The sequence below is a fragment of the Streptomyces sp. NPDC041200 genome (assembly GCF_055591805.1).
The window spans coordinates 516,076-570,590 of record NZ_JBVIZF010000001.1; the positions used below are offsets into that span (position 1 = coordinate 516,076).

The following is a 54,515-nucleotide window of genomic DNA, read 5'->3' on the forward strand; positions in this document are numbered from 1 at the left end:
TGCGGGCGGCTCCTCGCGTCGGTTGGCGTCGTGGCAGTGTGGCACCTATGTGCGGTCGATACGCAGCGAGTCGGAGACCCGAGGATCTCGTCGGGACCTTCGGGGTGGAGAAGTGGGAGCCGGAGGAGACGCTGGCGCCCGACTGGAACGTCGCGCCCACCAAGGACGTGTACGCGGTGCTCGAACGCCCGCTCAAGGGCCCCGAGGCCGAGGCCGCCGGGCCGGGGCCGGTCCGCCAGCTGCGGACGCTGAAGTGGGGCCTCGTGCCGTCCTGGTCGAAGTCACCCGAGGGCGGGGCGAAGATGATCAACGCCCGGGCCGAGACCGTGCACGAGAAGCCCTCGTACCGGCGCCCCTTCGCCTCGCGCCGCTGCATCCTGCCCGCCGACGGCTACTACGAGTGGGTCACCGGGTCGGGGGAGCGGCAGCTGGAGGAGAAGGGGAAGCGCAAACGGCCGCGCAAGCAGCCGTACTTCGTGACCCCGGTGGACGGTTCGGTCATGGCGATGGCCGGGCTGTACGAGTTCTGGCGGGACCGCACGCTGCCGGACGAGCATCCGCGCGCCTGGTGGGTGACCTGCACGGTGATCACCACCGAGGCGGAGCGGGAGCCGTTCGCGGGCGGCGCCGGGGGCGAGGGCCCCGGCTCGCTGGCCGATATCCATCCGCGGATGCCGCTCGTCCTCCCCGAGGACCGCTGGGACTCCTGGCTGGATCCGGCCCGTACCGACCCCGACGAGCTGCGCCCGCTGCTGGCGCCGCCGCCCGCGGGACTGCTGCGCGCGTACCCGGTGGCGACCGGGGTGAGTGACGTCCGTAACAACGGACCGGAGCTGCTGACGGAGCTGGAGGGCCCGGAAGAGGGCACGCTGTTCTGATGACGCGCACTTCTGGGACGACGGGGACGACCCCCACCGCCGAGACCGTGCCGACCCCGGTCGGCGACGCCCGTATCACCTGGCACCACGCCTCCGGCGCGCACACCGTGCTGGCCGTCTCGCACGGCGCGGGCGGTGGCATCGAGGCGCGCGACCTGCGGGCGCTGGCCGCCGCGCTGCCGCCGCGCGGGGTGAGCGTCGCGCTGGTCGAGCAGCCGTGGCGGGTGGCGGGCAAGAAGGTCGCGCCCGCGCCCAAGACCCTCGACACCGGCTGGCGCGCGCTGTGGCCCGCGCTGGAGCGGCCCGGCCTGCCGGTCGTCGCGGGCGGCCGCAGCGCGGGGGCGCGGGTGGCCTGCCGTACGGCGGCCGAGCTGGGCGCCCGCGCCGTGCTGGCGCTGTCCTTCCCGCTGCACCCGCCGGGCAAGCCCGAGAAGTCCCGCGCCGAGGAGCTGCTGTCCAGCGGCCTGCCGACGCTGGTCCTGCAGGGCGGCCGGGACGCCTTCGGGCGCCCCGGGGAGTTCCCGGAGCTGCCGGAGTCCACGGAACTGGTCGAGGTGCCGTACGGCGATCACGGCTTCGCCGTGCCGAAGTCCGCGGACCTCACGGAGCCGGAGGCCATGGCCGTGATCACCGACGCCGTCGGGGAGTGGCTGACGCGCCTCGCCCCCTGAGGGGGTGTGGGTGAGGTCACGGGAATGCGACCCGGGGGCTTGGTGTTATACGCGTCGTAGGTATCGACCGCGTAAGAGGCACCAGCACGAGGAGAGGGAGTTCCCCGCATGGGTTCGCTTGCTTGCCCGGCCCGCCCGCACGCCGCTGACCTGGACTGGCGTCAGCTGGAGGCGGAGCAGACCGCGAAGATCGAGGCGGCGGGCGGACCGGATCGTCGTCTATTCTCCGATTCGAGCGGGTCCGCATCGGGTACCGCCGCGAAAACGGAGGAGGTGGGTCAGGTCACTGGGACCGACGCAGAGACCGACGGCGTCATCGAGGGAGCACGGGACGAGCAGCGGCAGGAGACGTCCGCTGAGCGCAACGCGCGCTTCGAGCGGGACGCCCTGACGTTCCTCGACCAGATGTACTCCGCTGCGCTGCGCATGACCCGTAATCCGGCCGACGCAGAGGACCTCGTGCAGGAGATGTACGCGAAGGCGTACGGGTCCTTCCACCAATTCCGCGAGGGCACCAACCTCAAGGCGTGGCTGTACCGCATCCTGACCAATACGTTCATCAACTCGTACCGCAAGAAGCAGCGCGAACCCCAGCGCAGCGCGGCCGAGGAGATCGAGGACTGGCAGCTCGCGCGCGCCGAGTCGCACATGTCGACCGGTCTGCGCTCCGCCGAGTCCCAGGCCCTGGATCACCTGCCGGATTCGGACGTCAAGGAGGCCCTTCAGGCCATTCCCGAGGAGTTCCGGATCGCGGTCTACCTCGCGGATGTCGAGGGGTTTGCGTACAAGGAGATCGCCGACATCATGGGGACACCCATCGGTACGGTGATGTCCCGTCTGCACCGTGGGCGCCGCCAGCTGCGCGGTCTGCTGGAGGACTACGCCCGTGGGCGCGGGCTCGTCCCGGCGGGCGCGTCCGGTGCCGCGGCGGACGAGTCGCACGATCGGAAAGGCGCGGACTCATGAGCTGCGGAGAGCCGCACGAGACGGATTGCTCCGAGGTCCTCGACCATCTCTACGAGTTCCTCGATCGCGAGATGCCTGACGGGGACTGCGCCAAGTTCGAGGTGCACTTCGACGAGTGCTCCCCCTGCCTGGAGAAGTACGGCCTGGAGCAGGCCGTGAAGAAGCTGGTCAAGCGGTGCTGCGGGCATGACGACGTGCCCACCGACCTCCGTTCGAAGGTCATGGGCCGCATCGAGCTGATCCGCTCCGGGCACGCGGTGCCCGAGCGTGAGCTGACCGCCGAGGCGGCGGACACCGGCGAGGCGTCCGCCCAGCCCACCCAGGAGTGAGCCGACCCGCGGCCGTCGGCCGCGGGCGGCGTGGCCTCAGCGGTCCGATCATCACCCGAAGGGGTGCAATCGGGCGGACCATCCGGTCCCGCCCGCCGTATGCGGCCCTATTCTCCCCAATCTGACCCGCCCCTGACGGGGGCGGCGATCCGGATGCGGATGGGGAGGAGGGCGGTCGTTGCGGTCACTTCCTCTCGTCGCGCGCGCCTATGTGGTGAGCGCCGTGCTCGCCGGGGCGCTGTGTGCCGCCCCGGTTCTGCGGCCCCAGGCGGCCGTCCCGTGGGCCACGGTGGTCCTGCTCGCCGCGGTGTACGCGGTGGGGTCGCGCACGGTGCGGGCCCCGTCTCCCGAATGGTGCAGCCCCGTCCTTCTGGCCGGGGCTTTTCTGCTGCCGCCCGCCGCCGCGGCGCTCGTCGCGGTGCCCGGGGCGCTGCTGGGCCGGGTCGAGCGGGACCCCGCGCCGGTCCGGCGCGCCTGGCGTGCCGCGCAGCTCTCACTGGCCGTCTGGGCCGCCGCGTACGCCTTCCGGGCCCTCGGTGGCCCGCCCGCCCTGTGCGCCGCTGAGAACCCCGGTGTGCCCGGTTTTCCACGGGCCCTGGCCGCCGCACCGGCCGCCGGGCTCGTGCTGGGGCTGGTCACCGCCGCCCTGGAGGGCGCGGTGCTGGTCCTCGCCGAGCGCCGTTCGGCCCGGGCCGCCTGGCGCGGACGGCCCTTGAGCGCCCTGGCGCCCCAGCTGGTCCACGGGCCCGCCGGGCTCGCCATGGCGGTGCTGTGGACCAGCCCGTACGGCCCGGCGGCGGCCCTGCTGGTGCTGCTGCCGATGTACGTCTGCGCCTGCGTCTTCGCGCTCTGTCACCGCGAGCGCGCCGCCCACCAGGCCACCATCCGCGCCCTCGTCCAGGCGGTCGACATCAAGGACCGCTACACCCGGGGCCACAGCGAGCGGGTCGGCCGCGCCTCCGTGATGATCGCCCGCGAGCTGGGCATGAGCGGCGACCGGCTGGAGGCCCTGCGCATCGCGGGCATCCTGCACGACGTGGGCAAGCTCGGCGTCCCCACCCGGCTGCTGCGCAAGAACGGCCCGCTGACCCCCGAGGAGCGCCGCGTCATCGAGCTGCACCCGGAATACGGCCACGAGATGGTGCGCGGCATCCGCTTCCTGGGCGAGGCGCGGACGGCCATCCTGCACCACCACGAGCGGCTGGACGGCAGCGGCTATCCGTACGGGCTGGCCGGTGCGCAGATCCCGGAGTTCGCGCGGGTGGTGGCGGTCGCGGACGCCTTCGACGCGATGACCTCGACGCGTACGTACAGCCGGGCCCGGCCGGTGGAGACGGCGGTCAAGGAGCTGAAGCGGTGCGCGGGCAGCCAGTTCGACGCCCGGATGGTGCGGGCCCTGGCCCGCGCCCTGGACCGCCACGGCTGGCACGCGGCGGTCACCGCGGACGCCCGCGCGGACGCCGCCGACGAGCGCGGAAACGTCCCGCCGCCCCCGCTCGTACGCGCCGCGGCGGCCGACGGCCCCGCGCCCCCGCCACCGCACCCCACCGACCCCGGCGGCACCTCATGACCCCGGCCAGGCGCCCCGGCCCGGACGGCGCGTGGTCCGGCGGACTCGGTGGTGCCTCGTGACCCCCGCCCGGCGCGGCGGTGCGCCAGGCCCCCGCGGCGTGGGCCCGCGCCTGCCGTCCGCCCGGAGGCGTAGCGGGGACGAGAACCCGGCGACGGATCGGGGCCCGGATCGGGTGCCGGGGCTGGGCCGGGATCGGAACGCGGCGGCGTGGGCGGCGAAAAGGCCGGGCGGGGGCGTGGGCCGCCCTGCCCCGGGTGTGCCTAGCCGCGCCGATGGGGTGTTCGGCGGCCTCGGGCGGCTCGCGGAGGCGCACGCGCGCGCGGTCCGGCGGGCGCGGGGGGCCCGGGACGGGGGCGCGGTGCGGGGGCCGGTGTCGCGGCGGGGCCGCAGAGCCATCCTCGGGGCGGTGTACGGGGCCGCCGGGGTGCTCGCCGTGGTGGCGCTCGCCTGGACGGAGTGGCACGGCATACGCGAGCCGGGGGCGGCGCTCGCCTTCGGGCTGCTCATCGCCCTCGGGGAAGCCATCCGGTGTTGCGACGCCCCGGCCGCGCTCCCGCGCGCGAGCGGGTCGCACGAGCAGCGCGGCGAGCCGGCGCCGCTCGCCGCCGCGAGTGCCCTCGGGTACGCCCTGCTGGGGCGTCTGGGCGGGGAGCCCACCAGCCATGGGGTGCTCCAGGTCGTCACCGTCGTCGTGGCGGCCTCTCTGACGGGCCTGGTGCCGCGCATGGCGCTCGGGCGCCCGGCCGACCCGGGCCACACCGCCCGGCGTGTGCTGACCGTGGGGTTCGCGGCCACCTGCTTCCAACCGTTGCACCACACCGGCCGGTTGGGCTCCTGGCTGGGGCACGGCCCCGCCCTCGTCGGCTACTTGCTGGGCGTACTGGCCCTGACCGCGCTGTGCGACGCGGTGCTCGCGGCCGCCCTGGCCCGTGCCCGCACCGGGTGGCCGTACGGGCCGCTGCTCCGCGACGAGCTGCGGGCGCTCGGCGGCATAGGGTCGGCGATCTGCGCGACCGGGGTGGTGATGGCGCTCACGGTGGCGGTCGCCGGGCTGTGGGCGCTGCCGGTGCTGGCGCTGCCGCCACTGCTGATCCAGTACTCGTTCCGCCGCTACGCCGCGATCCGGGCCACCTGCCGCCAGACCATCGCTTCCCTGGCCCGGTCGACCGAGATCGCCGGGTATACCCCGGTGGGCCACGCCCGCAAGGTGGCCGGGCTCAGCCGGGCGGTCGGCCGGGAGCTGGGGCTTTCCGAGCCCGCCCTGACTGTGCTGGAATACGCGGCGCTGATGCACGACATCGGGCAGCTGTCCCTGGTGGACCCGGTCCCGGCCGGGGCGACCGAGCCGCTGCCCCGCGCCGAGCAGCGCCGCATCGCGTTGCTGGGGGGTGCCGTGGTACGGCAGACGGGGGTGCCCTCGGAGGTCGCGCTGATCGTCGAACGGCAGGCGGACCCGTACCGCGAACAGCCGCTGTCCGCGCGTATCGTGCGCGCGGTGAACGCGTACACCGAGGCGGCGGGCGGCCCGGCGGCCGCGGGGCAAGGGGGAGCGGCCCCGCTGCGCGCCCTGGAGCGGCTGCGGCTCGCCACCGCGCGGGATTTCGATCCGGCGGTGGTCGAAGCGCTGGCGACGGTGCTGTCCCGCCCGGCGTACGACCGCCCCCGGTGAGGAACCCGGTGCGGGCACCCGGTGCGGAACCGGGTGAGGAATCCGGTCAGGAAACCGGTGAGGAATCGGTGAGTAACTAGGAACTCGCGGGTAATGAGCGGGTCTCCCAAGAGGCATGGTTGGATGCGAGAGAGGGGTGTCGGGCCGATGGCCGGTGGCAAGGAGGTGTGGTGGGCATCGTCTCCCGGCCGAAGGGTGAGGGGCTGGGCTGAGATGTCCGCGGATGTGTGGCAGGTTGTCTTCCAGGGAGGGCGACGCCGTCCGCGTAAGGCTCTGGTACGGGACTACTTCGATACCGGCAGGCGGGAATCGTGAAGATCTTCGGCAAGGTACGGCACCGGCCGTCCGCCTCATGGCGGCAGGCCACGGACCGTGCGTTCACGCTCATCGGCGACGGCCGGTACGAGGACGCGGGCGCGCTGCTGACCCGCGCAGCCGACCTGGAGCCGTGGCTGTCGGAGTCCTGGTTCAACCTCGCGCTGCTGCACAAGTTCCGGCACGACTGGGAGCAGGCCCGGGCCGCCGGGCTGCGCGCGGTCGCGCTGCTGGACCGCGAGGCGGGTGCCCCCGACTGGTGGAACGTGGGCATCGCCGCGACCGCCCTCCAGGACTGGCCGCTGGCCCGCCGCGCCTGGCAGGCGTACGGGCTGAAGGTGCCCGGCGAGGCGTCCGCGTCCGGTGAGCCGCTCGGCATGGACCTGGGCAGCGCGGCGGTGCGGCTGTCGCCGGAGGGCGAGGCCGAGGTGGTGTGGGGCCGCCGCCTGGACCCGGCCCGCATCGAGGTGCTGTCGATCCCGCTGCCGTCCTCCGGGCGGCGCTGGGGCGAGGTGGTGCTGCACGACGGCGTCCCGCACGGTGAGCGGGTGACCTCCGCGGGCCCGGCCTACCCCGTCTTCGACGAGATCGAGCTGTGGGCGCCGTCCCCGGTGCCGACCTGGGTGGTGCTGCTGGAGGCGGCCACCGAGGCCGACCGGGACGCCCTGGAGCGGCTCGCGGCGGACGCGGGCTTCGCCGCCGAGGACTGGTCGTCGTCGGTGCGGCTGCTGTGCCGCTCCTGTTCGGAGAGCCGCATGCCGAGCGACGAGGGCGAGGGCGAGCACCTGGACCCGCACGACCACAGCGAGCCCGGCCACCCCGGCCCGCTGGGGCACCGTACGGCGGGCTCGGGCTCGCTGTGGGTCGCCGAGCGCGAATGCGGCATCGCGGCCCCCAGCGGGCTGGTGCGGGGGCTGCTGGACGGCTGGGTCGCCGACAGCCCGGACACCCGGGAGTGGCGGGACCTGGAAGAGGTCTGCTGAAGACCCCCTCTGCTGAAGACTTCTGCTGAAGGCCCGGAATGGGCCGCTGATCCCCCTCCCGTCCGGGCGGGCCGTACCCTGTAGGGCGACGCATCAGGGTTTGAAGGAAGGCGTACGGCGGACGATGTCGCAGCAAGGGACCACGAGGCAGCAGGTGGACGACGAGTTCGTCGTGGACACGGAGGACTGCGAGGAGCGCGAGCAGGCGTACCGCGAGCGCGGCACCGCCCGCCCGATCACCGTCGTCGGCAATCCGGTGCTCCACAAGGAGTGCCAGGACGTCACCGCGTTCGACGACAAGCTCGCGGCGCTGATCGACGACATGTTCGCCAGCCAGCGCGCGGCGGAGGGCGTCGGCCTGGCCGCCAACCAGATCGGCGTCGACCTCAAGGTCTTCGTCTACGACTGCCTGGACGACGAGGGCGTACGCCACGTCGGCGTGGTCTGCAACCCGGTCGTGGAGGAGCTGCCCGCCGACCGCCGCGTCCTGGACGACTCCAACGAGGGCTGCCTGTCGGTCCCCACCGCCTACTGCGAGCTGGCCCGCCCGGACTACGCGGTGGTCCGCGGCCAGGACGCCGAGGGCAACCCGATCGCGGTCCGCGGCACCGGCTACTTCGCCCGCTGCCTCCAGCACGAGACCGACCACCTCCACGGCTACCTCTACATCGACCGCCTCTCCAAGCGCGACCGCAAGGACGTGCTCCGGCAGATGGCAGAGGGCACCCCCCGCTACGAGACGGTCCCCAACGACTGACCTCGGGAGCGGGTCAGGAGCCGTTCGCCGCCTGGGGGTAGTACTGCGCGACGTACGTCCAGCGTGCTGCCCCGAGGACGACGAACACCACGGGCGGCGCCAGCCACCAACGGCTGAGCGCCCCCTTCCGGACCGGAAGCGCCGCGAGCAGCAGGGTCACGATCCCCACGAGGACCACGACGAACGACGCCGTCTCGATGCCGGTGAGCGTGTTCTCATCCCAGGCGCCCCCGGGCTCCGTCACCAGCGCCCAAAAGGCGAAGTAGACGTTGACGAGGTTCGCGAGAACCAGGACCGCCGCACCGGCCCACCGAAGAAAGCCGGTCACTCCAGGGCCCTCCGCGCGTCCTTCACGTTGCCTTCGTAGGCCCTACCGTAGCCCGCGCGCCGAGGCGGTGTTGACGAGGTCGTCAACGACGACACGGCCGCGCTCCAAAGAGAGCGCGGCCGTGGGCCGGAAGCGGGGGCGACGGTCAGAAGTCGTCGTCGAAGGAGACCGAGCCTTCGACCGCTACCTGGTAGGCCGAGGCGCGGCGTTCGAAGAAGTTGGTCAGCTCCTGGACGTCCTGCAGCTCCATGAAGGAGAACGGGTTCTCGGAGCCGAAGACCGCGGGGAAGCCGAGGCGCCGCAGGCGCTGGTCGGCCACGCACTGCAGGTACTCGCGCATCGACGCGGTGTTCATGCCCGGCAGGCCGTCGCCGCACAGGTCGTGGGCGAACTGGAGTTCCGCCTCGACGGCCTCCTTCAGCATGTCGGTGACCTGCTGCTCCAGCTCGTCGTCGAAGAGGTCGGGCTCTTCCTCGCGGACGGTGTCCACGACCGAGAAGGCGAACTCCATGTGCATGGACTCGTCGCGGAACACCCAGTTGGTGCCGGTCGCCAGCCCGTGCAGGAGGCCGCGCGAGCGGAACCAGTAGACGTAGGCGAAGGCGCCGTAGAAGAACAGGCCCTCGATGCACGCCGCGAAGCAGATCAGGTTGAGCAGGAAGCGGCGCCGGTCGGCCTTGGACTCCAGCCGGTCGATCTTCTCCACCGAGTCCATCCAGCGGAAGCAGAACTCCGCCTTCTCCCGGATGGAGGGGATGTTCTCGACCGCCGCGAAGGACGCCGCCCGGTCGTCCGGGTCGGGGAGATAGGTGTCCAGCAGCGTCAGATAGAACTGGACGTGCACGGCCTCCTCGAAGAGCTGCCGCGACAGGTACAGCCGCGCTTCGGGGGAGTTGATGTGCTTGTAGAGCGTCAGCACCAGATTGTTGGACACGATCGAGTCGCCGGTCGCGAAGAACGCCACCAGTCGGCTGATCATGTGCTGCTCACCGGGGGAGAGCTTGGCGAGGTCGGCGACGTCCGAGTGGAGGTCGACCTCTTCCACGGTCCAGGTGTTCTTGATCGCGTCCCGGTAGCGGTCGTAGAACTGCGGGTACCGCATCGGCCGCAGGGTCAGCTCGAACCCGGGGTCGAGCAGGTTCTTGGTGCTGTCCGTCGCGGTGTTCGCGGTGGTCATCTCGGATGCGGTGGGCATTACTGACAGGCCTCGCAGGACTCGGGGTTTTCCAGGGAGCAGGCGACCGCGTCGGCCTCGGCGGGCGTCGCTTGAGCGGGGACGGCGGCCGTGGCGGCGCCACCGCGGGCGCTCTGGGCGATCCGGGTCGCCGGGCGCGAGCGCAGGTAGTACGTGGTCTTGATGCCGCGCTTCCAGGCGTACGCGTACATCGAGCTGAGCTTGCCGATGGTCGGCGCGGCCATGAAGAGGTTCAGCGACTGGCTCTGGTCGAGGTACGGCGTACGGGCCGCCGCCATGTCGATCAGGGCGCGCTGCGGGACCTCCCACGCGGTCCGGTACAGGTCGCGGACGTCCGCGGGCACCCAGGAGAGGTCCTGGACCGAGCCGTTGGCCTCGCGCAGCGCGTCACGGGTCTGGGCGTCCCAGACGCCGAGCTTCTTCAGGTCGTTCACCAGGTAGTTGTTGACCTGGAGGAACTCACCGCTGAGCGTCTCGCGCTTGAAGAGGTTGGAGACCTGCGGCTCGATGCACTCGTACACGCCCGCGATGGAGGCGATGGTGGCGGTCGGCGCGATCGCCAGCAGCAGCGAGTTCCGCATGCCGGTCGTCGCCATCCGCTGCCGCAGCGCCTCCCAGCGCTCGGGCCAGGTGGCCTGGGCGTCGTTGTAGTGGTCCGGGTGGAGGACGCCGCGCGCGGTGCGGGTCTCGGCCCAGGCCGGGTGCGGGCCGTGGCGCTCGGCGAGGTCGCAGGACGCCTCGTACGCGGCGAGCATGATGCGCTCGGAGATCCGCGTGGACAGCGCCTGCGCCTCGGACGAGTCGAACGGCAGCCGCAGCCGGAAGAAGACGTCCTGGAGGCCCATCAGGCCGAGCCCCACCGGACGCCAGCGGGAGTTGGAGGCCCCGGCCTCGTCGGTGGGGTAGAAGTTGATGTCCACCACGCGGTCGAGGAAGGTCACGGCGGTGCGGACGGTGCGGTCCAGCCGCTCCCAGTCCATCTCCCCGTCCTCCCCCAGGTGGGCGGCGAGGTTGACCGAGCCGAGGTTGCAGACGGCGGTCTCGCCGTCGTTGGTGACCTCCAGGATCTCGGTGCACAGGTTGGAGGAGTGGACGACCCGGCCCGGCTCGGCGGTCTGGTTGGCGGTGCGGTTGGCGGCGTCCTTGAACGTCATCCAGCCGTTGCCGGTCTGCGCGAGGGTGCGCATCATCCGGGAGTACAGCTGGCGCGCCGGGACCTGCTTGAGCGCCCGCCCCTCGGCCTCGGCCTTCCGGTACGCGGCGTCGAACTCGTCGCCCCACAGGTCGACCAGCTCGGGCGCGTCCGCCGGGGAGAACAGCGACCAGTCGGCGTCCGCCTCGACCCGGCGCATGAACTCGTCCGGGATCCAGTGCGCGATGTTGAGGTTGTGGGTGCGGCGGGCCTCTTCGCCCGTGTTGTCCCGCAGCTCCAGGAACTCCTCCAGGTCCGCGTGCCAGGTCTCCAGGTAGACACAGGCCGCGCCCTTGCGCCGGCCGCCCTGGTTGACGGCGGCCACGGAGGCGTCGAGCGTGCGCAGGAACGGCACGATGCCGTTGGAGTGCCCGTTGGTGCCGCGGATCAGTGAACCGCGGGCGCGGATGCGGGAGTACGACAGACCGATGCCGCCCGCGTGCTTCGAGAGGCGCGCCACCTGGTGGTAGCGGTTGTAGATCGAGTCCAGCTCATCCAGCGGCGAGTCCAGCAGGTAGCAGGAGGACATCTGCGGGTGCCGGGTGCCGGAGTTGAACAGCGTGGGGGAGCTGGGCAGGTACGACAGCGTGCTGGTCATCCGGTACAGCTCGGCGACATCGGCCAGCGCCCGTGCCGACTGGTCCTCGGCGAGCCCGCAGGCCACGCGCAGCAGGAAGTGCTGCGGGGTCTCGATCACCTGACGGGTGATCGGGTGGCGCAGCAGATAGCGGCTGTGCAGGGTGCGCAGCCCGAAGTAGCCGAAGCGGTCGTCCGCGCCGTCGGCCAGCGCCTGGTCGACCAGCGCGTCCAGGCGGGCGGCGTGGGTGGTCACGAACTCGGCGGTGGAGTCGGCGATCAGGCCCTCGCGGTGGCCCACGGCGACAGAGGCCGAGAAGGAGTCCGCGCCCTGCCCGGCCGCCTCCTCGGCGATCGCGCGGGTCAGCAGCCGCGCGGCGAGCTTGGAGTACTCCGGCTCCTCACCGATCAGCCCGGCCGCGGCCTCGGTCGCCAGGGAACGCAACTCCGCCTCGTCCGAACCGGGGTGGCGGCCGCGCAGGGCGGCGGCCGCGACCCTGCCGGGGTCGGTGGCGGGCAGGTCGGCGGTGAGCGCGGTCAGGGTACGCAGCAGGGCGGTCCCGGGCGCGTCGGCCGCTGCCGTGGTGTCCGCTGCCTCTGAGACCGGATCGGCGGGCGCGATGGTCACTGAAGTGTTCTCCCTCGCTCGGCTGGGGGCCTGCGAGGGCGGTGCGCGATGGCCGCTTACGGGCATGCCGATTCCGCTTCAGGGCACACCGCGCAGCGTCCATCGACCCAACCCGCGAGGCCCGGACGTATGCAGACGGCCGTCGGCAGGTCATCGGACTCACGGGTACGCGAAAGCGCACCCGTACACCGTTGCGGGACAGTTCCGGATTCCCACCGGATTCCCCTGCGGCGACAGCGAGCACGAGCATACATCTTGTGTCGCGCTGCGCACGTACCCCCAGATGTTGTGTCGTCAGCTGGGTGGATTCGCATAGATGTGCTAGTCGCGTCAGGCTTTGGCCGCGTTGGAATCCCAGGGAAAACTAGCTCGCCGGGCCGCTCGTCCGCCATTCGTCCAGGGCACGGGCGAGGCGGTCGCGGTAGCCCGCGTAGCCGTCCTCGTACGCGCCGCGAAGCTCCGCCCGGGGCTCGACGGTACGGGACGCGGAGCGCCAGTGAGGGGCGTCCACGGGGTCGCCCAGCGACCGCCAGGCGACCGCGGCCGCGCCGCGCGCGCCGACTTCCGGCTCGTCCGGAAGGGCCACGGGGTGATCAATGACATGCGCGAAAATCTCCGTCCACGCGGCGGAGCGCACGCCCCCGCCGCACAGCGCGAGCCGCCCCGAGAGCCCGGCCGCCTCCAGGCAGTGGCGGGCCGCGTAGGCGATGGCCTCGCATACGGCCCGTACGGCGTCGGCACGGGTGGTGGCGAGACCGAGGCCGTCCAACCGGCCCTGGGCGGCGGGCTCCACGAAGGGGGCGCGCTCCCCGGCGCCGGACAGGAAGGGCAGCGCGGTCACTCCGTTCGCGCCCGGCGGGCTCTGGCCGAGCAGGGTGTCCAGTTCGGCCGTGGTCGTCCCTGTGAGATCGAGCACCCAGCGCAGGGCGGCGGTGCCGACCATGGCGGGCATCGCGCGCAGCCAGCGGTCCGGGTCGGGGACGCACAGCCACATTCCGGCCGGATCGGCGGCCGGGTCCACCACGGCGCGATCGGTGAGCACCTGACAGGCCAGCGTGGTGCCGACGATGAGCAGCCCGTCGCCCACGTCCCGCACCCCGCTGCCGATGGCGCACGCCGGAAGGTCGTACGGGCCACAGACGAGGGGGAGTCCGGGCGGCAGCCCGGTCAGCCGAGCCCCCTCGTCGTCCAGCGCGAGGACGGTGCCGGGTGCGGCGGGCGGGGGCAGCAGCCGGGCGTGGTCGCCCAGCCCGCACAGCTCCAGCGCGGCGGGCACGTACGTACGGGTGGTGACGTCGAGGAACGGGAGGGAGGCGTCCGAGGCGTCCACGGTGATGACACCGGTCAGCCGCTGGGCCACCGCGTCCACGCAGTACCCCGCGACCGACGCCCGCTCCAGCGCCGCCGGTTCGTGCTCGGCCAGCCAGCGCAGCAGCGGGGCGTGGCAGCCGGGGAACAACCCGGAGCCGGTGAGGGCGTAGAGGGCGGCGAGCGTGCCGTCGGTGCGCCAGCGGGCGACGGTACCGGCTCCCCGGCCGTCCAGCCAGGAGATCGGCGGACGCACCGCCCGGCCCGCCTCGTCGCGCAGCCACAGCCCGTCGCCCTGGCCGGTGAGCGCGAGCGCGGCGGGCGGCCCGGGGAGCGCCGCGGCGACCTCGCGCACCACCTCGGCGACCGTGCGCAGCACGTCCTCCAAGTCTTGTTCGACCAGGCCACCGGGCAGCCGGTCAAGTCGGCTGGGGCGGGCGGCGGAGGCGAGGGCGGTCCCGTCGCGGCCGAAGGCCACGGCCTTGGTGACCGAGGTGCCGACATCCACTCCGATGATCGCGCGCATGGCCTGTTGCCCTCCGGAACCTCGGTGTCCCTTCACATAAGCGATGCTAGATTTAACACCAGAGACGTGATGAGGCAATGGTCCAGGCGCTGGTCCAGGCACTGGCCGACACGCAGGGGAGCCCCGGATGACCGCCCGACTGCTGCTCGTACGCCACGGAGAGACCGTGTGGCACGCGGAGAACCGGTACGCCGGAACCTCGGACATCGCGCTGACCGAGCGCGGCCACTGGCAGGCGCGGGCCCTCGCCCACTGGGTGCGCGGCCGCGGGATCGACGCGGTGGCCTGCTCCCCGCTCGGCCGGGCGCGGCGCACCGCCGAACCGGCGGCCAGCGCGCTGTCCCTGGTGCCCGAAGTCGTCGAGGACCTGCGCGAGATGGACTTCGGCTGGGGCGAGGGCCGCACCCTCGCCGAGATGGAGGCGGAGGACGCGGCGGCCGTCCGGGCGTTCCGTGAGGACCCCGACGCCGGGGCCTTCCCCGGCTCGGAGCGGCCAGGCGAGGCCGCGGGCCGGGCGGTCGCCGCCCTGCGGCGGCTGGCCGCCGCGCATCCGGACCGCACGGTGCTCGTCGTGGCGCACAACAGCCTGCTGCGGGTCGCGCTGTGCACCCTGCTCGGCATCCCCGTGGGCCGCTACCGCACGGTCTTCCCCCGGCTGGACAACGCGGCGGTGACCGAGGTCGGGATCGACGGCGACCGCACGGCGCTGCGCTCCCTGAACGTGCCGACCAGCGGCGTGCCGACCGGCGGCGTGCCGAGCGGCGGCGTGCCGAGCGGCGGCGTGCCGACCGGCGGCATGACGGGAGAGGCCCGCCCATGACCACCGCCCGCTCCCAGGACGCCCGCAGACAGGCCATCACCGAACACGTCCTCGCGCACTCCACCGCCACCGCGGCCGAGCTGGCCGACCTCACCGGGGTCAGCCTGATGACCGTGCACCGGGACCTGGACGAGCTGGCCCGGCTCGGCGTGCTGCGCAAGTTCCGGGGCGGGGTCTCGGCCCTGCCGTCGTCGGTCTTCGAGTCCAGCCTCGCCTACCGGATGGGTGCCCACCGGGCCGAGAAGGAGGCGGTGGCCGCCACCGCGGCGGAGCTGGTCGAGCCCGGGATGTCGGTCATGCTGGACGACTCCACGACCGCCCTCGCGCTCGCCCGGCTGCTGGTGGAGTCCGCCCCGCTGACGGTGGTGACCAACGCCCGGCGGGTGATCGAGGTCTTCGCCGGGGTGCCCCGGATCCGGCTGATCGGGCTCGGCGGGGAGTACTCGCACACCCATGACTCCTTCCTCGGCGTGCCGTGCGCGGAGGCGATCGGGGCGCTCTCGGTGGACATGGCGCTGGTCAGCACCTCGGCCATGGACGCGACGACCACGTACCACCAGGAGCAGGACGTGGTGCTGGTCAAGCGCGCCATGCTCGCGGCCGCCGCCCGCACGGTGCTGTTGATGGACGCGTCCAAGACCCGGCGCACGGCGCTGCACCGGCTGCGCCCGCTGGCCGACTTCGACCATCTGGTGGTGGACGGCGGGGCGGACGCCCGGCTGGTGGGGGAGTGGCGGGAGCGCACGGATGTGAGGATCGCGCACGGCTCTTCTTAACATCACCAGTGTGAACTTAACCCCCCTTGCGAGAGGCGTGATACGTGATGTCCGACCGGGCCGAGGTCGTCGCGGGGATCGACATCGCCACGGCGGCCGTGCGGGTGGTGTGCGCCGACGCACACGGGCACGTACGGGCGCGGGGCAGCGCCCAACTCCCGCCCCCGCGCCGGGGCGAGGGCGGGCGCAGCGAACAGGACGCCACGGCTTGGTGGCCCGCCGTCGCGGCGGCCCTGCGCGAGGCCACCGGGGCCCTTCCGGCGGGCGGCCGGGAGGTCGTGGCGGTGGCCGTCGCCGCCACCTCCGGCACGATCGTCCTCGCGGACGGCCGGGGCGAACCGCTCGGCCCCGCCCTGATGTACGACGACCGCCGCGCCGCCGGGCTCAACGCCCGCGCCCAGGAGGCGGGTGCCCCGCGCTGGCGGGCCCTCGGTCTGTCGGTCGCCCCGACCGCCGCCCTCGGCCGCATCGCCTGGCTGGCGAGCACGGAGGGGGCTGCCGCGGGGTCGGCAGCGAGCAGCGGCCCGGCGTCCGGCGCTGCGGCGGCCGGTGGTCCGGCGCCCGGTTCCGGTACGCCCGCCACCGGGCGGACCGGAACCGGGGCGGGTCGGGTCCGGCATCTGCTCCACACCCCCGACCTCGTGGGATGGCGGCTCACCGGCGGGCCCGTCGCCACCGACTGGTCCCACGCGCTCAAGAGCGGTTACGACGCGCGCGCCGGAGAGTGGCCCGGCGAGGTCTTCGACGCGCTCGGCGTACCGGCCCGGTGGCTGCCGTCCGTCCAGCCCCCGGCCACCGCGGTCGGCACGGTGTGCGCGGACGCCGCGGCGCAGACCGGGCTGCCGACCGGGTGCGCGGTCCGGCTCGGCATGACCGACGGCTGCGCCGGGCAGCTCGCCACCGGGGCCGTGCGGCCCGGGCAGTTCGTGGGGATCCTCGGCACCACCTACGTCCTCAAGGGCGTCACCCGGGACCTGGTCACCGACCCCTCCGGCGCGCTCTACAGCCACCGCCACCCGGACGGCTGGTGGCTGCCGGGCGGCGCCTCCAACACCGGCGGCGAGGCCCTCGCGCACCTCCCGTCCGAGCGGCTGCCCGCGCTCGACCGCGCCGCCGCGCACCGGGGCCCGGCCTCCGTCGTCACGTATCCGCTGCGCCGCGAGGGCGAGCGCTTCCCGTTCGTCAGCGGCGCGGCCCGGGGCTTCGTCCTCGGCACTCCGGCCGACGACGCCGACCGGCACCGCGCCACGCTGGAGGGCGTGGCCTTCCTGGAACGCCTCGCGCTGGAGCGGGCGGCCGAGCTGGGCGTGGCGGTCGAGGGTCCGCTGTGGGCCGCGGGCGGCGGCAGCCGCAGCGAGCTGTGGACCCGGATCCGCGCCACCGTGCTCGGTCGCCCCCTGTGCGTCGCCGAGCACGCCGAAACGGCCTTCGGTGCCGCCCTGCTGGCCGCCTCCGGGACGCTCCACGCCGACCTCACGGCGAGCGCCGCCGCGATGGTCCGCCCCGGCCGGGACGTCGCACCGGACGCGCGCGAGCACGCCGCGCTCGACGCCTCGTACGCCACGTTCACCGCGGCTCTGCGGGATCGCGGCTGGCTGCCGCGCTAGATCTCCACGGTGAACGCATACAACGCGATCCCCGGGACGGGCTCCCAGTCCCGCTCCGGCGCCCGGACGAAGCCCAGCCGCCCGTACAGCCGGTGGGCGGCGGCCATCCTCTGATGACTGCTGATCACGAGCCCCCGCAGCCCCAGCTCCCGGCCCCGGTCCAGGCAGGCCCGCACCAGCGCCTCGGCCGCCCCGCGCCGCCGCGCCTCGGGCCGCACGGCCAGCATCCGGAACTCACCCTCGCCGGGCTCGGCCAGCTCCGCATACGCCCCGCCGTGCACGGCGAAGGCCAGCGCCCCCAGCACCACGCCGTCGCTCACCGCGACCAGCACTTCGGCCTCGGCGGCGCGGCGCCGGGCATCGCGGAGCACGGCCAGGTACGGGTCGTCGTCCCCGAAGTCCAGGAGCCCGTCCCCGAGATACGCTCGGGCGGTCAGCTCCCCGATGTCGTCCAGTTCCTCGTCCCGCGCGCGTCTGATCGTGACATCCATGTCCGCAGTCTGCCGCAGGGCACTGACAACCGGGTCGTCACCGTGTGACGGTGCTGATCACCCCGGTGGAACCGGCGCGCTTGTTGGCCGCCTCGGCTTCCTGGTACGTGACGTAGTGGCGGACCGTGCCGTCCGGCAGCGTCAATTGGTAAAGGACGACTCTCTGCGGTGATCCGCCGCCACAGTTGCAGCCCATGGGTGCTCTTCCTTTCCGTCGCGTCAGTCCAGCCACCGCGATGCCACACCGGCGAGATAGGAAAGCGTCAGGGCGGTGGCCGGGATCTGGAACCACGCGGTGGTGTCCAGCGAGAAGGCGTAAGCGGCGGTGGCTCCGGCCACCCATGTGCTGGTACACCAGCCGCAGTTGACCAGATAAGTGACCGGGGAATCGTCGCCGAAGCGGTCGGCGACCCAGGTCCGAAAGCCCGCCGCCAGCGTGTCCTTGGTGATGAAACGGGTGATGCGGCAGGTGGTGCCGAGGGCGAGAAGGAACGCTGCAAGGCTCATCGGATCGTTCCTTATCGGTGCGATGTATTTATTACAAGCACGACCGACCCCAACAGGCGATAGCCCGTCAGAAGATTCCCCCGAATAGCCGAGCGTTCGTCATATGAATGCGCCACTGTGCGAGCCCTTGTGCGCCAAACGAGTGATGGGTGTTCTGAGGTCTTGAGCGACACGGATGTGCGTGGATAACTGGAAACGTGGCATCGAGGCCGCCCCATACCTCGTCAGCCATTCAGGAGCCGGGAATTCGCCCCGTTACTCCCGCCTCACTCGTGCACCGCTCCTGCGCCCCGCTCGGCGGCCCACCAGCTTTCCCTTCCTCCGCTGTCGGCCTGCGTGCGCCCAGTGCACCTCATCTGACCCTTCCCCAGGAGGACCGATCATGACCTCGACCGATCTCGTCTCCGCCGCCGCACCCACCGCGGGCTACTGGCCCCCGAATCCGGTGGGCCCGCCGCTGCTGCTGTCCGTGGTGCCCAACTCGGGCCCCACCAGCGGCGGGAACCTCGTCCAGCTGACCGGGACGAACCTGCGCAACATCATCAGCGTGACCTTCGGCGGCACCCCCGCCACCATCGTCAGCCAGAGCTCCTCCGGCGACTGGTCCGGTGGCGGCGGCTGGGGCGGCGGTGGCTGGGGTGGCGGCGGTGGCGGCTGGCCGGGGTACCCCAACCCCACCACCGACACCATCGTGGTGATCGCCCCGCCGCACGCGGCCGGGGCCGTCCAGGTCCTCGTCACCACCGCCGCGGGCACCAGCAACAGCCAGCCGTACACCTACGTGGCGCCGCCCCCGCCCACCGCTTCCTCCATCACCCCGGCCGTGGGCCCGACCACCGGCGGCACGGTGTTCCTGATCAACGGCACCAACCTGAACACCGTCACCAGCGTCACCTTCGCCAACGTCCCCGGGACGATCGTGGCCGTGAACCCCGCCGGTACCCAGCTGGTCGGCGTCACCCCGGCGGGCCCGCCCGCCGGCGGCACCGTCGCCGTGGTCGTCACCGGCCCCGGTGGCGCGGTCGCCATCCCGGGCGGTTTCACCTACTTCGTCGCTCCGCCCGTGCCCGTGCCCGTCAACATCGTTCCCAACAGCGGACCGGCGGCCGGTGGTACGGCGTTCACCGTCAACGGCACCAACCTCGGCACCGTGCTGGCCGTGCTGTTCAACGGCGTTCCCGCCACCGGCGTGACCGCCACCGCCACCACGGTCACCGGCATCACTCCGCCCGGAGCGGTCGGCCCCGCGACCGTCACCCTGGTGACGCCCACCGGAACCACCACCGTCCCCGGTGGCTTCAGCTACGTGTGACACGTGTGAGCCGGATGGCACCGGCAGCCGGGGCGCACCCCGGCTGCCGGTGCCGTCGCGTGCTAGGCGGCGCCGTGGTGGCCGCCGCCCGGGCGGTGGTGGTCGAAGGCGAGCACCGGCCCCGGCGTGACCAGGAATGGGCGCATCATCGCCATGTCCTCGTGCTCCAGGATGTGGCAGTGGTACATGAAGCGGCCCGTCGCCCCGGTGTAGCGGCCGATGACGTTGACCATCTCGCCGCCCGCGACCTGGATGGTGTCCTTCCAGCCCCGCTCGCTCGGCAGCACCTCCAGCTCACCGGAGTACGTGACCGGCGCGCCCTCGCGCGTACCGCCCAGCGCCGGGTCGAAGCCGTTGGCCGCGTACGCCTGACGGCTCATCGCCTGGAAGCTGATCAGGTGGATGTGCATCGGGTGGGTCGGACCGCCCAGGTTCAGGAAGCTCCACTGCTCCCAGGAGTCCAGCTCGACGCTGAAGCCCATGGTGTCGTCGAAGGAGCGGGCGATCCGCCGGTACGTGACCGTCTGGCCCTTGTCGTTGCTGACCTGGATCACCCCGTCCCCCGGGGCCGTCACCTCGGACGCCGGGACCTCCCGCAGCTCCCAGATCTCCGGGTGGCCGTTGCCGCCGACCGTGCCGGGCGGGGTGAGCGCGATGACCCGGTGCCCGTGCGAGGGGGCGTTGGCGTGGGTGAGCCGCTGGAACGAGGAGAGCACCTTCGGCAGCACGAAACGGTCGCGCACCCGCTCGCGGTCCACCCGGAACCGCATCACCTGCGGATACGGCACCCCCCTCGCCTCGTCGGCCTCGCCCGGGCTCTTCCCGGCCGGGGTGTTGACCAGACGCAGGCTGCGCCCGCGCAGCCGGGAGAAGTCGATCAGCAGGTCGATCCGCTCGGAGGGGGCGATGGACACCGGGGCGTCGAGGTCCACCGGACGGTCCAGCAGGCCACCGTCCGTCCCGATCTGCTTGACCGCTCCGGTCACCTGCTCGCCGGTCTCCTCGTCGATCAGCGCCAGCCGGTAGAAGCGGGCGTTGGACGCGTTGAGCACCCGGAACCGGTACCAGCGCGCCTCGACGTCGAAGTACGGCCAGATCACCCCGTTGACCAGCGTGTACGGCCCGGAGAACGGCGTGGTGATGTTGCGCCCCTCGGGGTCCTTGCCGACGGCCTGCACCTTGTGGAGCAGCCGCCCGGTGAGCCGTCCGTCGGGGTCCGTATCGAGGTTGCGGTCCATCAGCACCAGCGGCACCTCGTACTCGTCGCGCGGCAGCCGCAGCGCGTCCTCTTCCTCGTCCCGGATGAGGTACATGCCCGCCAGGCCGGTGAACACGTTCCACCGGGTGATGTGCATGGCGTGGTCGTGATACCACAGCGCCGTCGCGCGACAGTCGTTCGGATACTCCGAGAGCTGGGAGTCACCGGGTGCGAGCGCGTTCTGCGCCCACCCGTCGTTGCCCGCGCCGGTCGGGGCGCCGTGCAGATGCGTCACCGACCACGGCGGCAGCTCCGCCACGCCCTTGACCTCCTCGGCCCCGGCCTCGCCGTGCCCTGGCACGTTGACCGCGGGCGGGGTGGTGGCCGGTACCTCATACGCGGTCACCGGGTACGCGCCGGACAGCCGGTTCGTCCAGGCCACGCGCAGCCGCTGCTTGCGGCGCACCTCGATGGTGGGCCCGGGGAAGTGTCCCTCGTAGGCCCACACCCGGGTCGGCGGCAGTTGCGAATGCAGCCGCACCCAGGTGGCGCGCAGGTCGACGGTGATGCCCCGGAGCGCCTCGTCGTGCCCCGGCCGCAGCCGCGGCGGTACGCGCAGGGCGTCCATGAAGGGCACGAGCCCCGCCGCCGGTGAGGCCGGAGCGGTCTGCTCCTCCGTCTCCTCGGAATCGTTCTGGACAAGCGTGTCGGACATGGCCGAACCCCCGTTGTGTGTCCCCCGTGCCACCGGTGGTCTCCGGCGGCACACTTCTCGCCTTCTCAGATGCGCCGGGGGCGCACAACAGTTGCGAGGTAGGTGGGGGAATGCGCCATTCTGTGCGGAATTGGCTGGAACAAGAGGGTGGAATTGGGGCGTCCGGCCCGGTGTTACGTTGGAACACGGTGCCCTCGGCGCCCCGGACGAGCACGTCGTACCCGGTCACGACAAGACGGCGTAGTCAGCGTGTCTGTTGCTACGTGAGGTTCCTGTCATGGCGTGGATTCTTCTGATGCTGTCCGGTCTCCTGGAGACGGTCTGGGCGGCGGCGCTCTCGGCGTCGCACGGCTTCAGCCGCCTCCGTCCCAGCCTGCTGTTCGTCGCCGCCGCCGCGCTGAGCATGGCCGGGCTGTCGTACGCGATGCGCTCCATCCCCATCGGCACCGGCTACGCGGTGTGGGTCGCGATCGGCGCGGTGGGCACCGCGGTCTACGGCATGATCGCGCTCGGTGACCCGGTGAGCGCCGGGCGCATCGTCTGCCTGGGCCTGATCGTCAGCGGTGTGGTGGGCCTGAAGCTGCTGCACTGAGGCCCCCCCCAGGTGAACAACCGAAGCGGGCCGCCGCCTCCCGCGAGGGAGACGGCGGCCCGCTGACGGAAAACGCCGGGCTCAGTGGCCGCCGGGCGCGCCCGCCGTGGCCGGGGGCAGGTCGGCCTGGACGCCGGGGTCGCCCGCGTCCGCCGTGTAGTCGGACGCGGACGTCTCGTCCACACCGTCGGGGGCCTTCAGCGCCCGCAGGACGAACGTGAGCACCACGGCGACCACGACGTTGAGGACGAAGGCGGTGAACCCGATGTAGCCGATCTCGCCGATGCCCGGGATCTCGTCCGAGCTGCCGCCGAAGTGCTTCTGGGTGGGGCTGGCCACGCCGTACGCCGCGACCGTGCCGTAGACCATGCCGACCGCCCAGCCGCCGAGCAGCGCCCACCGGTGGAACCAGCGGGTGAACAGGCCGCCCACCAGGGCCGGGAAGGTCTGCAGGATCCAGATGCCGCCCAGCAGCTGGAAGTTGATCGCGACGGTCTTGTCCATGGTCAGGACGAAGGCCAGCGCGCCGACCTTCACCAGCAGCGAGACCAGCTTGGAGACCTTGGTCTCCTGCGCCGGGGTGGCGTCCGGCCGCAGGAAGTCCTTGTAGATGTTGCGGGTGAACAGGTTCGCCGCGGCGATGGACATGATGGCCGCCGGGACGAGCGCGCCGATGCCGATGGCGGCGAAGGCGACCCCCGCGAACCAGTCCGGGAACATGTTCTCGAAGAGCTGGGGGATCGCCAGCTGTCCGTTCTCGACCTTCACGCCCGCCGCGATCGCCATGAAGCCGAGCAGCGCCAGCAGCCCCAGCATCAGCGAGTACAGCGGCAGGATGGTCGCGTTGCGGCGGATCACCTCGCGGCTGCGGCTGGAGAGCGTGGCGGTGATCGAGTGCGGATACATGAAGAGCGCCAGCGCCGAGCCGAGGGCGAGCGTGGCGTAGCCCCACTGCTGTTTGTCACCGCTGGCGAGCGCGCCCTTGGGCTGCCCGGTGGCCGGATTCTCCTGCGACAGGGCGTGGCCCGCCTTGGCGAAGATGTCGTCGAAGCCGCCCAGCTTGATCGGGATGTAGATGATCGCCACCGCGATGACGATGTAGATCAGGGTGTCCTTGACGAAGGCGATGAGCGCGGGGGCGCGCAGCCCGGACGAGTAGGTGTACGCGGCGAGCACACCGAAGGCGATCAGCAGCGGCAGGTCCTTGATGAACCAGTTGGTGTCCTCGCCGCCGCCCACGCCCATGACGTCCAGCACCGCCTGGATGCCGACGAGCTGGAGGGCGATGTACGGCATGGTGGCGAGGATGCCGGTGATCGCGACGGCCAGCGAGAGCCCCTTGGAGCCGAAGCGGCCGCGGACGAAGTCCGAGGTGGTGACGTATCCGTGCTTGTGGGACACCGACCACAGCCGGGGCAGGAAGGTGAAGATCAGCGGATACACCAGGATGGTGTACGGCACGGCGAAGAAGCCCGCCGCGCCCGTCGCGTAGATCGCGGCCGGGACGGCGACGAAGGTGTACGCGGTGTAGAGGTCGCCGCCCAGCAGGAACCAGGTGATCCAGGTGCCGAAGCTGCGGCCGCCGAGCCCCCATTCGTCGAGGTTGTCGGCGTTCTCGGCGGCCCGCCAGCGGGCGGCGAGGAAGCCCATCACCGTGACGGCGAGGAAGAAGAAGATGAAGACGGCGAGCGCGACGCCGTTCACGCCGTCGTTCACGCGGAACCGCCTCCCTCGCGCGCCCGCTGCTCACGGCGGACCAGGATGTACGCGGTCGTCGTCAGCGCGGCCGAGATGGGCACCCAGGCCATCTGGTACCAGTAGAAGAACGGGATGCCGATGAAGGTGGGCTCGATCTTCCCGTACGAGCCGACCCACAGCATCGCCACGAAGGGCGCGATGAGGCAGAGCGCGGCCACGACACGCGAGGGCGTGACGACCGGTCTCCTGTCTGCGGGCGTGGCGGGCGTGTCTGGCATGGCGGCGGGCTCCCGTCCCCTCGGCTCATTACCTGCGACCTGAGTGATCAGCGCTGATCAGACGAGCTGATCAAACGCGCTGATCATTTGTGCAATGCGCAGGAATCTAAGCCCGTGGACCGGCAGCCGTCACTACCCGTCCGCATATCGGTATGAGAAAGAAGCCCAGCCGGGCGGTGGGGTCAGCCGTTCGGGCGCTGGAGCCGGGCCACGAATTTGTAGCGGTCGCCGCGGTAGACCGAGCGCACCCACTCCACCGGCTCGCCCGCCGCGTCCAGCGAGTGGCGCGAGAGCATCAGCATCGGCAGGCCGACATCAGTGCCCAGCAGCCCGGCCTCGCGCGGGGTGGCCAGGGAGGTCTCGATGGTCTCCTCGGCCTCGGCCAGGTGCACGTCGTACACCTCGGCCAGGGCGGTGTAGAGCGAGGTGTACTTGACCAGGCTGCGGCGCAGCGCGGGGAAGCGCTTGGCCGACAGATGGGTGGTCTCGATCGCCATCGGCTCACCGCTGGCCAGCCGCAGCCGCTCGATGCGCAGCACCCGGCCGCCGGTCGCGATGTCCAGCAGCGCGGACAGCCGCTCGTCGGCGGTGACGTAGCCGATGTCCAGCAGCTGGGAGGTGGGTTCGAGGCCCTGGGCGCGCATGTCCTCGGTGTACGAGGTGAGTTGGAGCGCCTGGGAGACCTTGGGCTTGGCGACGAAGGTGCCCTTGCCCTGGATCCGCTCCAGCCGCCCCTCGACGACCAGTTCCTGGAGCGCCTGCCGCACGGTGGTGCGGGAGGTGTCGAACTCGGCGGCCAGGGTGCGCTCCGGGGGTACCGGAGTGCCGGGCGGCAGGGTTTCGGTCATCTCCAGCAAGTGGCGCTTGAGGCGGTAGTACTTCGGGACGCGCGCGGTGCGCGTCCCGCCGGAGCTGCTCCCGCTCTCGGCGGTGGCCGTCGTGGCCGTCGCCGCCATTGCCCCCTCGGTCTCCATCGCGCCCTTTCCGACGTCTGGTCTGCTGCCGTCACCGGCCTCTGATGATTTCAGCGGCTCACATCGTGGCACGCCCTGGGTCCGGGGTGGCTTCGCTGCCCGGATGTCGAGAGATGTCGGTCCGGTAACGGACCCCGAAGCGGCGTTGTCCACTCTTGACACCCCTATAGGTCGAGAGTCACGCTCAGCGTGAAGTGGTCTAAACCATTAAACCTCTCAATCGGTGATGTGGGGAGTAGGACGCCGTGACGTGTGACCTCATGGCGGCGGGAGTCGCGGCAACGCTGGTGTCGCTGGGCTGCCTTCCGGCGCGCTGAAGGGAAGATCCACGTCCATGACGACCCTCGCGCACGACTCGGCCACCCTCACCCGGAACGCCCTCGCCGTCCTCCAGCCCGGCTTCACCGGCACCTCCGCCCCTGACTGGCTGCGGCGGCGGCTCGGCGAGGGGCTCGCCTCCGTCGCGCTGTTCGGACGCAACGTCGCCTCGCCCGAACAGGTCGCCGCGCTCACCGCCCAGCTGCGCGCCGAGCGCGACGACGTGCTGGTGGCGATCGACGAGGAGGGCGGCGACGTCACCCGTCTGGAGGTACGCGGTGGCTCCTCCTTCCCCGGCAACCTGGCCCTCGGCGCGATCGACGACACCGAACTGACCCACTCCGTCGCCCGCGAACTCGGCCGCAGGCTCGCCGCGTGCGGCGTCAACCTCAACTGGGCGCCGTCCGCCGACGTCAACTCCAACCCGGATAATCCGGTCATCGGCGTCCGCTCCTTCGGCGCCTCGCCCCAGCTCGTCGCCCGGCACACCGCCGCCTGGGTCGAGGGGCTGCAGGGCGCCGGGGTCGCCGCCTGCGCCAAGCACTTCCCCGGGCACGGCGACACCGCCGTCGACTCCCACCACGCCCTGCCGCGCATCGACGCCGGGCCCGACACCCTGGCCGTCCGCGAACTGGTGCCCTTCCGGGCGGCCGTCGCCGCCGGGACCAAGGCCGTGATGAGCGCGCACATCCTGCTGCCCGCGCTCGACCCGGCCCTGCCCGCCACCCTCAGCCCCGCCGCCCTCCACGGACTGCTGCGCGCCCCGGTCGCCGACGGCGGGCTCGGCTTCGACGGTCTGATCGTCACCGACGGCATCGAGATGCGGGCCGTCGCCGACGCCTACGGCATCGAGCGGGGCAGCGTGCTGGCGATCGCCGCCGGGGCCGACGCGATCTGCGTCGGCGGCGGCCTCGCCGACGAGGACACCGTGCTGCGGCTGCGGGACGCGCTGGTCGCGGCCGTACGCGCCGGGCGGCTCCCCGAGGCGCGGCTGGCCGAGGCGGCCGGGCGGGTCCGGGCCCTGGGGGAGTGGGCGAGGACCGCCGGAGGGCAGGACGCCGCGCGGGGCATCGCGCCCGCCCCGGAGGTGGGGCTCGCCGCCGCCCGCCGCGCCCTGCGGATCACCCAGGCGGAGGGCGCCCCCGCGTACCGGCCCCCGGCCGGACCCGTCTTCGTCGCCGCCCTCACCCCGGTGGCCAGCATCGCGGTGGGCGACCAGACCCCCTGGGGCGTCGCCGCCGAACTGACCCGGCTGCTCCCCGGCACCACGACCGCCGCCTACGGCCCCGAGGACACCGCCGCCCAGGGGGTGTCCGCCGTGGTCACGCGGATGCTCGACAACGCGGCGGACCGTAGGATCGTCGCTGTGGTACGCGACGTCCACCGCCACGGCTGGATGGCCGGCGTCCTGGACGCCCTGCTCACCGCCCGGCCGGACACGGTCGTCGTGGAAATGGGAGTGCCCCAGGCACCGCCCGCCGGGGCCCCGCACATCGCGACGCACGGCGCTGCCCGGGTCTGCGGGATGGCCGCCGCGGAAGTCATCACGGGCGTCACCACCGGCGTCACCACCGGCAACGAGGCCGGGCACTGACACTCCACGCACCACCCGCACAGCCCACTGGAGGCACCCAGTATGTCCGCCACGACGACGGCCCCGCGCAGCGATCAGCCGGGCCGGATCATGTCCGGTGAGATGAACGAGCAGCCCGCGGTCCTGCGCCGCATCCTCGACCAGGGCGCTCCGAAGATCCGCGAGATCGCCGAACGGATCGCCGCGCGCGCACCGCGCTTCGTCCTGCTCACCGCCCGGGGCACCTCCGACAACGCGGCGCTGTACGCCAAGTACCTGCTCGAAGTGCTGCTCGGCAAGCCGTGCGGCCTGACCTCCATGTCCACCACCACCGCGTACGGCGCGCGGCAGGACCTCACCGACGTCCTGGTGATCACCGTCAGCCAGTCCGGCGGCTCCCCGGACCTGGTCGCCTCCACCGAGGCCGCCCGGGCCGCCGGGGCGATCACGCTGGCGGTGACCAACAACGCGGACTCGGCCCTGGCCGCGGTCTCCGAATTCCACATCGACGTGCTGGCCGGGCCCGAGAAGGCGCTGCCCGCCACCAAGACCTACACCGCCGAACTCCTCGCCCTCTACCTCTTCGTCGAGGGGCTGCGCGGCGGCGACGGCGCGCACGCCAAGGTGCTGCCCGACCTCGCCCAGCAGATCCTGGACCGCCGGGCCGAGGTGAAGCAGCTCGCGGGCCGCTACCGGTTCGCCGAGCGGATGGTCCTCACCTCCCGGGGCTACGGCTATCCCACCGCCAAGGAGGCGGCCCTGAAGCTGATGGAGACCAGCTACATCCCGGCCCTCTCCTACTCCGGCGCCGATCTGCTGCACGGCCCGCTCGCCATGGTCGACAACATCTCGCCGGTGATCGCGATCGTCACCGAGGGCAAGGGCGGCCAGGCGCTGCAGCCCGTCCTGGAGCGGCTGCGCGGCCGTGGCGCGGATCTCGTGGTGATCGGCAGCCGGGCCGAGGTGGACCGGGCGTCCGCCGGATTCGCCCTGCCCACCGAGGGGGTCGCCGAGGAGGTCCAGCCGATCCTGGAGATCCTGCCGCTGCAGATGCTGGCGTACGAGGTCACCATTGCCCGGGGGCAGGACCCGGACGCGCCGCGCGCGCTGGCGAAGGTCACCGAGACCCGGTAGGACACGAGACCCGGTAAGGCACGAGATCCGGTAAGACACCGGGGCCGGCCCCGGGAAACACCCGCGGGCCGCGGCGCCGGGGCGGGACCCTCAACCCACCCGGCACCGCAGCCCGGAGCTCGTCGGCCGAGCAGCCGACCTCAAGAGGCGTACGGAGCGGTCAGGGCAGAGCGCGCCGTGTGCCTCGATCCGCCCTCCTGTGCGGGGAGAGCGGAAGATCGCATCGCTGGCCATTCTGGACTAGACCAGTCTCATCTGTCCACGCTTATGTGCGAATCGGCTTATCCCGCGTCCGGGTAGGCTCGCAGTGTGCCCTCCATGAACGATCTCGTACACCAGCACACCGCCCTCGACGAATCCGACCTCGAGTGGCTTCACCTGCTGGTATCGGAGTGGCAGCTGCTCTCCGACCTCTCCTTCGCCGACCTCGTGCTGTGGGTGCCCACCAGCGACGGCACCCGCTATGTCTCGGTCGCGCAGATGCGGCCCAACACTGGCCCCACCTCCTATCAGGACGACATGGTCGGCCATCTCGTTCCCCGTGGCCGCCGTCCCATGCTCGATGCCGCGCACGACGAGGGGCGGATCGTCCGGGAGGGCGATCCCGAGTGGCGTGAGGAGGTCCCGGTCCGGGTGGAGTCCATCCCGGTCCGCCGGGAGAGCCGGGTCCTCGGGGTCATCGCGCGCAATACCAATCTGCTGACCGTACGGACCCCCAGCCGACTGGAGCTGACCTATCTCCAGAGCGCGTCCGACCTGGCCCAGATGATCGCCGCCGGATCGTTTCCCTTCCCCGGTCAGCAGGTCGACATGGACGCCTCGCCGCGCGTCGGCGACGGGCTGATCCGGCTCGACGCGGACGGCGTGGTCCAGTACGCCAGCCCCAACGCCCTCTCCGCCTACCACCGGCTCGGGCTCGCCGCCGACCTCGTCGGCCACCACCTGGGCGAGACCACCGCCGAACTTGCCCCGGCGCGCGGCCCGGTGGACGAGGCGCTGGTCAAGCTGGCCAGCGGATGGGCGCCGCGCGAGTTCGAGGTCGAGAGCGGTGAGAACGGCGTCATCCAGCTGCGGGCCATCCCGCTCAAGCCCAAGGGCGTGCACATCGGCTCGCTCGTGCTGCTGCGGGACGTCACCGAACTGCGCCGCCGCGAGCGGGAGCTGATCACCAAGGACGCCACCATCCGGGAGATCCATCACCGGGTGAAGAACAATCTGCAGACGGTGGCCGCGCTGTTGCGGCTGCAGGCCCGCCGGATGGACTCCGCCCAGGGGCGGGAGGCGCTGAACGAGGCGGTGCGCCGGGTCGGTTCGATCGCGATCGTCCACGAGACCCTGTCCCAGACGCTGGACGAGCGGGTCGAGTTCGACGACATAGCCGACCGGGTGCTGGCGATGGTGGCCGAGATATCACCCGGCAAGGTCACCGGTCGCCGCACCGGACGGTTCGGCATCCTCGACGCCGAGGTGGCCACCCCGCTGTCCATGGTCCTCACCGAGGTGCTGCAGAACGCGCTGGAGCACGGCTTCGGGCCGGGGGAGCAGGGCACGGTCGAGGTCTCGGCGGTGCGCGGCGGCACCGGAGAGGAGAGCCGGCTGATGGTGATCATCCAGGACGACGGGCGCGGGCTGCCCGAGGGGTTCGACCCCCAGCGCGCCGGGAACCTCGGCCTCCAGATCGTCCGCACCCTGGTGGAGGGCGAACTGGGGGGCACCTTCGACATGGTGCCCGCTCCGGAGCGCGGCACACGTGCGGTCCTCGACATACCGGTGGCCGCCGAGAAGTCCTGAGCCATCGTGCGCCTGGGCCGGGCAACGCACTGAGCCCCGGACCGGGTGGTCCGGGGCTCAAAAGCTCACGTTGCTGTGCGCATCGGGGCTACTGCGCGCTGCGGCTCGGGGGCCACGGGGCGTATCAGGGTCAGGCGCTGGCGTTCCGCGCCCGGTTCCGAGCGGCACGGCGCTTCATGGCGCGGCGCTCGTCCTCGCTGAGTCCACCCCAGACGCCGGAGTCCTGGCCGGACTCAAGCGCCCACTGCAGGCACTGCTCCATGACGGGGCAGCGGCGGCAGACGGCCTTGGCTTCCTCGATCTGCAGCAGCGCAGGACCGGTGTTGCCGATGGGGAAGAACAGCTCGGGGTCTTCCTCGCGGCAAACGGCGTTGTGACGCCAGTCCATGGCTGCTCCATCTCCTCGTATTGCGGGCTTGTTGCTTGTGAATGTGAACGCTTTCACGAATCCCCTGACAAGGACAGGGACGCCGCCAGTTTGGGCGCTGGTGCGTTCCCGTGGGTTTGAGGAGGGGGTTCGGACTCTCAAGGGGGCCGTTCGTCCGGCCGTCCCGATCGCCAAGAAGAGATTCGCAAACCTCGGCGGCGGATACAACCCCTTCCGGAAAGTTTTTTTTGATTCCTTGGTGTCGGCTGTATCACAGCCGTACTTCCCGGGGGTGGATCCCAGCCTAAACGTTCGACTACAAGGACTTTATGGGGTCTGACTCACACAATCACACGCAGTGCACGGCGTACGCCTGTGAACGTCACGCTCGTACGCAGTCCTAGGTGGTCTCCGTCCATCTGGAACGGCAGTGGCGCCTGGGATTGCAAGGTGAAGTCCGTCAGGTCGTGCAGCCCTACCACATGCTTGCCGTGGGGTCCCCGGTCGGGTGTCGACATGGCCAGCTGGGCCGCGTAGCGGGTCATCGCGGGCGCCGACAGCTTGCCGAGTCCCAGCACGTCAAGGGCGGTGTCGAAGGACGCGCGCGGTGCGGCGTAGATCGGGCGGTTGCCCAGAAAGGTCCACGGGGAGGTGTTGCAGACTATGGACAGCGCCAGGTCCTTGACCGGGTCCTGGCCGGGCCGCCCGAGGGTGATGGTGCCGTGCCGCCGGTTCGGCTCCCCGAAGAACTGGCGCAGCATCTGCCGTATGTAAAGGGCATGGGTCGAACGCTTGCCGCGTTCGCGCTGCTGCTCGACCCGCCCGATCACGCTCGCGTCGAAGCCGAAGCCCGCGCAGAAGGTGAACCAGCGGGCGGGCACCGACTCGTCCGCGGTGCCCGGCGTACCGGCCGCGAGCCCGAGGCCCACGGTGCGCTCGGTGCCGTCCCGCAGCGCGTCCAGCAGGGCGCCGGTCGCCTCGACGGCGTCGTTGGGCAGACCGAGGGCGCGGGCGAACACATTGGTGGAGCCGCCGGGGACCACCGCGAGGCGCGGCAGTTCGCCCGGTGCGGGGCCGTCGTGCAGCAGCCCGTTGACGACCTCGTTGACAGTGCCGTCGCCGCCGAGGGCCACGACCAGCTCATGGGTGCCGCCGTCGACCGCGCGACGGGCCAGATCGCGTGCGTGCCCCCGGTACTCCGTGGTCGCCACGTCGAGCTTCAGATCGCTGGCGAGCGCGTGGAACAGGACGTCACGGGTGCGGGCACTGGTGGTGGTTGCTGCCGGATTGACCACGAGGAGTGCGCGCATGGGCGCCAGCCTACCGACCCGCCGGGCCGACCCCCGAACCCCGGGCCCACCCGCCGGGGCCGTGCGGCCGCTACGCTGCTGGGGTGAGCAGGAAGAAGTCCGCCCCCGCCAAGACGGCCACCAAGGCCGCCCAGCCCGCCACGAAGACCGCCCCCGCCGCCGAGACCGCCGACGCGTCACCCGCGGGGCCCCGTCCGGCGCGGCTGACCGTGGCCGCGGCACTGGCCGCCGTCGAGGGTCTGGTGCTCGTGGGGTTCGGGGTCTACGTCCTGATCATGGGCCTCGCCGGGAACCCGGAGAGCCCGGAGCAGGCGGAGACGCTCGGGATCACCGTGCTCGCCCTGGCCCTGCTGCCGCTGCTGGCGGCCCGCGGGCTGTGGCTGCGGCGCCGCTGGAGCCGCGGCCCCGCGATGATCACCCAGCTGATGGCGCTGCCGGTGGCCTGGACGCTGGTGCAGAACGGTGGCGGACTGATCATCATCGGTGTGCTGACCGCCGTCGCGGCCGTCGCCGTGCTGGGTCTGCTGATCAACCCGACCGCGACCGAGGCGCTGGGCATCGGCTCGCGCGACGCCTGAGGGGACTCCACGCCTCAGGGGACTCCACGCCTCAGGGGAATCCAGGCCTGAGGGGAGACCAGGGGAGTGCCCGGGGCTGGCCCCGGGCACCGCTCACTACTCCTCGACCAGGAGCCGGTCTCGCAGCTGGGCGAGGGTGCGCGCCAGCAGCCGTGAGACGTGCATCTGGGAGATGCCGACCTCCTGCGCGATCTGCGACTGCGTCATGTTCCCGAAGAAGCGCAGCAGCAGGATCTTCTTCTCGCGCGGCGGCAGATCCTCCAGCAGCGGCTTGAGGGATTCGCGGTACTCGACGCCCTCCAGCGCCTCGTCCTCCGCGCCGAGGGTGTCGGCCACCGCCGGGGACTCGTCGTCCGTGTCCGGTACGTCCAGCGACAGCGTGCTGTACGCGTTGGCGGACTCCAGGCCCTCCAGCACCTCTTCCTCGGAGATGGCCAGATGCTCGGCCAGCTCATGGACGGTCGGGGCGCGCCCGTGCCGCTGGGACAGCTCGGCGGTGGCAGTCGTCAGCGAGAGCCGCAACTCCTGGAGCCGGCGCGGCACCCGCACCGCCCAGCCCTTGTCACGGAAGTGCCGCTTGATCTCGCCGACGACCGTGGGGGTCGCGTAGGTCGAGAACTCCACACCGCGGTCCGGGTCGAACCGGTCGACGGACTTGATCAGTCCGATGGTGGCCACCTGGGTCAGGTCGTCCAGCGGCTCGCCGCGGTTGCGGAAGCGCCGGGCCAGGTGCTCGACCAGGGGCAGGTGCATGCGCACGAGGGTGTTGCGCAGCTCGGCCCGCTCCGCGGAGCCGTCGGGGAGCCCCCGCAGCTCGACGAACATCGCCCGCGCGCCGCTCCGGTCGTGCGGATCGTGCGGCTGCGGATCGTGCTGCTGGTGCACCTTCTCCTGCTCGTGCTGATCCATGTGGTCCGCCCGCTCTGGTCGGTCTCCTGCCGCCTCCGAGTCCGCGGGATGCGGTCGGGCCGGCGGGTGCGGGATGGCCGGGGTGCGTACTCCCCGCGATGATGCAGTGCTCACGGAGCCCCCTTTGTCCGTCACGGCTGTCCGGGGCCGGCGCCGCGCTCCTTGTACAGACTGATGCTGACCGTACGGTCCTCGGCGACGGTCGAATCCACCTTGCCCGCCAGTGCGGAGAGCACCGTCCAGGCGAAGGTGTCGCGCTCGGGGGCGCGGCCGTCGGTGGTCGGAGCCGCCACGGTCACCTGCAGTGCGTCGTCGATCAGTCGGAAGACGCAGCTCAGCACACTGCCGGGGACGGCTTGCTGCAGCAGGATCGCGCAGGCCTCGTCGACCGCGATACGCAGATCCTCGATTTCGTCGAGGGTGAAGTCCAAGCGGGCTGCCAGGCCGGCGGTCGCCGTCCGCAGCACCGACAGATAGGCCCCCGCAGCGGGCAGCCGGACTTCCACGAAGTCCTGGGTCCCGGGCTCGCCTGCGATCTGGGACACCCTCACCTCCAAGGTGACACAAGCTGTTTGAGCTGAGCTGATTGGAGCGTCGGCCATATGCCCTTATGGTGGAGGGGTAACGGACCGGCGCGATGTGCGGTTCGGCTGCGACGCTATCGCGATCTGCCACTCGGTGTCGCCCGGACGAAGCACGGCCCCCGTCATGGGTGAACCCCCGAGATGAACATTCCCGATATCACTCATAGTAAGCATATGAGTACGCAGCGTGGCTAGGGGTCTGCGGTCTCAATTCGAAAGAGATGTCGCCTCACTCAACGAACCGCAGGTCGAAGCTGTGCCCGGAGCCTGGGCGGCCAGCGCCCGCAGCGGCTCTCCCGACAGCCTTCGTACGGTCCACTCGTCCATCGGCTCCGCGCCGAGCGACGCGTAGAAGCCGATCGCCGGTTCGTTCCAGTCCAGCACCGACCATTCGAAGCGGGCATAGCCCCGCTCCACGCAGATCCGTGCCAGCTCGGCCAGCAGCGCCTTGCCGTGGCCGCCGCCGCGGGCCCGCGGTGTGACGTACAGATCCTCCAGATACACCCCGTGGGTGCCCGTCCAGGTGGAGAAGTTACGGAACCACAGGGCGAAGCCGACCGGCACGGGCGCGCCTTCGCCGATTTCCTCGGCGATCAGCGCGAACACCGCCGGGTGCGCGCCGAAGAGCGCGGTGTGCAACTGCTCCTCGGTGGCCTTGGCCTCCGGTAGTGCCCGCTCGTACGCGGCCAGCTCGCGGATCATCGCGAGGATGGCCGGGACGTCGGACGGCTTCGCTGATCGGATCATGTGGTGAAGGCTAGCTCGCCGCACCGACAACGTGGCAGCGGATTCCTCCGCGCGGCAGGTACCGGGCCCCGCGTCCGCCCCGCCCGGGGTGCCGGGGCGGCTAGACAATCAGCAGGTCCACGTAGCACCAGCGCCAGTCCTCGCCCGGTTCGAAGCTGCGCATCAGCGGATGTCCGGTCTTCTCGAAGTGCCCGGTGGAGTGTCGATAGGTCGATGAATCGCAGCATCCTACGTAGCCGCACTCCAGACAGATGCGCAGCTGCACCGGATGGCTGCCCACTGCCAGGCACTCCGGACAGGTGGCGGTCAGTGGCTCCGGTTCGGGGCGCGGCAGGGCCGGAACGTGTGGGCACTCCCTCATGATTGCCAGACTAAGGCGCTGGGCGAGCTGACGAAGCCGATGAATCGGGACGGGCCGGGGCATGGACGTAACTCCACTGTTGATGCTGGTCGCGGGCAGCGCGGCGATCGCGGGCCTGGCCCGGCGCACCCTGGTGCCCGCGCCACTGCTGCTGGTGGCGGCCGGACTGGTGGTCTCGTACCTGCCGGGGGTACCGGACTACACCCTGAAGCCGGAGGTCGTGCTCCCGCTGGTGCTGCCCCCGCTGCTGCACACCGCCGCGCTCGACAGCTCCTATCTGGACCTGCGCGCCAATCTGCGGCCGGTGGCGCTGCTGTCGTTCGGCTATGTGCTGTTCGCGACCCTCGCCGTCGGCTGGATCGCCCATCTGCTGGTCCCCGGTCTGCCGCTGACCGCCGCGCTGGTGCTGGGCGCGGTGATCGCCCCGCCGGACGCGGTGGCGGCCACCGCCATCGCCCGCCGGGTCGGGCTGCCCTCCCGGCTGACGACCGTCCTGCGCGGCGAGTCCCTGGTCAACGACGCGACCGCGATCACCGCCTACCGGGTGGCGCTCGCCGCGGCGGTGGGGGAGGGCGCCACCTGGACCCATGCCACCTGGGAGTTCCTGCTCGCGGCGGTGGGCGGCGTCGGCGTCGGTCTGGTCCTCATGGTGCCGCTGCACTGGCTGCGCACCCGGCTGCGCGATCCGCTGCTGCAGAACACCCTCTCGCTGCTGATCCCCTTCACCGCCTACGCGGCCGCCGAACAGGTCGAGGCGTCGGGCGTGCTGGCCGTCGTGGTGGTCGCGCTCTACCTCGGACACCGCTCCTGGCAGGTCGACTTCGCGACCCGGCTCCAGGAGGCGGCCGTCTGGAAGATGATCGCCTTCATCCTGGAGTCCGCCGTGTTCGCGCTGATCGGGCTGCAACTGCGGTTCGTGGTGGGCGGTCTGGGGGAGTACGGGGCGGGCGAGGCGGCCTGGTACGGGGCCGCTCTCTTCCTGGCCGTGGTGGCCGTACGGTTCCTCTGGGTCTTCCCGGCGACCTTCGTACCGCGCAAGCTCTTCCCCAGGATCCGGGAGCGGGAGCCCGGCACCGACTGGCGGGCGGCGGTCATCGTCGGCTGGGCCGGGATGCGCGGAGTGGTGTCCCTGGCCATCGCCTTCTCGATCCCGGAGACCGTGCACGGCGGAGGCGACTTCCCGGGCCGCACCCTGATCCTCTTCCTGGCCTTCACCACCGTCATCGGGACGCTGGTCGTCCAGGGACTCACCCTGCCCGCCCTGATCCGCGCGCTGAAGGTGCCGGGGCCCGACCTCCAGGCCGAGACGCTCGCCGAGGCGCAGGCGCAGGCCGATGCCTCGCGGGCCGCCGAGGCCCGGCTGGACGAACTCCTCGCCGATGAGCGCAACGCGCTGCCGCCGCCGCTGGCCGACCGGCTGCGCCAGGTGCTGGAGCGGCGCCGCAACGCGGTGTGGGAACGGCTCGGCACGGTCAACGAGGTGACGGGGGAGTCGGCGGACGACACCTACCGCAGGCTGGCGCGCGAGGTGATCGGCAGCGAGCGCGAGGTGTTCGTGAAGCTGCGGGACGCGCGCCGGATCGACGACGAGATGCTCCGTACGCTGCTGCGCCGACTGGACTTGGAGGAGGCGGCGGCGTACCGGGAGGAGACAGCGGAGGACGGGCCCTGACCGTCTCCGGCCGGGGCCCGCCCACCGTTTCTACCTCAGCGCCTCTACTTCAGGCGCTCGCGGATGCGGGCGCGCATCGAGCCCATCGAGAAGCCCCGGGGATCGATCTTGCCGGGCTGCCATTCGAGATGGCCGATCACCGACCGTTCGGTCCAGCCGTGACGGCGGCAGACCGCCGCCGCCGCCCGGGCGATCGCGTCCAATTGGGCCTCGGGCCACGGGTCCTTGCCGTCGCCGAGGTTCTCGCATTCGAAGCCGTAGAACGCGCGGTTGCCGTCCGTGTTGGCCTCGTTGTCGGCCGGCAGCGCCTTTTCGGCGATCACGGCGCGCAGGACCTCGTCATCGCCGAGCCCCGCGTGGTTCGCGCGACCGTAACCGACGAGATGCACTGCGCCGTCCTTGGCGATCACGCCGTGGCACAGCGGGCCGGGCAGTTCCTCGTAGCCGTCGCGGCAGATCTCGACGGTGAGGTCGGTGCCGGAGGTGACGGTGTGGTGGATCATCACCCCGTGCACGCTGCCCCACGGCCCCTTGTGGTTCCGGTTGTGGTTGCGCCAGTCGCCGACCTGTACCACGCGCAGGCCCTCGTTCTTCAGTCCCGCCAGGAAGTCCCCCGCGGACATGGGAGAGGCCATGACCGCCTCCGTTCTGAATCGTGCGGCGGGCGCCGGTCGCGGCCGCCTGTATCACCGTATGCTTACCCAAAAACACGGTGGGTTATTGAGTCCTGGTGGAGGCGCGGTGGAGCGCGGCCGTTATGGTGCGACTGATCCGCTCGACGACGCGCAGGAGAACCACCGCACCATGCACTACCAGGACGTACTCGACGAGGTCGCGGCACATGTGGCGCCCCACATCGGCCGGGGGCAGGTGGCCCAGTACATCCCCGCGCTCGCCGCGGTCGACCCGGACCGCTTCGGCATCGCCCTCGCGGACGTCGACGGGAACGTCACCGGCGTCGGTGACTGGCGGCGCCCCTTCTCCGTGCAGTCCATCTCCAAGGCGTTCGGCCTCGCGCTCGTCCTCGCCCAGGACGGCGAGAAGCTGTGGCGGCGGGTCGGCCGGGAGCCGTCGGGCAACCCCTTCAACTCCCTGGTGCAGCTGGAGCACGAGAACGGCATCCCGCGCAATCCGTTCATCAACGCGGGCGCGCTGGTCGTCACCGACCGGCTGCACAGCCTCACCGGCGACGCCAGCACCACCATGCTGGACTTCCTGCGCGCCGAGAGCGGCAACCCGGATCTGGCCTTCGACCCGGTCGTCGCCGAGTCCGAGTCCGGGCACGGCGACCGCAACGCCGCGCTCGCGCACTTCATGGCCAGCTACGGCAACCTCGACAACCCCGTACAGACCGTCCTCGACCACTACTTCTGGCAGTGCTCGATCGAGATGAGCTGCCGCGACCTGGCCCTCGCGGGCGGTTTCCTGGCCCGCCACGGAGAGCGCGCGGACGGCTCCCGGCTGCTGTCGCGGCGCGAGGCGAAGCGGGTCAACGCGGTCATGCTCACCTGCGGGACGTACGACGCGGCGGGCGACTTCGCGTACCGCGTGGGGCTGCCCGGCAAGAGCGGTGTGGGCGGCGGGATCATCGCCGTGATCCCGGGCCGGTGCACGCTGTGCGTCTGGAGCCCGGGCCTGGACGCCCGCGGCAACTCGGTGGCCGGGGTGGCGGCGCTGGACCACTTCACGACGGTGACCGGGTGGTCGGTGTTCTAGGGGGTGTCTGAGGGCCTCCAGGGTGGCGCCCTGCCGGTGGCGGCGGGAGCATGGAGAGGTAGCGGGAGGTGTGGCGCCATGCAGCACGAGATGCGCGCGGAGTACGAGGAAGGCAGCTCCGGGCGGGTGGCGGGCGCGCCGGTCAAGATCTGGCACATGGTCCGGGGCAACGGCACGACCGCGATGTGCGGCCGCGAGCTGGACCCGGACGCCCAGACGCAGGCGGCGGACATGTGGGCCACGGGTGACTCCGGGCCCTTCTGCCACTCCTGCGGCGCGATGTATCTGCGCGAGGTCCCTTGAGCGACGGCGGAAGTGACTACCGGGAGCGGGCGTCGCGGCTTGGCGGCGGTGCGGTGGTGTGGTCCCGCACCGTCGGCGCCGAGCCGCAGCGGGTCCTGCCCGACGGCTGTACGGACCTGATCTGGGCCGACGGCGGGCTGTTGGTCGCCGGGCCCGATACCCACGCGCACCTGGCGGGCGGGGACGCGGGGACGCGCGCCGTGGGACTGCGCTTCGCCCCGGGCGCGGGGCCCGCGGTGCTGGGCGTACCGGCCTGTGAACTGCGTGATCAGCGGGTGCCGTTGGCCGCGCTCTGGCCGGAGGCCGAGGTGCGCCGCCTGGCGGAGCGAGCCTTCGAAGGGCAGGTCGGGCAGGTGGGACGGGTGCTGGAGGCCGTGGCGCTGGAGCGGCTGCGGGGCGCGGAGCCCGCCGATCCGGTGGTGGGCGAGGTCGTGGCGGGGCTCTCGGGCGGGCGGAGCGTGGCGGAGGTGGCCCGCGTGGTGGGCCTGGGCGCGCGGCAGCTGCACCGGCGGTCACTGGCGGCCTTCGGGTACGGGCCCAAGACGCTGGGGCGGGTGCTGCGGCTGAACCGGGCGCTGGAGCTGGCCCGCGGCGGAGTGCCGTACGCGGAGGTGGCGGCGCTGGCCGGGTACGCGGACCAGGCGCATCTGTCCCGCGAGGTACGGGGACTGGCGGGGGTGCCGCTGGGCGGGCTGCTGGGGCCCGCCCAGGAAGCCCCAGCGTCCCCAGCAGCCCCAACAGTCCCAGCGGCCCCGGAGGGCCGTCAGGCGGGCAGCGGGGCGAACAGGTCGACCTGGTTGCCGTCCGGGTCCAGGAGGGTCGCGTAGCGCTGGCCCCAGAAGGCGTCCCAGGGCTCCTTGGAGCCCCGTACGCCCTCTTCCGTGAGCTTGGCGTACATCGCGTCCACCTCGGCCGGGCTGTCGCACAGGAAGGCCAGTGCCATCCGTCCCGGCCCGCCCGGCTGCGGGGGCTCGGCCGCCGTGTCCCAGAGCAGGCGCGGACCGCCGGGCAGGGCGGCCTCGGCGTGCGGCTGGGTGTCGGCCTCGGCGGGGATGTCCAGGCCGAGCAGGCGGTAGAAGGCGAGGGAGGCGGCCATGTCCGCGACGACCAGGCCGATCGCGTCGAATCGTGGTGTCATGCGGGCAGCGTAAGCAGCCCGCGATCCGCCGGTCTTGAACGAATCGGACACGGCGCGAGGGCCCCCTACGGGCAGCTGATGACCTGGCCGCCGTACGACAGGTTGCCGCCGAAGCCGAACAGCAGCACCGGGCTTCCGGAGGGGATCTCGCCGCGTTCGACCAGCTTGGACAGGGCGAGCGGAATGCTGGCCGCCGAGGTGTTCCCGGAGTCCACGACGTCGCGCGCGATCACCGCGTTGACCGCGCCGAGCTTCCGGGCGACCGGTTCGATGATCCGCAGGTTGGCCTGGTGGAGCACGACCCCGGCCAGGTCCTCCGGTGTGAACCCGGCCCGGGCGCACACCTCGCGGGCTATGGGCGGCAGTTGGGTGGTGGCCCAGCGGTACACGGACTGGCCCTCCTGCGCGAAGCGCGGCGGGGTGCCCTCGATGCGGACGGCGTTGCCCATCTCGGGCACTGACCCCCACACCACCGGCCCGATGCCCGGCTCCCGGTCCGCCGTCACCACGGCCGCGCCCGCGCCGTCGCCCAGCAGGACGCAGCTGGAGCGGTCGGTCCAGTCGGCGGCCTCGGTGAACTTGTCCGCACCGATGACCAGCGCGGCGGTGGCCGATCCGGCCCGTATCGCGTGGTCGGCGGTGGCCAGGGCGTGGGTGAACCCGGCGCACACCACGTTGATGTCCATGGCGGCGGGCCGGGCCAGACCCAGCCGCGCGGCGACGCGGGCGGCCATGTTGGGGCTGCGGTTGATCGCGGTGGACGTGGCGACCAGCACCATGTCGATGTCGGTGGGGGCGAGGCCGCTGTGGGCGAGGGCCTTGGCGGCGGCCGCCGCGGCCATGTCGTCCACCGTCTCGTCGGGGCGTGCCACATGGCGGGTGCGGATCCCGACCCGCGCGCGGATCCACTCGTCGCTGGTGTCGACCATGGCGGCGAGGTCGTCGTTGGTGAGCACCTTCGCGGGCTGGTAATGCCCGAGCGCCCGTACGCGTGAACCGGTCATCGGTCCAGTCTTGGGGCACGCGGGCCCGTCCGGAGAGCGGGCAGCTGCCAACGTATCGCCCTGAGATCTGGAGCTTTCGGCCTTTCCAGCCGTCGGTGGCGGCCTTCCGTACGAGGCCGCCACCGCGTTCATGGCCTGGACGTCAGGACAGCTGGCCGTCGTAGTCCGGGAGCTTGAAGGTCTTCTCGGCGTGGCCGCCCACCAGGTCGGTGGCGCTGTTGCCGATGTTCGCGATGATCGTGTAGCCCTTCTTCTCGATCTCCGCGCGCTTGGCCGTCTTGTACGCGCTGACCTCGGTGAAGAGGTCGGGGAGGCCGCGCACGTACAGCCCGGCCACCGGGTAGCCCACGTTCTCCAGGTTGAACTGGGTGGGCAGGGTGAGGATGTCCGGGCGCGCGGTGACGAAGAAGAGGGCCACGCCGCGGGAGTGCGCGTAGGTGGCGAGCTGGAGGACCGGCTCCACGGCGGGCGCCGGGTAGCTGAACTTGAAGTCCGACTCCAGCGAGGTGTTGTCGATGTCCAGGACGATGGCCTGCTTCTGGCCTCCGGGGTTCTGGGTGCGCTGCTCGACGTAGGGCCGGGCCTGGTCGATGACGGCCTTCACGTCGCGCTTCCAGGTCTCGTAGTCGACCTTCGCGGCGGTGGCGGTTCCCGTGGCGGTGGAGCTGATGGCGCTGGTGGTACCGGTGGCGCTCGGCGTGGCGGCCGACGTGGTCGAGGCGGTGGCCGTGGTGGCCGTACCGCCCAGGCCGATGGCGATGGCCACGGCCACCGTCGTCACGCCGAGCCGTCGTGATCGCACGCGTGCTGCAGTCATGGGTTCCGTCCTCGTCGTCGTGTCGAAGTGTTTCCCCGGGTGGCATGTTCACGTTCGACGGTGGACATGAGAAGACCGCTGCGTTTACTGATGAGTAACGATTGGCGCTCCGTGTGCTTTCCGAGCCGGACATAGGTCAACGACACGTGCCGTGCCGTTCTTTGACTGGTCAGCCGTTAGATGGGTATGTCATGTACTGAAGGGCCGGCCTGGACCCCGGCGGTGCACGCACCCCGCCCGGACGTCGTGTTACCCCCAGAGCTCCGGTGTCGCGCGCCTCCACCCTGCCGAGGAGGCTTGCATGTTCGATGATCGGCCCGCCTTCGGTGTCCGTGTGCGTGCGCTGGGCGGTGTCACGGTCGCTGAGGTCGCGGGAGAGCTGGACATCTTCGCCACGGAACGGATCTCCGCGCGGCTCGATTCCCTGGCCCGTACGGGGTGTCCGGATCTGGTGCTGGACCTGCGGCGGGTCACCTTCCTGGACTGCGCCGGGCTGTCGTTACTGTGCCGGCTGCGCAACCGTGTGCTGGAGCGCGAGGGCAGGCTGCGGCTGGTCATCGTCGATCCGCGGTTCCTGCGGCTGCTGCGGATGGTCCGGCTGGAGGATGCCTTCGAGGTGCTGGAGGATCTGACACCGGCGGTCGCGGGCGCGGGGAACGCGACGGGTGGCGGGAGCGGCGATGTGCTCGCCTGATCTGATCAGGCGTCAATAGGAAGAAACGCATTTCACTCGAACGAGGGTTTTTCGCTAGGGGAATGCCGCGTCCCTCTCTCTGTAACCGACGGTCACCCCCTTACGCTCGCCTGCACGTCACCCAGGGCCCGGCGGATCCGCACCTGATGCTCCACTCTGCCCGCTTCCGGGAGTCCGAGGACGGTGAAAAGGGGGCAGTGTGCCGTTCCGAGGGGAATTCGTGATGTCGCAGCAAGGCGCTCCCCGTGGCGCGCCCATGCCGCAGGGAGCGTCGCACGCGACGCCGGACGCCGCGCCGGGTTCCGGCGCGGACGCCGGTGGCTTATCCCGGCTGCCGGACCACCCGGAGCCGGCTCCGTACGCCCGTACGTCCCGGATCGGCCAATACACCGTCGTGGCGCTGCACGGTGAGATCGACATCGCCGGGCTCGCGGAAGTCGGCCCGGCGATGGACGCCGCCACGGGCACCCGGGCCCCCGAGGTCGTGGTCGACTTGACGCCGACGACGTTCTTCGACTGCTCCGGTCTGGGGCTGCTGTGCCGTGCCCACCGGCGGGTGACCGAGCGCGGCGGCCGGCTGCGGCTGGTGTGCGGCGATCCGCTGATCCTGCGCACCCTGCGGGTGGGCGGGCTGCTCGACGCGCTCGTCCCGCTGGCCACGCTGGAGGACGCGGTCGGCGAGGGGTGACACGTCAGACGCGGGGCGGGGTCACCCGGTGGCCCCGGCCGCGGCGGTGGGGGTGGTGACGGTGGCGGTGGCGGGCCGGGACATCGCCGTGGCGCTCGGCCGCGATCTTGTTGCCGGTCTGGCCGTTGAGCCGGTGGATCACCAGCACGCCCACGGCGATCATCGCCAGGATCACGGCCACGGTGACGACGGTCTCCATGGTGTTCACTCCCTGGGGCCGGGCCCCGGCCTGGAGGTATTCCGGCCGAAATGCGCGAAACCTTGGTGAATACACCGTACCTCCGCCCGAACGCGAGAGCGCCCCGCGTGCGGCGGCCGGTCCGTGAGCGGCGCTTCCGGGAAACAGCGGCGCTTTGGGGCGACACCGGCGCTTTGGGGGAAACACCGGCCGCCCGCACCGGCGTCGGGGGTCCGGGTGCGGGCGGCGTGCCCTGATCAGTGGCTCAGGGGCGGAGGGGTGGCTCTGTCGCTCAGGCCTTCACGCGCTCAGTGGGCCTTGGCGAGGTCCTTCTTCTGCAGGGCGGCCAGACCGTTCGCCCACAGCTGGTTCACGCGGTTGATCTCGGCCTGGTTGGGCTGCGAGTTCTTGCAGGACGTGCCGGGGCCGCCACCGGACATCAGCTCGCTGCACGGGCCCGAGTAGTGGTCCGGCAGGCCGAGCACATGGCCGGTCTCGTGGGCGGTGACCCGTGTGGAGTCGTACTGCTGGTTCTGCTTGTAGTCCAGGAAGATGTAGCCGCTTCCATGGCCGTCGGTGCTCGCGTACGAGCCTCTGGAGTCGTTGCCCTCGCGGTAGGTGAAGTCGGGACTGCTGCCCTCCCGCAGCTTCACGTTGGTCACCGACGCGTTCCATATCTGGGTGCTGCGCGCTATCACCGACTTGAAGGCCGGCGCCTGGCTCGCGCTGTAGGTGACGGTGACCGCGGCGGACAGGCTGGGCGCCTTCGCCCGCTTGGCCAGCGCCGACTTCATCACGGCCTTGATGAAGGCGTCGGTCTCGGCCTTCTCCTCGGCGCCGGGGACGTACCCGGCGGTCGTGGTGGTCGTGGCGGACCGGGTGCTCTCGGGCGTGGCCGCCGACGCGGGCACGGCGGCGAGGCTCGCCGCCAGACCGAGGCCGAGGGTCGCGGACAGCGCCAGCTTGGGAAGTGTCACGTGGGGGGCTCCTCATCGTCCTCGGGCCCCGGCCGCCGTGTGGGGTGCGGCGGTGGGAACCCTGGGATGGACTCTTGGTGCCGCAGAGTCTTGAGGAGAACGGGCGTGGCGCGGAGATACCAACCGGCGATAGTCCCATGGCATATCCCGCCCCGGGCGGGACGATTGTCCGCCCGATGCGCCGACTCGCCCCGCAGAAAGGGGAATTGACGCGATTTCAGTGTCTGGTGTGACGCGCGAGGACGCCGTTATGCTCCCGCCGTGGAGCTCGAGGTGAGGCACCTTCGTGCGCTGTGCGCCATTGCCGACACCGGCAGCCTACGGAAGGCGGCGCGGCAGCTGGGCATGACCCAGCCCTCTTTGACGACGCAGCTCCGGCGCATCGAGAACACCGTTGGCGGCCGGCTGTTCTCACGGGAGGTCACCGGCAGCCGCCCCACCCCGCTCGGACGGTCCCTGCTGAACCGGGCGCGGCCCATAGTGGCCGAGATGAACGCCCTGGTGAGCGAGGTCCGGCTGGAGGTGGGGCAGACCGCGGGCGAGGCCCTGCGCGTCGGCAGCACCGGCAGCCGGGCCGTGGTCGGATGGCTGCGCAGGCTCCGCGCCCGCTTCCCGGACACCGACACCACCATCCACATCGACGTGTCCGCGAACGCGCTGCTGGAGATGGTCGCCGCGCAGCAGCTCGACGCCGCCTTCGTCCATGAGGTCGAGGGCGCCCCGCTACGGGTCCCCGAGGGCGTGCGGCGCCGGGTCCTGCTGGCCCGCGAGCCGCAGTTCGTGGCCCTCGCCGAAACACATCCGGCCGCCGCCGCACCGGTGGTGCGGCTCACGGACCTCGCCGACGACCAGTGGATGGTCGACCCCGCGGGGGACGGCGAGGGGACCGGGCTGCGCCGGGTCCTGACCGCCGCCGGGCTGAACCCGCGGGTGGTGTACGGGGACTATCTGACCGCCGCCGACCTGGTCGCCTCCGGGGAGGTGGTGGCCCCGTGCCAGCCCACGGCCCGGTCGCGTCCGGGCATGGCGGTGCGGCCGCTGCACGGCGATCCGCTGTCGGTCGGGCTGTATCTGGCCTCGCGCGCGCCGGACGAGGGCGCCACGGCCGTCTCCGCCGATGTCGACGCGCTCTTCGCCGACCTGGAGACCGCATACCTGGAGATCGCCTGGGCGAGCGACGCCTACCGTCAGTGGCTGGTGCGCAACGACAGCCCGCTGGTGCGCGTCCGCGACGCCCGTACGCCGGTCCCGGCGGGCGACATCGGCCTCGCGGGCCCGTCGGACGGTGCATAGCCGCGTCGGTGGTCCGGCGCCGCCACAGCCGCCTCAGCCGTCCCAGCCGTCCCCGTCGCCTCAGTCGTCGATCGCCTGGTAGGCCAGCGTCCAGAAGTCGAGGTACACCGGGGAGAACGCCGGGAACTGCGCGCGCTGGGTCAGCAGGACCGCCACCATCTCCTCCGCGGGGTCCGAGGCCCAGGACGTGCCGAGCCCGCCGTCCCAGCCGAACCGGCCCGGCACCGCCGCGACGCCGTCCCGCCCGGTGACCACCGACACCCCGAACCCCCAGCCCATGGTGTCCCACGCCCCGGGGAGGAGGCCGGACACCGCCTTCTGTGCGGGGGTGAGCTGATCGGCCGTCATCAGCTCCACGGAGGGCCGGGACAGGACGCGTCCGCCACCGCCGCACCGCCCCCGGTCCAGCAGCATCCGGCCGAACGCCAGATAGTCGTCGACCGTGGAGACCAGGCCCCCGCCGCCGTCCGGGAACGCGGGCGGGGCGGCCCACCGGCTGTCCTCAACCCCGTCGTACTGTTCGAGCTTCCCGGTGTCGGGGCCGGCGAGGTACGAGGTGGCCAGCCGCCCGAGCTTCTCCCGCGGTACGTGGAAGCCGGTGTCCGCCATGCCCAGCGGTTCGAAGATCCGCTCCCGCAGAAACGCCTCCAGCGGGCGGCCGGTGGCCCGCGCGATGAGCACGCCCAGCACCTGGGAGCCGGTGTGGTACAGCCACTTCTCGCCCGGCTGGTGCATCAGCGGCAGGGTGCCCAGGCGCCGCATCCACTCATCGGGGTCCGGCGCCTCGGTGGGGTCCGGCATCCCCACCCAGACCCCCAGCTCCTGGGCGGCGCGGGCCACCGGATACGTGTCCTCCGGGGCGGTGAGCAGACCGAAGCCCAGCCGGAAGGTGAGCAGATCGCGCAGGGTGATCGGCCGGATCGCCGGAACGGTGTCCTCCAGCGGTCCGTCGATCCGGCGGAGCACCCTGCGATCGGCCAGCTCGGGCAGCAGCCGGTCCACCGGGTCGTCCAGCCGCAGCACACACTCCTCGACCAGGATCATCGTCGCGGCCGCGATGACCGGCTTCGTCATCGAGGCGATCCGGAAGATGGTGTCCCGGCGCATCGGGTCCCCGGCGCCGACCGCCTTCGTACCGAGCACATCGACATGTGTCTCACCGCGCCTGCTGAGCGCCGTGATGAGCCCGGGCGCCTCGCCCTGCTCGATATGGCGGGCCATGACGTCGTGCATCCGGCCCAGCCGCGCGGTCGAGAATCCTCCGGTGCCCATGCGCGTGTCCCCCTTCGTCCGGTGAGAGCCGCCCGAGCGGGCCGCCCCGGTGAGAGCTGCCCGTGAAGACTCCCACACGGCACTGACAGCCACCGGTGAGCGGCGGATCAGCCCAGCTCGGGCGGTGCGCCGGGCAGCGGCTGCTCCGCCCAGATCGTCTTGCCCTCCGCGGTCTGCCGACTGCCCCAGCGCCGGCTGAGCTGGGCCACCAGCAGCAGCCCGCGGCCGCCCTCGTCGAAGGTGCGGGCCCGGCGCATGTGCGGGGCGGTGTTGCTGGCGTCGGACACCTCGCAGATCAGCGAGTGGTCGTGGATCAGACGCAGCTGGATGGGCGGGATCGCGTGCCGGATGGCGTTGGTGACCAGCTCGCTGACGACCAGTTCGGTGGTGAACACGGCCTCGTCCAGACCCCAGTCGGTCAGCCGCTCGGTGACGTCCCGGCGGGACCGGGCGACGCAGGCCGGGTCGGCGGGCACGTCCCAGGTGGCCACGTGCGCCGCGTCCAGGGTGTGGGTGCGGGCGAGGAGCAGGGCGACGTCGTCGAGCACGCCGGTCTCGGGCAGCAGCGCGCGCAGTACGGAGTCACAGGTGCCCTCCAGCGAGGCGGCGGGGTGGGCCAGCGCGCCGGCCAGCAGGACGCGCCCCTCGTCGACATCGCGGTCCCAGCCGCCCACCAGGCCGTTGGTGTAGAGGGCGAGCACGGTGTGCTCGGGCAGTTCGAGGTCCATCGCCTCGAACGGCAGCCCGCCGACCCCGAGCGGCGGACCCACCGGCAGGGTCACGAACTCCACCGGCCCGCCGGGGGTGACCACGGCCGGTGCGGGATGGCCGGCCGCGGCCATGGAGCAGCGGTGCGACACCGGGTCGTAGACCGCGTACAGACAGGTCGCGCCGACGTCCCCGGTGGCCTCTCCGCCCCCGGTCTCGGCGGACAGATGGATCACCAGATCGTCGAGGTGGGTGAGGAGTTCGTCCGGTGGCAGATCGACGTCGGCGAGGGTGCGCACCGCGGTGCGCAGCCGTCCCATGGTGGCCGACGCCTGGATTCCGTGGCCGACCACGTCGCCGACCACCAGGGCGACCCGCGCGCCGGACAGCGGGATCACGTCGAACCAGTCGCCGCCCGCCGCCGTGTACGGCCCGGCGGGCAGATAGCGGGACGCCACCTCCACCGCGGAGGGCCGGGGCACCGCCTGCGGCAGCAGACTGCGCTGCAGGCCCAGCGCGGTGTCGCGTTCCCGGGTGAAGCGGCGGGCGTTGTCCACACAGACCGCGGCCCGGGTGGTGATCTCCTCGGCCAGCAGGACGTCGTCCTGGGTGAACGGCCCGGGACGGTGGTGACGGGTGAATACGGCCACCCCGAGGGTCGTTCCCCGGGCCCGGATCGGCACGGACATGACCGAGTGGATGCCGAACTCCCGGATCTTGGCGGCGCGGACCGGCTTGAGGGCGCCCCATTCCCTGATGACGGGGTCGTCGGCGGCGTAGATGATGGGCCGCCCCGCCACCAGGCACTCGGCCATCGGGGAGACCTCCGGATAGGCGTTCACCTTCCCCAGCTCGACCGCTGCCTCCGGAGCCCCCTCGTAGATCGACTGATGGGCGGCGCGGCGCAACACGACGGGGCCGGTGAGCGGGCCGGGCTGCGGCTCCTCGTCCTCGTCGAGCCGGTCCAGCAGGTCGACCGTCACGAAGTCGGCCAGCCGCGGTACGCACACGTCGGCCAGCTCCTGCGCGGTGCGGTCGACGTCGAGGGTGCTGCCGATCCGTACGCTGGCCTCGCTCAGCAGGAGGAGCCGCTGCCGGGCCCGGTACTGCTCGGTGATGTCGTGCGCCGCCAGGCACACGCCGTGCACCTCACCGTCCCTGGCCTTCAGCGGCGCGAAGTGAGCCGACCAGGCGTGCTCCCGCGCCTCGCCGCCGGTGCGCGGATACGTCTCCACATGGCGCCGTTCGCCGGTCCGCAGCACATGCCGCATCAGCGCCTCAAGCCCCTCGCTGCGCAGCTTCCCGCCGATGTCCGTGAGCCGCAGCCCTTGGAGGTCGCCCTCGGGGAGGCCGATGACGCGCGCCATCTCGGCGTTCGCGTTGCGCAGCCGCAGATCGGTGTCGTAGATCGCCATGGGGCAGGGCGACTGGGCGTACGCCCAGGTCAGGAGCTTCGCGTCGGAGGGCTCCGCGATGTCGTCGGCGGGAACCGGGGCGACCAGCAGCCAGCCGTCGCCGGTGCGGTGGGCCAGCAGCGCCACCTCCACCCGCCGCCCGTCGCGGTGGCGCAGCGCGAGCGTGCCGTGCCAGCGCGCCCGTACCGCCCGGGCCCGCTCGGCCACGCTCCGGACCGGCTCGGCCAGCAGCGCCGCGGCGGGCCGTCCCACCACCTCCGACGGCGGATATCCGAGCAGCCGCCGGGCACCGTCGTTCCAGCCGGTCACCGTGGCGTCGCCGCCGACGGTGACCCGTGCCGGGCCCGCTTCGTCCACGTGTTCCAGTATGGCGTTGTGTGAAAAGTCGCGCTGGGAAGAAGACCGCACCCGGCCGCGGTGGCGGGCCGGGTGCGGGCGAAGGGCCGGTCGGTCGGCCCCAGAGGCCGGGTCAGGCCTTCTTGGTCTCCCAGAAGATCTTGTCGATCTGGGCGATGTAGTCCAGAGCCTTCTGGCCCGTGGCCGGGTCGGTGGAGCCCTTGGCGGCGCTGAGCGCCTTCAGGGTCTCGTTGACCAGCTGGTGCAGCTCCGGGTACTTCTCGAAGTGCGGGGGCTTGAAGTAGTCGCTCCACAGCACCGAGACGTGGTGCTTCGCCAGCTCCGCGCGCTCCTCCTTGATGGTGGTGGCGCGGGCGCGGAAGTGCGGGTCCTCGTTGGCCTGGAACTTCTCCTGGACGGCCTTGACGGACTCGGCCTCGATGCGGGCCTGGGCCGGGTCGTACACGCCGCAGGGCAGGTCGCAGTGGGCGCTGACCTGAACCTTGCGGGCGAACAGGCGGGAGAGCATAGAGCTGTCCTTCCATTCGTGATCGTCTTCTCAGGTGCGAGATTACTCCGTGTGGGAAGGCTTTTCTCGGGCGGGCCGGGAGGCTTAGGTCAAAAGTCCGGTGACACTCCGGGGTGCCTGGTGCGGTGACCTGGGAGGGTGAGGGTGGACGGTGGCGTACGGACCGGAGGTGCCGTGATGCAGGAGCAGCTGCACGATCGCGGGCAGGAGAAGGACCGCGAGCAGCACGGCCTGCTGCGGATGGGGCTGGCCGAGGTGTACAACCCGTCGATGCGGCCGTCGCTGTATCCGGGCGACCAGTTGGTGGTGCGGTACGGGGTGCCCGTGCGGCCGGGGGACGTGGTGGTGCTCCGGCATCCCTTCCGGCAGGACCTGCTCATCGTGAAGCGCGCGGTGGAGCGGCGCGAGGGCGGCTGGTGGGTGATGGGGGACAACCCGGACGTGAAGAACGACAGCCGGGAGTTCGGCGTCGTACCGGACGAGCTGGTGGTGGCGCGGGCGTGGCTGCGGGTGCGGCCGCTGCCGGGGCGGCCCGGGGCCCGGGGTCAGCGGTCGATGGCGGGGCTGCTGTCGTGGGCGGTGTCGGCGGTGCGGCCCGTGCGGTCGAGGTCGCGGGCCAGGGAGGTCGCGCGCGGGGCGGACGCGGAGTCGCCCGGGCGGCCCGCGTCGAGGCGTTTACGGGCGCGGTAGGCGGCGACGTTGGCGCGGGTGGCGCAGCGGTCGGAACAGTAGCGCCGGGATCGATTTGTCGACGTGTCGAGATAGGCGTTGCGACAGGGCGGGGCCTCACAGATGCCGAGCCGGTCCGCGCCCAGTTCGGTGAGGTGGAACGCGAGCCCCATGGAGGCGGTCGCGGCGAATCCGGCACCGGCGTTGGCGGCGTAGTCGGCGATGTGCATGTGCCAGTTGGGGCGGCCGTCCTCGTCCCGCAGCTCGTGCCCGGAGATCTGCGGGCTCACCGGGAACTCGATGAGCAGCGCGTTGAGCAGATCCACGGCCAGCTCCTCGTCCCCCTCCGTCGCCGCCTCGAAGACCGCGCGCAGCCGGGCCCGGACCGACCGCAGCCGGGTGACGTCGGCGTCCGTCGCGCGCCGGGCCGCCTGGCGGCTCTCCCCGAAGAGGGTGCGTACGGCGTCGACCGAGGTGAGCGCGTCGGTGCCGCGTGCGGGCTCCTCGCTGTTGACCAGACGCACGGCGAGATCTGAGTAATAAGCCAGTTCCACTTGTGGTCCTTACGGGGGCGGTCTAGGGTCGGTTCTGGTCAGGTCGGGTAATGGGCGCTCTATGCGCCAGGGTATTACGTACGACGACGTGGAGGAGAGCGATGACGGACACCCTCGCCGCGGCGGACTGGCAGGCGTGGCAACGGAGCTGGGACCGGCAGCAGGAGTGGTACCTCCCCGATCGTGAGGAGCGGTTCCGGGCGATGCTCGACACGGTCGAGGCGCTGGTCGGACCGGAGCCGAGAATCCTCGACCTCGCGTGCGGCACGGGCAGTATCTCGGATCGGGCGCTGCGCCGCTTCCCCGGCGCCACCAGCACCGGCGTCGATCTGGATCCCGCGCTGCTGGCCATCGCCCGCGGGCATTTCGCGGGGGACGGCCGTATCACCTTCGTCAGCGTGGACCTGCGCGACCCCGGATGGACGGGGCGGCTGCCGCACCCCACGTACGACGCGGTGCTCACCGCCACCGCCCTCCACTGGCTGGGCTCCGATGAACTCCGGGCGCTGTACGGCCAGGTGGCGGAGGTCGTACGGGACGGCGGAGTGTTCCTGAACGCGGACCATATGCCGGACCCGGACACGCCCCGGCTCAACGACGCCGACCGTACGTACCGCAAGGAGCGGCAGGCGCGGGCCAAGGCCGAGGGCGCCCAGGACTGGGTGGACTGGTGGAACGCCGCCGCGGTGGACCCGGTGCTGGCGGAGCCGGTGGCCGAGCGGTTCACGATCTTCGGCAACCCGGCGGACGGCGACCACGCGGACGGCGAGGTGCAGCCAGCCGCCTGGCACGCGGACGCGCTGCGCGAGGCGGGGTTCGCCGAGGCGCGGTCCGTGTGGTGCTCGGTCTCGGACGCGATGGTGCTCGGGCTCAAGTAGCGCAGAGCACGAGGGCGGTACGGGGCCTCACGCCCCGTACCGCCCTCGCGTCGTCGTCCTACTCCTGGAGCACCTTCTGCTCCTAGAGCACCTTCGACAGGAACGACTTCGTCCGCTCGTGCTGCGGGTTCGTCAGCACGTCGCGCGGAAGTCCGGACTCCACGACCACTCCGTCGTCCATGAAGACGACCGAGTCCCCGACCTCCCGGGCGAAGCCCATCTCGTGGGTGACGACGATCATCGTCATGCCGTCCTCCGCGAGCCCGCGCATCACATCGAGGACGTCCCCGACCAGCTCCGGGTCGAGCGCCGAGGTCGGCTCGTCGAAGAGCATCAGCTTCGGCTCCATGGCCAGCGCCCGCGCGATCGCGACCCGCTGCTGCTGGCCGCCGGAGAGCTGCGAGGGGTAGTTGCCCGCCTTGTCGGCGAGGCCCACCCGGTCCAGCAGCTTCAGCGCGCGCTCCCGGGCGACCGCCTTGGTCTCCCGCTTGACCTGCATCGGCGCCTCGATCACGTTCTCCAGCGCGGTCATGTGCGGGAAGAGGTTGAAGCGCTGGAAGACCATGCCGATGTCGCGGCGCTTCGCGGCGACCTCGCGGTCCTTGAGCTCGTAGAGCTTGTCGCCCTTCTGCCGGTAGCCGACCAGGTCGCCGTCCACGTACAGCCGCCCGGAGTTGATCTTCTCCAGGTGGTTGATGCAGCGCAGGAAGGTGGACTTCCCGGAGCCGGACGGGCCGATCAGGCAGAACACCTCACGCGGGGCGACCTCCAGGTCGATGCCCTTGAGGACCTGCACGGCGCCGAAGGACTTGTGGACGCCCTCCGCCTTCACCATGGCGTTCATACGCTCACATCCCCTGGCGGTTGGAGCCGGACAGCAGGTTGATCCGGATGCGCTGCAGCGGCGTCGCGGGCAGGTTCCGGGTGGTGCCGCGCGCGTAGTAGCGCTCCAGGTAGTACTGGCCCACGCTCAGCACCGAGGTGAGGATCAGGTACCAGGCGGCGGCGAGGAAGAGCATCTCCGCGGTGGCACCGGAGTTCTGTCCGACCTCCGAGGTGGCCTGCAACAGATCCCAGTACTGGACCGCGATCACCAGTGAGGTGGTCTTGAGCATGTTGATGAACTCGTTGCCGGTCGGCGGCACGATCACCCGCATGGCCTGCGGCAGGACGACCCGGCGCAGGGTCTTGGCGTGGCTCATGCCCAGCGCCTGGGCGGCCTCGGTCTGGCCCTCGTCGACGGACTGGATGCCCGCCCGGCAGATCTCCGCCATGTACGCGGCCTCGTTCAGTCCGAGGCCCAGCAGGGCGGCCAGGAACGGGGTCATGAAGTCCGACCACTCGTCCTTGTAGATCGGCATGATGTTGATGTACTTGAAGACCAGCCCCAGGTTGAACCACACCAGCAGCTGCACATAGACCGGGGTGCCGCGGAAGAACCAGATGTAGCCCCAGGCGATGGAGGACGTCACCGGGTTCTTCGACAGCCGCATGACGGCCAGGATGATGCCGAGGGCCACGCCGAGCACCATCGAGAGGATGGTGATCCAGATGGTGTTGCGGACACCCCTGAGGACTTCACCGTCGAAGAAGTAGTCCGGGATGGCGTCCCAGTTCACATCGCCTTTGGCGAAGGCGTAGACGAGCATCGCCAGCAGGGCGATGGTGATGACCGCGGAGATCCAGCGGCCGTAGTGCCGCACCGGGATGGCTTTGATGTTCTCCGGTGCGGGAGACGGGGTGCCGACGGGCCCCGTCTTGTCGGTCTTCGTTGTCACGGATGAGTGCCTTTCAGCGCGAGCGCGCGAGCTTCAGGGTCGGCCGGGGTCACTTGCCGCCGTTGATGATGGCCTTGGCGACCGCGCCGTCCTTGACGCCCCACTTCGCGACGATCTTGTCGTAGTCGCCGTTCGCGATGATGAGGGCGAGCGCCTGCTGGAGGGCGTCGCGCAGCTCGGTGTTGTCCTTGGAGACCGCGATGCCGTACGGGGCGGCGTCCACCTGCTCGCCGACCAGCTGGAAGTCCTTGCCGCCACCGGAGGTCTTCACCGCGTACGCGGCGACCGGGAAGTCGCTGGAACCGGCCGCGGCACCCCCGCCGCGCAGCCGGGTCTGGGCCTCGGTGTCATTGCCGAACGCCTCGACCGCGATCTTCTTCTTGCCGCCCTGCTCGCACTTCTTCGACTCCGCCTTGGCGAGGTCGTGCGAGACGGTGCCGCGCTGCACGACGATCTTCTTGCCGCAGAGGTCGTCCCAGGTCTTGATCCCCTGGTCGTCGCCCTTCTTGGTGTAGATCGAGACACCCGCGGTGAAGTAGTCGACGAAGTCGACGCCCTCGCCGGCCTTCTTGCCGGTGTCGGGGTCGACGCCGTCCTGGCGGCCCTTGTTGTCGGTCATGGCCGACATGGCGATGTCGTAGCGCTGCGACCGCAGACCGGACAGCAGGGTGTCGAACGTGGCGTTGTTGAACTCGAACCGGACGCCGAGGACCTTGCCGAGCGCGTCCGCGAGGTCCGGGTCGAGCCCCATGACCTTGCCGTTCTTCTTGAACTCGACCGGCGGGTAGTTGATGTCCGAGCCGACCTTCACCACGCCCGCGTCCTGGATCTTCTTCGGCAGCTCGCTGAAGAGCGGCCCCTTCCCGGCGGCGTTGCCGGAACCTCCCGTTTTCGCCTTGTCGGTCTGGTCGCCACAGCCCGTCAGCAGCAGGGCTCCCACGACCGCGACTGCGCCGACAGCGGCCGTCCGGGACTTCGTGGTGACCCGGCGGCGCGTGAAGCTGGCGGTCATGCTGGTTCCTCCGGCAGGGTGAGGGGGTGTCCGAGGGTCGGGAACACGTGTGTGGGTGTCGCGATCTCGTGTGATTGGGGCATCTTGCCATCTGGACGGGCACGCCTGGGTGGGCTTCCGTGTCAAAATCGGATAACGGGCGATCCCCGTGGTGCACAGGAAACGGACACCGGGCTGTACAGCCCAGGTGCGGGGAGCGGTACGAAATTGTGATCATGCGGCGAATGACGCGTGACGGCGGCATGCACATCCGGAGCCGCTTCGACCGCTTCCGACGGTTATGAGAACTTCCGAACACCACCGCAACGGAAGCCGTTCGTTCTGGGCACATGCTTCCGGTAGAAAAGACG

The 54,515-nt window shown here is 71.7% G+C and carries 55 protein-coding genes, 1 pseudogene and 2 riboswitches; of the genes and pseudogenes, 26 read left to right on the plus strand and 30 right to left on the minus strand.

The genetic code is table 11. The annotated features are described in order from the left end of the window. The first annotated feature begins 47 nt into the window (after window positions 1-47). The 8 genes from ACZ6CL_RS02480 to def all read left to right on the plus strand — a co-directional run bounded on the left by ACZ6CL_RS02480 (window position 48) and on the right by def (window position 8,141). A complete protein-coding gene (locus ACZ6CL_RS02480; protein WP_468930165.1) occupies window positions 48-878 on the plus strand; it encodes an SOS response-associated peptidase in 831 nt (276 codons plus the stop codon). Next, window positions 878-1,549: an alpha/beta hydrolase family protein gene (locus ACZ6CL_RS02485; protein ID WP_468930168.1), complete on the plus strand. Its 672-nt coding sequence runs from the start codon at window positions 878-880 to the stop codon at window positions 1,547-1,549. The genes ACZ6CL_RS02480 and ACZ6CL_RS02485 overlap by 1 nt, the downstream gene beginning before the upstream one ends. Before the next feature lie 273 nt (window positions 1,550-1,822). Further along, entirely contained in the window at window positions 1,823-2,515 is a 693-nt protein-coding gene (locus tag ACZ6CL_RS02490) for a sigma-70 family RNA polymerase sigma factor (RefSeq protein WP_468931246.1), read from the plus strand. Next, the gene (rsrA, locus tag ACZ6CL_RS02495) at window positions 2,512-2,844 is read left to right on the plus strand and encodes a mycothiol system anti-sigma-R factor (RefSeq protein ID WP_468930171.1); all 333 of its coding nucleotides are present in this window, start codon (window positions 2,512-2,514) and stop codon (window positions 2,842-2,844) included. The genes ACZ6CL_RS02490 and rsrA overlap by 4 nt, the downstream gene beginning before the upstream one ends. A 178-nt stretch (window positions 2,845-3,022) precedes the next feature. Beyond that, window positions 3,023-4,414, plus strand: a complete 1,392-nt coding sequence (locus ACZ6CL_RS02500) for an HD-GYP domain-containing protein (RefSeq protein ID WP_468930173.1) — start codon at window positions 3,023-3,025, stop codon at window positions 4,412-4,414. A gap of 373 nt (window positions 4,415-4,787) precedes the next feature. After that, window positions 4,788-6,086 (plus strand): HD-GYP domain-containing protein, encoded by a 1,299-nt coding sequence (locus tag ACZ6CL_RS02505; RefSeq protein WP_468931249.1) that lies wholly within the window; start codon window positions 4,788-4,790, stop codon window positions 6,084-6,086. A gap of 311 nt (window positions 6,087-6,397) precedes the next feature. Beyond that, window positions 6,398-7,384 carry a tetratricopeptide repeat protein gene (locus tag ACZ6CL_RS02510; protein ID WP_468930176.1) on the plus strand — a complete coding sequence of 329 codons (987 nt, stop codon included), beginning with the start codon at window positions 6,398-6,400 and terminating at the stop codon, window positions 7,382-7,384. Window positions 7,385-7,508: 124 nt separating this feature from the next. Next, complete coding sequence (gene def, locus ACZ6CL_RS02515; protein WP_468930179.1) at window positions 7,509-8,141, plus strand: peptide deformylase; 633 nt, start codon at window positions 7,509-7,511, stop codon at window positions 8,139-8,141. 13 nt (window positions 8,142-8,154) lie between these two features. On the opposite strand, the gene ACZ6CL_RS02520 is transcribed toward def, so the two are convergent. The 4 genes from ACZ6CL_RS02520 to ACZ6CL_RS02535 all read right to left on the minus strand — a co-directional run bounded on the left by ACZ6CL_RS02520 (window position 8,155) and on the right by ACZ6CL_RS02535 (window position 13,894). Next, complete coding sequence (locus ACZ6CL_RS02520) at window positions 8,155-8,469, minus strand: hypothetical protein (RefSeq protein ID WP_468930181.1); 315 nt, start codon at window positions 8,467-8,469, stop codon at window positions 8,155-8,157. 145 nt (window positions 8,470-8,614) lie between these two features. Further along, window positions 8,615-9,646, minus strand: a complete 1,032-nt coding sequence (locus tag ACZ6CL_RS02525; RefSeq protein WP_468930183.1) for a ribonucleotide-diphosphate reductase subunit beta — start codon at window positions 9,644-9,646, stop codon at window positions 8,615-8,617. Between the two features lie 17 nt (window positions 9,647-9,663). Beyond that, a complete protein-coding gene (locus ACZ6CL_RS02530) occupies window positions 9,664-12,060 on the minus strand; it encodes a ribonucleoside-diphosphate reductase subunit alpha (protein ID WP_468930186.1) in 2,397 nt (798 codons plus the stop codon). A gap of 127 nt (window positions 12,061-12,187) precedes the next feature. Next, a riboswitch (cobalamin riboswitch) is annotated at window positions 12,188-12,310 on the minus strand. Between the two features lie 114 nt (window positions 12,311-12,424). Continuing rightward, the gene (locus tag ACZ6CL_RS02535; RefSeq protein WP_468930188.1) at window positions 12,425-13,894 is read right to left on the minus strand and encodes an FGGY family carbohydrate kinase; all 1,470 of its coding nucleotides are present in this window, start codon (window positions 13,892-13,894) and stop codon (window positions 12,425-12,427) included. Window positions 13,895-14,021: 127 nt separating this feature from the next. Here ACZ6CL_RS02535 and ACZ6CL_RS02540 point away from each other — a divergent pair, with 127 nt between their 5' ends. Genes ACZ6CL_RS02540 through ACZ6CL_RS02550 form a run of 3 tightly spaced genes read left to right on the plus strand, consistent with a single transcriptional unit; the run spans window position 14,022 to window position 17,097 of the window. After that, on the plus strand, window positions 14,022-14,714 hold the full coding sequence (locus ACZ6CL_RS02540) for a histidine phosphatase family protein (protein ID WP_468930189.1): 693 nt from the start codon (window positions 14,022-14,024) through the stop codon (window positions 14,712-14,714). Continuing rightward, window positions 14,711-15,490 carry a DeoR/GlpR family DNA-binding transcription regulator gene (locus ACZ6CL_RS02545; protein ID WP_468930191.1) on the plus strand — a complete coding sequence of 260 codons (780 nt, stop codon included), beginning with the start codon at window positions 14,711-14,713 and terminating at the stop codon, window positions 15,488-15,490. Before ACZ6CL_RS02540 ends, ACZ6CL_RS02545 begins: the two co-directional genes overlap by 4 nt. Window positions 15,491-15,537: 47 nt before the next feature. After that, window positions 15,538-17,097 (plus strand): FGGY-family carbohydrate kinase, encoded by a 1,560-nt coding sequence (locus tag ACZ6CL_RS02550; protein ID WP_468930194.1) that lies wholly within the window; start codon window positions 15,538-15,540, stop codon window positions 17,095-17,097. Here the strand turns inward: ACZ6CL_RS02550 and ACZ6CL_RS02555 are convergent. The 3 genes from ACZ6CL_RS02555 to ACZ6CL_RS02565 are packed head-to-tail and all read right to left on the minus strand — an operon-like array spanning window position 17,094 to window position 18,095. Next, window positions 17,094-17,588, minus strand: a complete 495-nt coding sequence (locus tag ACZ6CL_RS02555) for a GNAT family N-acetyltransferase (protein ID WP_468930197.1) — start codon at window positions 17,586-17,588, stop codon at window positions 17,094-17,096. The genes ACZ6CL_RS02550 and ACZ6CL_RS02555 overlap by 4 nt on opposite strands. A gap of 37 nt (window positions 17,589-17,625) precedes the next feature. Beyond that, window positions 17,626-17,784, minus strand: a complete 159-nt coding sequence (locus ACZ6CL_RS02560; RefSeq protein ID WP_468930199.1) for a DUF7196 family protein — start codon at window positions 17,782-17,784, stop codon at window positions 17,626-17,628. Window positions 17,785-17,807: 23 nt separating this feature from the next. Next, a complete protein-coding gene (locus tag ACZ6CL_RS02565) occupies window positions 17,808-18,095 on the minus strand; it encodes a hypothetical protein (RefSeq protein ID WP_468930203.1) in 288 nt (95 codons plus the stop codon). 382 nt (window positions 18,096-18,477) lie between these two features. Here ACZ6CL_RS02565 and ACZ6CL_RS02570 point away from each other — a divergent pair, with 382 nt between their 5' ends. After that, the gene (locus tag ACZ6CL_RS02570; RefSeq protein WP_468930206.1) at window positions 18,478-19,407 is read left to right on the plus strand and encodes an IPT/TIG domain-containing protein; all 930 of its coding nucleotides are present in this window, start codon (window positions 18,478-18,480) and stop codon (window positions 19,405-19,407) included. Window positions 19,408-19,469: 62 nt separating this feature from the next. On the opposite strand, the gene phsA is transcribed toward ACZ6CL_RS02570, so the two are convergent. Beyond that, window positions 19,470-21,320 carry an O-aminophenol oxidase PhsA gene (gene phsA / locus ACZ6CL_RS02575; RefSeq protein ID WP_468930208.1) on the minus strand — a complete coding sequence of 617 codons (1,851 nt, stop codon included), beginning with the start codon at window positions 21,318-21,320 and terminating at the stop codon, window positions 19,470-19,472. Window positions 21,321-21,502: 182 nt separating this feature from the next. Next, window positions 21,503-21,565: riboswitch (guanidine-III (ykkC-III) riboswitch) on the plus strand. Between the two features lie 32 nt (window positions 21,566-21,597). Here phsA and ACZ6CL_RS02580 point away from each other — a divergent pair. Next, window positions 21,598-21,912 (plus strand): DMT family transporter, encoded by a 315-nt coding sequence (locus ACZ6CL_RS02580; RefSeq protein ID WP_468930211.1) that lies wholly within the window; start codon window positions 21,598-21,600, stop codon window positions 21,910-21,912. Window positions 21,913-21,993: 81 nt separating this feature from the next. Here ACZ6CL_RS02580 and mctP read toward each other — a convergent pair whose 3' ends face one another. From mctP to ACZ6CL_RS02595, 3 genes are all read right to left on the minus strand, one after another. Beyond that, window positions 21,994-23,628, minus strand: coding sequence for a monocarboxylate uptake permease MctP (gene mctP, locus ACZ6CL_RS02585; RefSeq protein ID WP_468930214.1), 1,635 nt, complete (start codon window positions 23,626-23,628; stop codon window positions 21,994-21,996). Continuing rightward, a complete protein-coding gene (locus ACZ6CL_RS02590) occupies window positions 23,625-23,888 on the minus strand; it encodes a DUF3311 domain-containing protein (RefSeq protein WP_468930216.1) in 264 nt (87 codons plus the stop codon). Before ACZ6CL_RS02590 ends, mctP begins: the two co-directional genes overlap by 4 nt. 182 nt (window positions 23,889-24,070) lie before the next feature. Continuing rightward, a complete protein-coding gene (locus ACZ6CL_RS02595; protein WP_468930218.1) occupies window positions 24,071-24,844 on the minus strand; it encodes a GntR family transcriptional regulator in 774 nt (257 codons plus the stop codon). Between the two features lie 352 nt (window positions 24,845-25,196). Between ACZ6CL_RS02595 and ACZ6CL_RS02600 the strand changes: the two genes are divergently transcribed. From ACZ6CL_RS02600 to ACZ6CL_RS02610, 3 genes are all read left to right on the plus strand, one after another. Next, window positions 25,197-26,774, plus strand: coding sequence for a glycoside hydrolase family 3 protein (locus tag ACZ6CL_RS02600; RefSeq protein ID WP_468930220.1), 1,578 nt, complete (start codon window positions 25,197-25,199; stop codon window positions 26,772-26,774). Between the two features lie 42 nt (window positions 26,775-26,816). Further along, complete coding sequence (locus tag ACZ6CL_RS02605; RefSeq protein WP_468930223.1) at window positions 26,817-27,887, plus strand: SIS domain-containing protein; 1,071 nt, start codon at window positions 26,817-26,819, stop codon at window positions 27,885-27,887. Between the two features lie 318 nt (window positions 27,888-28,205). Continuing rightward, on the plus strand, window positions 28,206-29,678 hold the full coding sequence (locus tag ACZ6CL_RS02610) for a sensor histidine kinase (RefSeq protein ID WP_468930225.1): 1,473 nt from the start codon (window positions 28,206-28,208) through the stop codon (window positions 29,676-29,678). A gap of 130 nt (window positions 29,679-29,808) precedes the next feature. Here the strand turns inward: ACZ6CL_RS02610 and ACZ6CL_RS02615 are convergent, their stop codons facing one another. Further along, on the minus strand, window positions 29,809-30,066 hold the full coding sequence (locus ACZ6CL_RS02615; protein WP_003953983.1) for a WhiB family transcriptional regulator: 258 nt from the start codon (window positions 30,064-30,066) through the stop codon (window positions 29,809-29,811). 320 nt (window positions 30,067-30,386) lie between these two features. Then, a complete protein-coding gene (locus ACZ6CL_RS02620) occupies window positions 30,387-31,355 on the minus strand; it encodes a diacylglycerol/lipid kinase family protein (protein ID WP_468930226.1) in 969 nt (322 codons plus the stop codon). An 83-nt stretch (window positions 31,356-31,438) separates the two neighbouring features. On the opposite strand from ACZ6CL_RS02620, the gene ACZ6CL_RS02625 reads away from it, so the two are divergent. Further along, window positions 31,439-31,933 (plus strand): hypothetical protein, encoded by a 495-nt coding sequence (locus tag ACZ6CL_RS02625; RefSeq protein WP_468930228.1) that lies wholly within the window; start codon window positions 31,439-31,441, stop codon window positions 31,931-31,933. Window positions 31,934-32,029: 96 nt separating this feature from the next. Here the strand turns inward: ACZ6CL_RS02625 and ACZ6CL_RS02630 are convergent, their stop codons facing one another. The 4 genes from ACZ6CL_RS02630 to ACZ6CL_RS02645 form a co-directional block, all read right to left on the minus strand. After that, on the minus strand, window positions 32,030-32,956 hold the full coding sequence (locus ACZ6CL_RS02630) for an RNA polymerase sigma factor SigF (RefSeq protein WP_468930231.1): 927 nt from the start codon (window positions 32,954-32,956) through the stop codon (window positions 32,030-32,032). Between the two features lie 17 nt (window positions 32,957-32,973). Further along, window positions 32,974-33,387: an ATP-binding protein gene (locus tag ACZ6CL_RS02635; protein WP_009715155.1), complete on the minus strand. Its 414-nt coding sequence runs from the start codon at window positions 33,385-33,387 to the stop codon at window positions 32,974-32,976. A gap of 246 nt (window positions 33,388-33,633) precedes the next feature. Then, window positions 33,634-34,173 (minus strand): GNAT family N-acetyltransferase, encoded by a 540-nt coding sequence (locus tag ACZ6CL_RS02640; protein ID WP_468930234.1) that lies wholly within the window; start codon window positions 34,171-34,173, stop codon window positions 33,634-33,636. 100 nt (window positions 34,174-34,273) lie between these two features. After that, a complete protein-coding gene (locus ACZ6CL_RS02645; protein ID WP_468930236.1) occupies window positions 34,274-34,534 on the minus strand; it encodes a UBP-type zinc finger domain-containing protein in 261 nt (86 codons plus the stop codon). 61 nt (window positions 34,535-34,595) lie between these two features. On the opposite strand from ACZ6CL_RS02645, the gene ACZ6CL_RS02650 reads away from it, so the two are divergent. After that, on the plus strand, window positions 34,596-36,206 hold the full coding sequence (locus ACZ6CL_RS02650) for a Na+/H+ antiporter (RefSeq protein ID WP_468930239.1): 1,611 nt from the start codon (window positions 34,596-34,598) through the stop codon (window positions 36,204-36,206). Window positions 36,207-36,250: 44 nt separating this feature from the next. On the opposite strand, the gene ACZ6CL_RS02655 is transcribed toward ACZ6CL_RS02650, so the two are convergent. After that, window positions 36,251-36,841: an N-acetylmuramoyl-L-alanine amidase gene (locus ACZ6CL_RS02655; RefSeq protein WP_468930241.1), complete on the minus strand. Its 591-nt coding sequence runs from the start codon at window positions 36,839-36,841 to the stop codon at window positions 36,251-36,253. Between the two features lie 169 nt (window positions 36,842-37,010). On the opposite strand from ACZ6CL_RS02655, the gene ACZ6CL_RS02660 reads away from it, so the two are divergent. From ACZ6CL_RS02660 to ACZ6CL_RS02670, 3 genes are all read left to right on the plus strand, one after another. Further along, entirely contained in the window at window positions 37,011-37,922 is a 912-nt protein-coding gene (locus ACZ6CL_RS02660; protein WP_468931251.1) for a glutaminase, read from the plus strand. Window positions 37,923-38,000: 78 nt separating this feature from the next. After that, window positions 38,001-38,225 (plus strand): hypothetical protein, encoded by a 225-nt coding sequence (locus tag ACZ6CL_RS02665; RefSeq protein ID WP_468930244.1) that lies wholly within the window; start codon window positions 38,001-38,003, stop codon window positions 38,223-38,225. Further along, window positions 38,222-39,052, plus strand: a complete 831-nt coding sequence (locus tag ACZ6CL_RS02670) for a helix-turn-helix domain-containing protein (RefSeq protein ID WP_468930246.1) — start codon at window positions 38,222-38,224, stop codon at window positions 39,050-39,052. The genes ACZ6CL_RS02665 and ACZ6CL_RS02670 overlap by 4 nt, the downstream gene beginning before the upstream one ends. Here ACZ6CL_RS02670 and ACZ6CL_RS02675 read toward each other — a convergent pair. From ACZ6CL_RS02675 to ACZ6CL_RS02685, 3 genes are all read right to left on the minus strand, one after another. Beyond that, on the minus strand, window positions 38,989-39,363 hold the full coding sequence (locus ACZ6CL_RS02675; RefSeq protein WP_468930248.1) for a VOC family protein: 375 nt from the start codon (window positions 39,361-39,363) through the stop codon (window positions 38,989-38,991). The genes ACZ6CL_RS02670 and ACZ6CL_RS02675 overlap by 64 nt on opposite strands. Window positions 39,364-39,428: 65 nt before the next feature. Then, complete coding sequence (locus ACZ6CL_RS02680; protein ID WP_468930250.1) at window positions 39,429-40,367, minus strand: beta-ketoacyl-ACP synthase III; 939 nt, start codon at window positions 40,365-40,367, stop codon at window positions 39,429-39,431. 142 nt (window positions 40,368-40,509) lie between these two features. Continuing rightward, window positions 40,510-41,184 carry an HAD family acid phosphatase gene (locus ACZ6CL_RS02685; protein WP_468930253.1) on the minus strand — a complete coding sequence of 225 codons (675 nt, stop codon included), beginning with the start codon at window positions 41,182-41,184 and terminating at the stop codon, window positions 40,510-40,512. 301 nt (window positions 41,185-41,485) lie between these two features. On the opposite strand from ACZ6CL_RS02685, the gene ACZ6CL_RS02690 reads away from it, so the two are divergent. Further along, on the plus strand, window positions 41,486-41,878 hold the full coding sequence (locus ACZ6CL_RS02690) for an STAS domain-containing protein (protein WP_468930256.1): 393 nt from the start codon (window positions 41,486-41,488) through the stop codon (window positions 41,876-41,878). Between the two features lie 223 nt (window positions 41,879-42,101). After that, entirely contained in the window at window positions 42,102-42,566 is a 465-nt protein-coding gene (locus ACZ6CL_RS02695) for an STAS domain-containing protein (RefSeq protein WP_468930258.1), read from the plus strand. Between the two features lie 4 nt (window positions 42,567-42,570). Here ACZ6CL_RS02695 and ACZ6CL_RS02700 read toward each other — a convergent pair whose 3' ends face one another. Together ACZ6CL_RS02700 and snpA are read right to left on the minus strand one after the other, a co-directional pair. Next, window positions 42,571-42,765 (minus strand): hypothetical protein, encoded by a 195-nt coding sequence (locus ACZ6CL_RS02700; protein ID WP_468930261.1) that lies wholly within the window; start codon window positions 42,763-42,765, stop codon window positions 42,571-42,573. A 287-nt stretch (window positions 42,766-43,052) separates the two neighbouring features. Next, the gene (snpA, locus tag ACZ6CL_RS02705) at window positions 43,053-43,721 is read right to left on the minus strand and encodes a snapalysin (protein ID WP_468930263.1); all 669 of its coding nucleotides are present in this window, start codon (window positions 43,719-43,721) and stop codon (window positions 43,053-43,055) included. A gap of 261 nt (window positions 43,722-43,982) precedes the next feature. Between snpA and ACZ6CL_RS02710 the strand changes: the two genes are divergently transcribed. Beyond that, the gene (locus tag ACZ6CL_RS02710; protein WP_468930266.1) at window positions 43,983-45,014 is read left to right on the plus strand and encodes a LysR family transcriptional regulator; all 1,032 of its coding nucleotides are present in this window, start codon (window positions 43,983-43,985) and stop codon (window positions 45,012-45,014) included. Window positions 45,015-45,074: 60 nt separating this feature from the next. On the opposite strand, the gene ACZ6CL_RS02715 is transcribed toward ACZ6CL_RS02710, so the two are convergent. The 3 genes from ACZ6CL_RS02715 to sodN form a co-directional block, all read right to left on the minus strand. Beyond that, on the minus strand, window positions 45,075-46,286 hold the full coding sequence (locus ACZ6CL_RS02715) for a serine hydrolase domain-containing protein (RefSeq protein WP_468930268.1): 1,212 nt from the start codon (window positions 46,284-46,286) through the stop codon (window positions 45,075-45,077). Between the two features lie 107 nt (window positions 46,287-46,393). Then, complete coding sequence (locus tag ACZ6CL_RS02720) at window positions 46,394-48,775, minus strand: SpoIIE family protein phosphatase (protein WP_468931253.1); 2,382 nt, start codon at window positions 48,773-48,775, stop codon at window positions 46,394-46,396. A gap of 103 nt (window positions 48,776-48,878) precedes the next feature. Further along, window positions 48,879-49,274: a superoxide dismutase, Ni gene (gene sodN / locus ACZ6CL_RS02725; RefSeq protein ID WP_468930271.1), complete on the minus strand. Its 396-nt coding sequence runs from the start codon at window positions 49,272-49,274 to the stop codon at window positions 48,879-48,881. Between the two features lie 177 nt (window positions 49,275-49,451). On the opposite strand from sodN, the pseudogene sodX reads away from it, so the two are divergent. Beyond that, window positions 49,452-49,895 (plus strand): annotated as a pseudogene (sodX, locus tag ACZ6CL_RS02730) (nickel-type superoxide dismutase maturation protease); the annotation flags it as partial. On the opposite strand, the gene ACZ6CL_RS02735 reads toward sodX, so the two are convergent. Continuing rightward, window positions 49,820-50,497 carry a CGNR zinc finger domain-containing protein gene (locus ACZ6CL_RS02735; protein ID WP_468930273.1) on the minus strand — a complete coding sequence of 226 codons (678 nt, stop codon included), beginning with the start codon at window positions 50,495-50,497 and terminating at the stop codon, window positions 49,820-49,822. The pseudogene sodX and the gene ACZ6CL_RS02735 sit on opposite strands and share 76 nt — an antisense overlap. A gap of 101 nt (window positions 50,498-50,598) precedes the next feature. Here ACZ6CL_RS02735 and ACZ6CL_RS02740 point away from each other — a divergent pair, with 101 nt between their 5' ends. Then, window positions 50,599-51,375, plus strand: coding sequence for a class I SAM-dependent methyltransferase (locus tag ACZ6CL_RS02740; protein ID WP_468930276.1), 777 nt, complete (start codon window positions 50,599-50,601; stop codon window positions 51,373-51,375). Between the two features lie 82 nt (window positions 51,376-51,457). On the opposite strand, the gene ACZ6CL_RS02745 is transcribed toward ACZ6CL_RS02740, so the two are convergent. The 3 genes from ACZ6CL_RS02745 to ACZ6CL_RS02755 are packed head-to-tail and all read right to left on the minus strand — an operon-like array spanning window position 51,458 to window position 54,165. Then, complete coding sequence (locus ACZ6CL_RS02745) at window positions 51,458-52,219, minus strand: amino acid ABC transporter ATP-binding protein (protein ID WP_468930278.1); 762 nt, start codon at window positions 52,217-52,219, stop codon at window positions 51,458-51,460. Between the two features lie 4 nt (window positions 52,220-52,223). Beyond that, window positions 52,224-53,153 (minus strand): amino acid ABC transporter permease, encoded by a 930-nt coding sequence (locus ACZ6CL_RS02750; RefSeq protein ID WP_468930279.1) that lies wholly within the window; start codon window positions 53,151-53,153, stop codon window positions 52,224-52,226. Between the two features lie 49 nt (window positions 53,154-53,202). Further along, window positions 53,203-54,165 carry an ABC transporter substrate-binding protein gene (locus tag ACZ6CL_RS02755; RefSeq protein WP_468930281.1) on the minus strand — a complete coding sequence of 321 codons (963 nt, stop codon included), beginning with the start codon at window positions 54,163-54,165 and terminating at the stop codon, window positions 53,203-53,205. Between the last annotated feature and the right edge of the window lie 350 nt (window positions 54,166-54,515).

Excerpts from the sequence above, each read along its gene's own strand:
- ACZ6CL_RS02480 (WP_468930165.1), top strand. The coding sequence starts at position 48 with ATGTGCGGTCGATACGCAGCGAGTCGGAGACCCGAGGATCTCGTCGGG.
- ACZ6CL_RS02485 (WP_468930168.1), top strand. The coding sequence starts at position 878 with ATGACGCGCACTTCTGGGACGACGGGGACGACCCCCACCGCCGAGACC.
- rsrA (WP_468930171.1), top strand. The coding sequence starts at position 2,512 with ATGAGCTGCGGAGAGCCGCACGAGACGGATTGCTCCGAGGTCCTCGAC.
- def (WP_468930179.1), top strand. The coding sequence starts at position 7,509 with ATGTCGCAGCAAGGGACCACGAGGCAGCAGGTGGACGACGAGTTCGTC.
- ACZ6CL_RS02525 (WP_468930183.1), bottom strand. The coding sequence starts at position 9,646 with ATGACCACCGCGAACACCGCGACGGACAGCACCAAGAACCTGCTCGAC.
- ACZ6CL_RS02535 (WP_468930188.1), bottom strand. The coding sequence starts at position 13,894 with ATGCGCGCGATCATCGGAGTGGATGTCGGCACCTCGGTCACCAAGGCC.
- ACZ6CL_RS02540 (WP_468930189.1), top strand. The coding sequence starts at position 14,022 with ATGACCGCCCGACTGCTGCTCGTACGCCACGGAGAGACCGTGTGGCAC.
- ACZ6CL_RS02545 (WP_468930191.1), top strand. The coding sequence starts at position 14,711 with ATGACCACCGCCCGCTCCCAGGACGCCCGCAGACAGGCCATCACCGAA.
- ACZ6CL_RS02550 (WP_468930194.1), top strand. The coding sequence starts at position 15,538 with ATGTCCGACCGGGCCGAGGTCGTCGCGGGGATCGACATCGCCACGGCG.
- ACZ6CL_RS02555 (WP_468930197.1), bottom strand. The coding sequence starts at position 17,588 with ATGGATGTCACGATCAGACGCGCGCGGGACGAGGAACTGGACGACATC.
- ACZ6CL_RS02560 (WP_468930199.1), bottom strand. The coding sequence starts at position 17,784 with ATGGGCTGCAACTGTGGCGGCGGATCACCGCAGAGAGTCGTCCTTTAC.
- ACZ6CL_RS02565 (WP_468930203.1), bottom strand. The coding sequence starts at position 18,095 with ATGAGCCTTGCAGCGTTCCTTCTCGCCCTCGGCACCACCTGCCGCATC.
- ACZ6CL_RS02570 (WP_468930206.1), top strand. The coding sequence starts at position 18,478 with ATGACCTCGACCGATCTCGTCTCCGCCGCCGCACCCACCGCGGGCTAC.
- phsA (WP_468930208.1), bottom strand. The coding sequence starts at position 21,320 with ATGTCCGACACGCTTGTCCAGAACGATTCCGAGGAGACGGAGGAGCAG.
- ACZ6CL_RS02580 (WP_468930211.1), top strand. The coding sequence starts at position 21,598 with ATGGCGTGGATTCTTCTGATGCTGTCCGGTCTCCTGGAGACGGTCTGG.
- ACZ6CL_RS02590 (WP_468930216.1), bottom strand. The coding sequence starts at position 23,888 with ATGCCAGACACGCCCGCCACGCCCGCAGACAGGAGACCGGTCGTCACG.
- ACZ6CL_RS02595 (WP_468930218.1), bottom strand. The coding sequence starts at position 24,844 with ATGGCGGCGACGGCCACGACGGCCACCGCCGAGAGCGGGAGCAGCTCC.
- ACZ6CL_RS02600 (WP_468930220.1), top strand. The coding sequence starts at position 25,197 with ATGACGACCCTCGCGCACGACTCGGCCACCCTCACCCGGAACGCCCTC.
- ACZ6CL_RS02605 (WP_468930223.1), top strand. The coding sequence starts at position 26,817 with ATGTCCGCCACGACGACGGCCCCGCGCAGCGATCAGCCGGGCCGGATC.
- ACZ6CL_RS02610 (WP_468930225.1), top strand. The coding sequence starts at position 28,206 with ATGAACGATCTCGTACACCAGCACACCGCCCTCGACGAATCCGACCTC.
- ACZ6CL_RS02615 (WP_003953983.1), bottom strand. The coding sequence starts at position 30,066 with ATGGACTGGCGTCACAACGCCGTTTGCCGCGAGGAAGACCCCGAGCTG.
- ACZ6CL_RS02620 (WP_468930226.1), bottom strand. The coding sequence starts at position 31,355 with ATGCGCGCACTCCTCGTGGTCAATCCGGCAGCAACCACCACCAGTGCC.
- ACZ6CL_RS02640 (WP_468930234.1), bottom strand. The coding sequence starts at position 34,173 with ATGATCCGATCAGCGAAGCCGTCCGACGTCCCGGCCATCCTCGCGATG.
- ACZ6CL_RS02645 (WP_468930236.1), bottom strand. The coding sequence starts at position 34,534 with ATGAGGGAGTGCCCACACGTTCCGGCCCTGCCGCGCCCCGAACCGGAG.
- ACZ6CL_RS02650 (WP_468930239.1), top strand. The coding sequence starts at position 34,596 with ATGGACGTAACTCCACTGTTGATGCTGGTCGCGGGCAGCGCGGCGATC.
- ACZ6CL_RS02655 (WP_468930241.1), bottom strand. The coding sequence starts at position 36,841 with ATGGCCTCTCCCATGTCCGCGGGGGACTTCCTGGCGGGACTGAAGAAC.
- ACZ6CL_RS02660 (WP_468931251.1), top strand. The coding sequence starts at position 37,011 with ATGCACTACCAGGACGTACTCGACGAGGTCGCGGCACATGTGGCGCCC.
- ACZ6CL_RS02665 (WP_468930244.1), top strand. The coding sequence starts at position 38,001 with ATGCAGCACGAGATGCGCGCGGAGTACGAGGAAGGCAGCTCCGGGCGG.
- ACZ6CL_RS02675 (WP_468930248.1), bottom strand. The coding sequence starts at position 39,363 with ATGACACCACGATTCGACGCGATCGGCCTGGTCGTCGCGGACATGGCC.
- ACZ6CL_RS02680 (WP_468930250.1), bottom strand. The coding sequence starts at position 40,367 with ATGACCGGTTCACGCGTACGGGCGCTCGGGCATTACCAGCCCGCGAAG.
- ACZ6CL_RS02685 (WP_468930253.1), bottom strand. The coding sequence starts at position 41,184 with ATGACTGCAGCACGCGTGCGATCACGACGGCTCGGCGTGACGACGGTG.
- ACZ6CL_RS02690 (WP_468930256.1), top strand. The coding sequence starts at position 41,486 with ATGTTCGATGATCGGCCCGCCTTCGGTGTCCGTGTGCGTGCGCTGGGC.
- ACZ6CL_RS02695 (WP_468930258.1), top strand. The coding sequence starts at position 42,102 with ATGTCGCAGCAAGGCGCTCCCCGTGGCGCGCCCATGCCGCAGGGAGCG.
- ACZ6CL_RS02700 (WP_468930261.1), bottom strand. The coding sequence starts at position 42,765 with ATGGAGACCGTCGTCACCGTGGCCGTGATCCTGGCGATGATCGCCGTG.
- ACZ6CL_RS02715 (WP_468930268.1), bottom strand. The coding sequence starts at position 46,286 with ATGGGCACCGGAGGATTCTCGACCGCGCGGCTGGGCCGGATGCACGAC.
- sodN (WP_468930271.1), bottom strand. The coding sequence starts at position 49,274 with ATGCTCTCCCGCCTGTTCGCCCGCAAGGTTCAGGTCAGCGCCCACTGC.
- ACZ6CL_RS02740 (WP_468930276.1), top strand. The coding sequence starts at position 50,599 with ATGACGGACACCCTCGCCGCGGCGGACTGGCAGGCGTGGCAACGGAGC.
- ACZ6CL_RS02745 (WP_468930278.1), bottom strand. The coding sequence starts at position 52,219 with ATGAACGCCATGGTGAAGGCGGAGGGCGTCCACAAGTCCTTCGGCGCC.
- ACZ6CL_RS02755 (WP_468930281.1), bottom strand. The coding sequence starts at position 54,165 with ATGACCGCCAGCTTCACGCGCCGCCGGGTCACCACGAAGTCCCGGACG.